The following is a 57543-nucleotide window of genomic DNA, read 5'->3' as shown; positions in this document are numbered from 1 at the left end:
GGTAGAAGTCTGGTGGAAAATCGCGCGGCTTGGGACGCGAACCGCCATAGCCGCGCATCGACGGGCCGAGCACGCGGTAATCCGCCGCCAGCCAGTCGATCACCCGGCCCAGGTGGCGGCGGGCGGTGCCCAGCAGACCGTGCACGGCGATCACAACCGGCCTGGCGGAATCCTCCAGGGCGGTGTCCACATATTCCAGCCGCGCCCCGGTGGCAAGGTCAACATAGGGCATGAGCGAGAGCCTCCTGGTGTATCCGGACTGCGTACAGGCTGTTTGTACCACATCAGGCCGCGCCGCGCATTGCCGGGGTTAATCGGCGGCAGGCCGGATGCCGAGGCCAGGACGTTGTGGTTAAATTGTAGCCGGGTGTGGAGTCATCAATGCGGAGGAGTTGTTCGGTGGAACCAGCGGATGAAGGGCAACAGGCAGTTCTTGAAGGGCACATTGCTATTCAGGCGGCGCTGGAAGCGAACAGCCGGCCTGTCTACACCGTCTACATCGACCGCGCCAGCCGCGACCGCCACGGCGACCTGGCCCGTCTGGCCCGCACGGCAGAGGTGGCGGGCGTGCCGGTAGAACGGGTAGATGCAGCAGCGATCGCCGCCCGCGCCAGCGGCCAGACTCACGGCGGCGCGATTGCTCTGTGCGGACCGCGCCGCTTCGTCCCGCTGGAGCGTCTGCTCCCGTCGGATGGCCACGCGCCCTTCATCGCCATGATTGACGGCGTGGAAGACCCCTTCAACTTTGGGCAGGCCATCCGCGCCCTGTACGCAGCGGGAGCGGATGGGCTGGTTGTGCGACCGCGCAACTGGATGAGCGCGGCGGGTATCGTCGGGCGGGCCTCCGCCGGGGCTTCGGAGCGCCTGCCAACGGCTGTTGCGGAGGAAGCGGAAGAAGCTGCCCGTTTCTTCCGGGCGCGCGGGTTGACCATCGCCGCCACCGCCTACCTGCCGCGCGCTGTCGCCCTCTACGACGCTGACCTGACCGGCCCGCTGTTCCTGCTGATCGGCGGGGAAAAGCGCGGCGTCACCCGCTCGTTTCTGGAGCGAGCCGATCTCGTGCTGCAGATTCCGTATGGGCGGCGCTTTGCCGGATCGCTGGGGACGACGGCTGCTGCTGCTGTGCTGGCTTTTGAGATCATGCGCCAGCGCCGGGGGCTCCTGCGGGAGTAAAGCTGCCGGGGCCGGGGACAATGTCAGACGACGATGCACCCCGGCAGCACAGCGACAATCCGCTACCAGGCGTAATGTTCTGGCGCAGTCTTGTAGCCGGGGAAGATCTCGTCGAGCGTCTTGAGTTGTTCCTCGCTCAGCTTAATCTCCAGGGCGCGTAGAGAAGCGCCGGTGAGCTGATCCATTGTGCGCGGGCCGATGATCGGCGCGGTGACCGCCGGCTGATGCAGCAACCAGGCCAGAGCCACCGCCGCGGGTTCCTCGCCCATCTCGGCGCAGAAGGCTTCCCAGCGCTCCAGCTGCGGGCGCATCTCCTCGATGCGCTTCTGCATATTCTCCGAGGCGCGGCGGCCTTCGTTCTGCTTCTTGAGCACGCCACCCAGCAACCCGCCACCCAGCGGCGACCAGGGGATCAGGCCCAGCCCGTAGGCCTGGCAGGCCGGGATGACCTCCAGCTCGATCATACGGGCGGCCAGGTGGTACAGGCTCTGCTCGGAAACCAGGCCCATGAAGTTCCGCTGACGGGCGATCTCGTTGGCCTGAGCAATGTGCCAGCCGCCAAAGTTGCTGCTGCCGACATACAGCACCTTGCCCTCGCGGACGAGTTGCTCCATCGCCTGCCAGATCTCTTCCCAGGGGGTGTTGCGGTCGATGTGATGCATCTGGTACAGGTCGATGTAGTCGGTCTGCAGGCGGCGCAGGCTGGCCTCACAGGCGTGCTTGATGTGCAGGGCGGAAAGGCGGCTGTGGTTGGGCCAGTCGCCCATGTCGCCATAGACCTTGGTGGCCAGCACGACCTTCTCCCGTCGCCCACCGCCCTGGGCAAACCAGCGACCAATGATCTCCTCGGTCGTGCCCTTGCGGTTGGATTTGCCCCAACCACCATAAACATTGGCCGTGTCAAAGAAGTTGATGCCCAGCTCCAGGGCTTTGTCCATGATGGCATGGCCGTCAGCCTCGTCGGTTTGCGGCCCGAAGTTCATCGTGCCCAGGCACAGGCGGCTAACCTTCAAACCAGTCCGGCCAAGATAGGTGTATTCCATAACGACTATTACCTCCTCGTACAGGTCACGGACTCTTCGGCGCACATATAACTGCTGCGCCCACCCCCGGTCACAGGCCGGAAGCGGCCACGATTATAGCGCGTCCCGGACGATTTTCTGAACAGGAGATTTTGAATCCGGTATACACGGCGGACGGCGTTGACGCCCCGACGTTATTCATCCTCGCTACGGTACGGCCCGCCCTTGAGTTGCCCTTTGTCGATGTACTGGTTCATCGGCTGGCTGTCGAAGTCTTCGGCGTGGGTGGCCTGGTGGTAGACGGCCAGCCAGCGGGCGATCTGCTCAGCCATGCGGTCTGATTCTTGCTGGGCATTCTTTGTGTCTTCCCGTCGCTGGCGGCGCAGGATGTCTTCCTGCAGGGTGTGGGGTTTGTAGATAAAGGGGATGATCGTCTCGCCGCCCATGCCATCGGTCGGGTTGCGGTCGTCGGCGGCGGTCTGGACGATCACCGTGCCGTAATTGAGCGCCTTCTGCCACACCCCCCGGATCGAGACGTTGACACCCTGGATGTTGCGGATCAGGATGGTGCTGCGCTCGTCGGCCAGCCACAGCGGACGGCGGTGGATACGCGTGACCGTCTGATCCTCAACGATGTACAGGTCGTTATGCCAGTCTTCGTAGCTGTACCATAGCCAGAAGCCTTCCGCTGTCATCAACAGCAGGAAGATCACGACGCGCACCAGCGGATGGACGGCATTCCAGGGCCACTCCCCGCTCCAGATCAGCGAGGCAGCAAAGGCTCCCAGCGTCAGCAGTAAAAAGAAGGCCGGGGTAAAGACGCTGTTCCACAGCACCAGCCAGTGGCGGCGGTAAACTACGCGGTGGCCTTCATCCATGCGAACACGGATGTCGAAGTAGTTGTTGATCTTGTCCATCCATTCCTGGATGCGCGTCCTCACTGGCCTGGGTGGGTTTGGCGTACCCGGCTGGGCGCCGGGCTGAGGGATAGTCTCCGCATAAGTGCGATTGAGGGTGGTGCGGCCCAGGAAGCGATCGATCTCGGCGCGGATTTTCTGCCGATCCTCGGCGGCGCTGTGGGAGTGCGCCCGCGCCAGCTCAGACTTGAGCACGGCAGCCATGTCCTCGGCGTTGTCGATGGTGTCAAAGACCAGGCTGCCGCCGGAGCCAGCAGTGTTCACAATCAGATCGCCAAAGCCCAGCCGCACGGCGAAATAGCCGCGCTGGACGGTTTCCACGCTCTGGATGCTGCGCAGCGGGGCCTGCTGGCGCGTCTCGTTTAGCGTGAGTAGCACGGCTTCCTCGTGGACGACGCGCTGGTTGGTGATCACGAACCAGTCGTTCTTCCAGTCGAAATAGGTGTAGATCACGTACAGCGCCGGGATCAGCAACGCCGGGACCAGGCCGAAGGGCGCCAGACTGCTGGGGAATGGTGGCGGCAACAGGGCGATCACCAGCGGCACCTGGAGCAGGATCACCAGCATGGGCAGGCTCCAGGCGGCCCGGCGGATGAACGCCCAGGGGTGGCGGTGCGTATAGCGCAGCACGATCTCGCCGCGTTGCAGCCAGGGAAAGTCCTGATCCTGCACCGCACCGCGCACATCGTCGCGGATGTTCAGGCGGGCTTTGATGGCCGGGTTGCGGCGGATGAACTCATCAAAGCGGGCGCGGGGCAGCACCAGTACCGTAGCGTCGCGCACAATGACCAGCGAATTGGGGCGCTCCTCGTGCAGAAAGAGCGATTTTTCCCCCACGAATTCACCCGGCTCGACATCCGCACCGCGCCGCTCGATGCCATCCGGCCCCACCCGCAGCAACCGCCCGCGCCCTTCTACAAACAGGTACAGGGCGAAGCTGAACTCCGCCTGGCGGTAAATGTACTCACCCGCCCGGTAATGCTCCTCGGAGAACAGCGGCTCGATCTGGGCGATCTCGTCTCTGGTCAGTTCCGAGAACAGGGGCAGGCGGCTGATGTGCTCGATCTTCTCTCTGCGATCCATAGCTGCCCAATGGCCAGCCAGCCGCTGGCCTAAACGCATGTTCCACGGATGATCTCATTGTACCCGTGCCTGCCTGCCAGGCCAACATCCCGGCAGGGTGGTAAGAGGCCAGGACAAGGGAAGGAAGACCGGGTGGCCGGAAAGCGCCGTACGGCCACCAGACTGTAGTGGCACAGTTGACCGGGACACCCACCGCCGAAAGCAAAACGCACCGCTCTGGGGCGGTGCGTGTGGTTGAATGCTGCTGAACCCTGGGATGCTCAGTCACGGCGCTGGGCCAGGCTGATGAAGTACAGCAGTTGCAGGATCGCAGTGACCGCGGCGGCTACATAGGTCAGCGCCGCCGCCGTCAGTACTTCCCGCGAACCCTGCTCATCCTGCGTGGTCAGCATCAGCCCGGAATCCCGCAGGAGCTGCAGGCCGCGCCGGCTGGCGTCAAATTCCACCGGCAGAGTCAGGATGGTGAAGCCTACCGCCACCGCGAAGAAGAATACGCCCAGCCAGAACAGGTCAAGCAGGTTGAACAGCAGGCCGAACAGAATCAGGCTGTAGGAGATCATCGGGCTGATCTGCACCGCCGGGATCAGGAAGTTGCGGGCCTGGATCAGAATCGAGTTCTCCTCATGCTGCTGGGCATGACCCAGTTCGTGGGCCACCACTGCCATCGCCACCACCGACGGCTGGTTGGCCGTCGAATCCGACAGGCGGACGGTGTGCGTGCGTGGATCGTAGTGGTCGGTCAGCTGGCCGCCGATGCGCTCCAGGCTGATACTGGAGACGCTCCGGCCTGTGTAGCGCAGCCGTGCGCTCCCGTAGGCGACATCGCCAACCGGTGTGCGGTCAATGATCACCTGGGCGACCTGCGCCCCGGTCAAGCCGGCGCCATTGCGGATGCGGCTCCATTTGCCATAGGCATTGCGGATCATCATCTGCGCTGCAAATGAGATCAGCATGCCCGGAATCAGCACCCACAGGAGATAGTTCGGATCGAAGAACATAGCCTTTGCTTTGCCCTCCCCTCTGCTTTACAGTAATCCTCCCTCCAGATCCTGATTCTAAGCACGTTCCGCCCGGCTTCAAGAGAATCCGGGCGGTTCTAATGGATTATCTATGTTCCCGCATTACCCCGCGACCTGGAGCAGGGTCATGAAGACGGGGGCAGCCCCCGACTGGCAGGCTGCCCCCGCGACCGTGCAGCAAGACCACGCCCTACGGCCATAACTCCAGCGCGCGCGATTTGACGATTTCGCCCAGCCGGGCGATGAACGCCTCCACCGGCATGGCCCCCAGGTCTTCCCCGCTGCGCAGGCGGACGCTGACCGCCTGCGCCTCCACATCGCGGTCGCCCACGACCAGCATATAGGGCACCTTTTGCCCCTGGGCGATGCGGATCTTGTTGCTCATGCGGTTGTTAGAGTCGTCTACCTCCGCCCGGAAGCCAGCAGCCTTGAGCCGCGCGGCGACCTGCTGAGCGTAAGGGACGTGCCGGTCAGCCACCGGGATCAGCGTCACCTGCACCGGCGAGAGCCAGGCCGGGAACGCCCCGGCGAAGTGCTCGATCAGGATGCCCATGAAGCGCTCCAGCGAGCCGAACGGCGCACGGTGGATCATCACCGGGCGGTGCGGTTCGCCGTCCGCGCCGATGTATTCCAGCTGGAAGCGCTCCGGCAGGTTGTAGTCCACCTGCACCGTGCCGAGCTGCCATTCCCGTTTGAGCACATCACGCACGATGAAGTCCAGCTTGGGGCCATAGAAAGCCGCCTCGCCAGCCTCGATCGTGTAGTCCAGACCCATATGCTGGCAGGCTTCGATGATTGCTGCCGTAGCCTTCTCCCAGCTTTCCGGTGCGCCGACGTATTTGTCCGATTCCGGGTCACGCGTGCCAACACGCACGCGGAAGTCGGCCATGCCCAGGGTACGGAAGACGCGCTGGATCAGGTCGGCTACGCCGATGAACTCGCTCAGGAGTTGCTCCGGCGTCACGAACAGATGGGCGTCATCCTGGGTGAAGCCACGCACGCGGGTCAGCCCGGAAAGCTCGCCGCTTTTCTCGTAGCGGTAGACCGTCCCGAATTCGGCCAGGCGCAGCGGCAGGTCACGGTAGGAGTGCATCTCACTCTTGTAGATCATGCAGTGGTGCGGGCAGTTCATCGGCTTGATCAGGAACTGCTCCTCGTCGACCTGGATCGGCGCGTACTGGCTATCGCTGTAGTACGGGTAGTGGCCGGAGGTACGGTACAGGTCCAGGTTGCCGATGTGCGGCGTCACCACCGGCAGGTAACCGGCCTCGCGCTGGGCCTCGCGCATGAAGTCGATCAACGCTTCGCGGACGAGCGCGCCTTTGGGCTTCCACAGGGGCAGGCCCTTGCCGACCAGCGGGTCGATCACGAACAGGTTGAGCTTCTGACCCAGCACGCGATGATCACGCTTCTTGGCTTCTTCCAGGAGGTTCAGGTACTCCTCCAACTCCTGGGCCGTCTCCCAGGCTGTGCCGTAGATGCGGGTGAGCATCGGGCGCTTTTCGTCGCCGCGCCAGTAAGCCCCGGCTGGCTCCCGGAAGGTGATGCTGACTGCGTCCGGGTTGATCTCGCTGGCGTTTTCCACGTGTGGCCCCCGGCAGAGGTCCTCAAACGTGTCATGCCGGTAGGTCGTGATGACCGCCGGGCCATCGATCGGGTTGCCGTCCTCGTCCATAGCGCCCTTTTCCAGCCCGTCGATCAGCTCCAGCTTGTAAACCTGGTTGGCAAAGAGACGGCGGGCTTCCTCTGCGCTGACGACCCGGCGCACAAAGGGATGTCCCTCGCGGATGATGGCGCGCATCCGCTGCTCGATCGCCGCCAGGTCTTCCTGCGTCAGCGGGCGGGGCAGGTCAAAGTCGTAGTAGAAACCGTCCTCGATAGGCGGGCCGATAGCGATCTGGGCCTCTGGGAAGCGTTCCAGGACAGCCTGGGCCATGATGTGCGCCGCCGAGTGACGGATGCGGTACAGTTTGCTTTCTTCGTAGCGTTGCATGGTACTCCTCGACTGTGATCAACGGGCCACTGCAGCCGCCAGACGGGCCTACCGCCCGGCGGCTAGTCTGCACAGTATGCAGCTGGCAAAGATAGAGGGGGATAAAGGCGGTCTGCACGGCGCCCTGCCTCCCCGGTTTGGCTGTTCACGTGGCCCCCGGCGCGGCAAGAACCCGTGCAGACGGTCCTTACCGGGGGCTAAGAGTGATGGTGGCGCTGGTATCATCATCAGTCATAGTTCTCGCTCCTCGGTTTGGTCTCCCCACACGTCCACGTCTACGCCTGACGCACAATGGCTGGCTGAGCGCCGATCACGGCGGCCATCGTCGGGTCGGAGACGAGGGCGAACATACTCTCAAAAACATCCAGGGCCAGCAGGTTGTCGATCACATCCTCGATGGTGTCGATATCCAGCCGGTCGACAATGATGTGCCGTGTTTCAATGGTGGCGTAGCGCACCTCGGGCGTGTTGCGCAGGCTGCGGCTGGCCTGCAGACCGTAGTCCATCTGCTCCTGCAGGTAGGGGATGGTCACAAAGCGGGCCATCCACAGGGATTGATCGTCCATCTCGGCCAGTACATCAACGCTGCCTGTGCGCATGCCTTCAGTGTCGTCCAACCAGACTCGCTTGACGGTATACATCGCTGCACTCTCTAACTATGACACTCAGGCGCGGCCTGGAAAAAGCGAAACCTCGCCCCTGGTATTGGGGCGAGGCCAACGATCAGACCACGCGGTTCCACCCAACTTCACGCTCCCTCTCTGTAGAGGGCGCGCCTTATGCGGCTGATAACGGGGCCAACCGGGCGATCTTCGCGGCGGGAAAAGCCGCCACTTGCGACCGCCGCTCACGGGGGGTGTTCACCAGCTGGAACCGCGGGCGCGCTCTCAGCGCAAACAGGAAGCGAACTTCCGGCGCGCGCCTTCTCTGGGCGGGCAGGCGGGCAAACATGTCCCGATCAACGCATTCAGTAATATGTATTTGCCAGCATAAGTCAAAGCCCGGGGGATGTCAAGGTTGTTTTTGACAGGGTGTTTTTGGCAGAGTGCTACAAGGGGGCGCGGCTTGCACCGCGCCCCCTCAGGAGGCTATTACCCGACCTGCTCGAAGACGTATTCCGTCACCCCGCCGCCAAGCTTGAGCGTGTAGCCGCTGCCCTCCACTGGTTCAAAGGTGAGCGGCGTCCCGGCCAGCGGCGCGTCCATCATCAGGAAGCTGTATTCACCCGCTTCCTGCTGCTCTGGATCGATGTACTGCCAGAGCGTTGTCTGGAACTCGCCGCAATCCAGAACCAACACACCGGCCTCATTGAGGCTGAGGGTGATCTCACCCAGCGCGGGGTTGGTGTATATGCCCGGCGCGATCGCCAGCGCCTCCGGCTCGGCGATCTCATGCACCTTGCTGAATGTCTCCTGGCGGCTGCGGCGCAGTTGCTCAAGAGCGAAGGTCAGCGATTCCTCCGCTTCCGGCGGCTGGTCGAAGATCAGTTCAAGGAAGTGAGCGCTCACCGCGCTATTCAGCAGTGAACCCTGCTGGTTGCTCAGGATGACGATCCCTACCCCGGCTTCTGGCAGGAAGAGGAATTCGGAGGTGAAGCCAATCGTGTTGCCGGCGTGACTGAGCACCGTCTGGCCCTTGTAGTGGCTGATGATCCAGCCCAGGCCGTAGCTGGACTCGGCATTGATGGCGATCTGCGGCTGCTGGGTATGGGCCAGATTCTCGGCGGAGACAATGCGCGTCCCGTCAGCGGTCACACCGCCGGCCATCTGCATGATCATGTAGCGGGCCATATCGCGGACGGTTGACCAGGCTGCCCCGGCGGGGGTGATCGGGATGAGGATGGCCTTTTCGATCGCCATGTCTGCCGGGACGGTTTCCAGGGCAAAGTTCAGGCTGTAGGGGGTGGCATAGTCATCGCTGGCCAACACTTCTTCAAAGGAGAAAGTTGTGCTGGCCATACCCAGCGGCTGGAAGATACGCTCTTCCATCAGACGCACGTAGTCATCGTACAGGCTGCCGTATTCCCCGCCGCCGGCCAGCGCCGCGATGTAGCCGCCCGCCGCGACCATCTGGTTGCTGTACTGGAAGGCTTCGCCGAAATCAGTGAAGAATTCAAAGTCAGCCAGCGTTTCGATCATCCGCTCAGCAGTCATTTCCGCTGAGTTGAAAAGGATCTCAAAGTCGCGGCGGGGCACGCCGGTGCAGGCACAGACCAGATTCTCCACGGTGATTCGCTCCGTCACCTCAGGGTCGGCCACCCGGAAGGACGGCAGCAATGCGGTGGCGGGTGTATCCCAGGTCATGCGCCCCTCGTCCACCATCTGGGCCATCAGCAGCGTGGTCATGGTCTTGGTGGTGGAGCCGATCAACATGCGCGTGTCGGGCGTGACCGGGTCGCCAGCCGGGTTGCGGACGCCGAAGCCGCCGGTATAGGCGATCTCGCCATCCTGCACGATCGCCACTGCCGCGCCGGGCGTCTCAAAGCGGGCCATGGCATCCTGGATGTAGGCTTCCAGTTCGCTCAGCAGGTCATCCGTCAACGGTAGCGGCTCCACGCCGGAGAGATCGACTTCTTCCAGGGCGGTGATCTTGAAGCCGCTATCGACGATCTGGATCTGCGCGGCGCGCTGCTGAGCGGCGGTCAGGTCAGCGTAGAAAATCAGGACATAGGTCAGGTCGCCGAGGGTGCGCGTTTCCACCTGGTAAATGAACTTCTCGTCGCGCTCCATTTTGTAGTTGAACAGGAAGAAGCGATCCAGGTTACCGGCGGGCAACTCGATGGTGTCTTTGACCTCGCGATCAAAGGTCGGGTCGACCACCTGCCAGGCGGCAGCCAGCGCTGTCTCAGGATCGGTCTCCGGCACAACCACGATCGAGACGGTGATCAGCTCCTCCGGTGCATACAGGTAAGCGTAGCCGGGGCGGTCTTCCGCTGCCCAGTTGGTCGGGATGGGGACGGTGAAGCGCCCTTCAGGGTCGGTGTAGATGGCCTGTTCTCCGGCTCCAGCGGCTGCGCTGCCCAGCGGAGCCAGCACCTCTACCGCTGGCAGGAAAACACTTTCGTACAGCGCGTCGAAATCCTCCTCCAGCGCCTGCAACAGCACCAGCTTGACGCCGGTCTCATCTTCGGCCAGTGCCATGGCGACTTTGATCGTCAGCCCGGAGACGCTGACGGATACGTCATAACGCGTCCAGGTGAAATGTTCGGTCTCCAGCGTTCCCACCGGTTCCGGCAGTTTGCTCAGGCCCAGGTTGGGCAGCAGGGCGGTGATCAGTTGCTCGGTAGTCATGTCCGGCGCGGCCTGCTGGATCAACGAGGTCAGGTCGCCCATGCCCGCCCCACGGGCGTAAACGCCCGGCGACGGCTCGCTCCAGCCCTCCGGCACGACGCCCTCAATCCCGAAATTCTCGCTGGTAAATGGTACCAGCGTAATTTCCCCCTCACCTTGAGCCAGCGCGGGCATGGCCAGCCCCAGCGCCAGCACGACAGCCAGCACTCCTCCCAGCCAGCGGTTGTTCGTCATCATGGGTTCCCTTCGTTTGTCTGCTATTCCTCAGTTAACGGTTGTTCCCGATCTTCGCCCGTCAACTGCTCAGCTGGTTTCAACGTCTCCGGCGCCATAACCGGGTGGCTGATCACGCTCAGCTTGCGCAGACGGCGGCCCGCACCGGGGCCGTTCGTCAGCAGTGGCGCCAGCGCCGCGTTGATCGCCCGCCCGACTGCGTCTATCTCCTCTGTTGTGGCGTAGATGAGCACCTCGGTGTACCCGGCACGATCTTCCAGTGGCCGGAAATCCCCCGCGCTCTGCACATAGTTGGCGAAGTCATGGATCAGCGCGGCAGTGTACAGCGTGAAGCTGCGCACGTGGTCATCCGCCGTCAGGCTGGCCAGGTCGGTCTCGCCAAGGTGCGGTGGACGAGCCAGGGCATACACCCGTTCCTCCAGGCTGCGCACCCGGTGTGTTTCTACCACGCGGATCAGGTCATGACGGTGCAGTAATTTGACGTGGCGGTAGATTGACGAAGCGGGCACATCTGGCAATGCCCCGGCGATCTGGTGGGTGGTTAGCGGCCCCAGCCCCAGTAGTTGCAGGATGCGCAGGCGAACAGGATGGATGATCAGCTCGATCAGCGGTTTGGTCATAGGCCTCTTTCTGGCGATATTATCAGATTTGATAATAAACGATCGCCGGTGGGGAGTCACCCCCAATTTTGAGGGGACAGGCCGGATGTCGGCAGCCTCATTCTGAGGCCCATACAGGTGGACGCCCGGCGCAGGGGGCGCTACACTCTGCGCCGTGTGGATAACCCGGCCAGGAAGCCATGCCCGATTCGGTTCAGCTTACCCCTCCTGAGAGCGAGCTGCCGCTGGTGTCAGTTATCGTCATCAACTGGAACGGCGCGCGCCATCTGCCCACCTGCCTGGACGCCCTGCGCGCCCAGACGTACCCACGCCTGGAGATCATCGTCGCCGATAACGCCAGCACCGACGGCTCACAGGCCCTGATCCGGGAGCATTACCCGGAAGTGCGGCTGGTCGCCCTGCCGGAGAATCGCGGCTTCACCGGCGGCAACAACGCCGGGATCGCCGCCAGCACGGGCGAGATCGTCATCCTGCTCAACAACGACACAGAAGTCGCGCCGACCTGGGTCGCCGCACTGGTGGATGCCTTTGCCCGCCATCCACAGGCTGGCACCGCCGCCAGCAAGATGCTACTTTTTGACCGGCGCGATACCTTCCACACCGCCGGGGACTACTACCGCGTGGATGGCCTGCCCGGCAACCGTGGCGTCTGGCAGAAAGACACAGGCCAGTACGACCGGGAGGAGTATGTCTTTGGCGCCTGTGGCGGGGCGCTGGCCATCCGCCGCCAGGTGCTGGAAACCATCGGCTTGCTGGATGACGACTTCTTCTTCAGTGCAGAGGATGTGGACTTTGCCTGGCGGGCGCAACTGGCCGGTTACCGCTGCATCTACGTGCCACGCGCGGTCGTCTACCACCAGCTGGCTGCTACCGGCGGCGACGTGACCGCCAGCTACTATAACGGGCGTAACTTCCTCTACATCCTGGCCAAGGATTATCCCGGCGATCTGTTCCGCCGCCACTGGCGGGCGGTGATCGGGCGGCAGGCGCAGATCGCCTGGGAGGCCCTACGTGCCTGGCGAGGGGCCGCTGCCCGCGCCCGGCTGCGTGGTATAATAGCCGGGCTGGTTAGGCTGCCCGGAATGCTGCGCAAGCGTCGCGCCGTCCAGGCGACCCGCCGCGTGTCGCTGGACTATCTTGAGTCGATTCTTACCCCTGTTGAGGGGAATTGAACCATCGGCGGCGTCGGGCTACCCGCCGATGTCACAGGGAGTCAAGTTGGTGGAAACCAAATCGGGGGTCAACCCCCGCCTGTCGATCGTGATCCCGGCCTACAACGAGGAGTTGCGCCTGCCCTCCAGCCTGCGGGAGATCGCTGCCTTCGTGGAGAGCCAGCCATACCCCATTGAAGTCATCATCGTGGACAACAACAGCACCGATCAGACGCACAGCATCGCTGAAGCTTTTGCCGCGGCCAACCCGTACATGCGTGTGCTCTTTGAGGGGCGGCAGGGCAAGGGCGCGGCCATCCGCACCGGAATGCTGGCTGCGCGCGGTGCGTACCGCTTCATTTGCGACGCCGATCTCTCCATGCCCATCACGCAGGTCACCCGTTTTCTGCCCCCACAGCTTGAAGGCTACGACATCGCCATTGGCTCGCGGGAAGCGCCGGGCGCTGTCCGCTATGACGAGCCGTGGTACCGCCACCTGATGGGCCGTATCTTCAACACCATCGTGCGCCTGTTCGCTGTGCCGGGCTTTCAGGATACGCAATGCGGCTTCAAGATGTTCACCGCCGCCGCCGCTGAGGAGCTATTCCCCCTGCAAACAATGGACGGCTGGAGTTTCGACGTAGAATTGCTGCACATCGCTCTGCGGCGGGGCCGTCGCATTGTTGAGGTGCCAATCGACTGGTACTACCGGGAAAACACGCGCATCCATCCCCTGCGCGACTCGATCGCCATGTTCCGGGAAGTATTCCGCATCCGCGCCAATGGGCGGCGGGGACTCTACGATCGGCGTTGAGCAGGCCGAAAAGCCACCCGTGCGGGGCGTGAACCTGGCTACACCCCGCCTGGGGTTTCTTCTACGGCGTAGCGCAGCCAGACTCGCCCGCCATCCCGCACCTCAGCGTTGAGCAGGCGCAGCCGGGTTGGCCATTCCCCCGCCTGCAGCGGCGGCGCATCAAACAGGGCGGGCGTTCCGACCCCGCCGATGATCGCCGGGCAGTATTCGATGTTGATCTCGTCTACCAGCCCGGCGCGGAGCAGCGCCCCGTTGAGCTTTCCACCGCCGGTGGAAAGCACGCACGCGACCCTTAGCTTCCCACCGAGCTTTTCCAGCGCCATCGCTAGGTCGACCTGCGGCCCCGACCCGGCTACCAGATAGGGGACTTCCTCCCGCTGCAGATAGGCCAGATATTCGGGCGGGGTGGCCCGGTGAACAATACTGAGTGCGTACCAGCCGGCCCAGGCCGGGCCGAAGGTCGCGCCGTCTTTGACTCCCCAGCGCACCCGCCCGCGCCCATCCACAGCGCAGAACCAGCCGCGATGTCCAACCCGCCCGATGATGGCCTGTGGCAGATAATCCTCGTACAGGGGCGCCGGATCGCTGTTGAAGGGCGGCAGTGATTCTGGCTCCGCGCCCTCTGGCAGGAACGATCCGCTGCCTTCCAGGATGGCCCCCGGCGCGTGGTGGGCGCGCAGCCAGTCTCCCACGCTGGAATTGCCGTCATCCACCGCCCGCCAGCGTTCATCGCCGCCCAGCAGCAGCACATCCGGGGCCAGCGTCAACCTGCCGTCGGCGGAGGCGATATTGTGCACCACCACGCGAGGTCTGGACATCCGGTTTCCTCCTGTACTGGCGTGGCACGCCTGATCTGACAGGGTGGAGGGTTACCGCTGCGGCGTGTCTTCCCCGGCATCATGATGTCTGCTCAACACGGTCGGCTGGGAATCTCCGCCGGGGATGCGCTATTGTTTCAGGCGCCTAGCCCGCGCCTTGGCCCGCGATGTGGTGAAGGTGTGGCTTGCCTCTACCGGGAGTTCAAACATGACCGCGCTGACGTTCTGTTTTTCCGCTTCAAAGCGGGCAAAGACCTGTTCTGTAGCCTGAAGCAGACTCTGCGCCTGAGCTTCGTCATCGACCACCGAGAAGATCGTGCGGTTATGCACCTCCTGGGTACGCAGGAGTTCGGCCAGGCTGGGCATCAGCGGCAGGTCATCGCGGCCACCAATAGACTCCCGGAGCGTATTCAGACCGGCGCTTTCCAGCATGGTAATGCCCGGCGCACCCGCGCTGTCCCAGGCTTCCATGATCTCCATGCACAGGTCCGGGTCAGTCAGAATCAAGAGGACCATCCGTTTCATGACACTTCTCCTGGGCTTACCTTCTGAGCAGCGACTTCGCTTGGTTTGTTCCGGGCGAACAGCAAGCGCAACAGCGGCGGCGTCAACAGTGTGGTCAGGATCACCACGCCAACAACCGCCGCGAAGACATCTGTGGAAACCAGCCCATTGCTCACCCCCACCGAGACGACGATCAAGCCCACTTCGCCGCGCGACATCATCCCGACGCCCAACTGGAGCGCCTCGCGGCTGGTCAGCCCGCCCAGCCGCCCGCCGAGACCCGCGCCGATGATCTTACTGAGGATGGCGACAACCGTCATGGCCAACATCAGCGCCATACTACCGCCGATCAGTTCACGGGCATTAGCGCTCAGGCCGATGTTGACAAAGAAGATCGGGACAAACAACCCGTAAGCCAGGGCCATCACGCCTGTCTCAATGCGTTCCTTCTGGGGGCTGCGGGCAAAGATCAAACCGGCCAGGAACGCGCCGCTGATGGCCGCCATGCCGCCCAGGGCTTCCGCTGCCCAGGCGTACAGCAGCATGGTTACAAAAGCGAAGGAGAGCAGACTCTGGCTGACCGGCAGGCGCTCCACGCGCCGGGCCAGTCGATCGGGTAACAGGTAAAACCCGACGACAGTCGCAATCACCAGATAGCCCACCATCTGCAGCAGGACGAGCGCTACCGCGCCAAGCCCTGCCGCGCCCGTATCGCCGATCAGCGCCAGGAAGATCGATAGCCCCAGCACGACCAGCACGTCATCAAATACCGCTGCGCCAAGCATACTGATGCCAACCCGGCTGCGCAACGCGCTCAGTTCCATCAGCGTCTGGGCGGAAATACTCACACTGGTGGCAGCCAGAATCAGGCCCAGAAAGATTGAAGATACCAGTGTCATGTCAAACAGCAGGCCGGTCAGCGTTCCCAGCAACACCGGCGTCACCACGCCCAGCGTCCCCGCCAGGGCGGAGACTTTGCCCGACTTGATCAAATCGGACAGGCGCAGGTCCAGCCCGGCGATGAACATCAGCAGCAGCACACCCAGTTCCGCCATTTCTGTGATGGTTTCGCCAACATGCGCTTCAGCTGTGAAGATGGGGAGGTGAAAGAAGTCCAACAGCGATGGCCCCAACAGGACGCCAACTAGCAATCCGCCGAGCACAGCAGGTTGCCCCAGCCGATAGCTGATATACCCGCCTGTTTTGGCCGCCAGGATGATCACCACCAGGGCCAGCGCAAGCTGCAGAAATGGCGACATAGGCACTCTCCATCCAGAAAAAGCGAGGGGGCACGCGCAAATAGCGACCATACGGACCGGACCAGCGGGCCGCTGCTATCTTCCGGTTCATCATACCATGAGTCAGCCAGCAGGCCGGAACAGGCCAGGGGGATTCTTACGTATTTCCAATACGATCTGCCGGGCCGGTCAAGGTGATCGGGTTGCTGAAGATCCAGCCACGCTCACGCCCCCGGTAGCGCTTCCAGGCTTCTGCCCGGTAGATGCCGGGCTGCGTCGGATGGTAGACCAGCTCCTGCCCCTTAGCTTCGGCGACGCTGACGCCGTCACGCAGCAGCTTCAGGCGGGCCGGGGCGGGCGCCGCGATCCGGAGCCGCTGGCCGCCTGCCAGCGGCGTTGTATCGCCCATGATCGCCGTAACGTTATCACCCAGCCAGGCTTCAAAACGGAAGCCACGCGGATTGCCGGGCAGGCCATACCCCACAAAAGCGTGCCCCTGCGCCAGCGCCCGATAGATCATCGGGCCGTCAGCCAGCGGATCACCGGAAAGAGGGGCATCCAGCAGCACGTGGGTGTTGACGCAGCGGAACAGAAACTCGTACGGGTAGATCACCTTGCGCAGCGGGCCGAAGCGGTAGACCCCCCCGTGCGCGTCAGCGTTGCCGATCGCCACCACTGGCCGCCCCTGCCGCAACAGATCGTCCCACAGCCGGAGCGTCTGCAGCGGCGGGCCAACCATCACCAGATCCGGAAAGAACAGGGCAAAAATACCGCGCACCGGATCAGGTAGCATCATTTTGACGGAGGACATGGTGTTCCACAGCTCGATCCCGGTGAAGCCAGTCACATCCAGATCGTCCCAACCGTATTCGCCTTCCCCGGCCCAGGGTACGGCCACCTCCACCGGATGGGCCAGGAAGGATATTCCGCCAGCCTCCCGTACAGCGTCCAGCAGGCGCTGGGGCGGCTGGCCCTGAGCGGCGGGCGCCATTTCTCTCCCGGCGCCATAGACCAGCAGGTGGTTGCGCTGCGGCTCGCGCAGCATATCGTGCACTTCTTCTCCTGTCAGCAGGAGCACCTGCCGCCCATCCGGGGTCCGGTACAGGCCCTCCAGCCCCTGCGCCCGGACGTTGTGATCGGTCACTACCAGGAAATCCAGCCCGGCCCGCGCAGCGGCAGCCGCAATCACCGCATGAGGCAGCGCTCCATCAGAATACACAGTATGCAGATGCAGATTGCCAACCACTTCGACCATCGTAGCCAGCCTTCCGCGTGACTCTTCGCCGGGGTTATGATAGCCGGCCTACGCCGAACGGCCAATGGCCGCGTGATTGACAGCTGGCTTCCTGGTCACCCTGTAGCGTGGCCAGCAGGTCTCACCTGCACCCGCATCGAAACAACTCTTGACATTCTTTGCCCCGGCGTCTAGAATCCTGGTCAGTAAGCCGAAGTGGCGGAATTGGCAGACGCGCTACGTTCAGGGCGTAGTTCCCATTAGGGAGTGTGGGTTCGAATCCCACCTTCGGCACAGCGAATACCCGCCCGCAGGCGGGTGTTTTTGTTGATGGCCCCACCTGCACTACGCTGGCAGAACCCCTCGCTTGCCGCTATGATAAGGGCATGAGCCGATCTCCCCGCGATCAAAACCGTAGCGCCAGCAAACCGCTTTCAGGGATGCAAATTCTCTTTGCCTCCATCCTGGCGATCGGCCTGTTGCTGGCGATCAACTTCAGCAGCCGTATTGCTGCCGGGCAACGTATCCAGCGCGACCGGCAGGCGCTGGAGATGGAGATCGCCACTTTGGAGGCGGAACAGGCAGCCCTGATCCAGGAGCGCGACTACGCCCGTAGCGACGAGTATGTGGTCTCCTGGGCGCGCTCCGAAGGCAAAATGGTTCAGCCGAATGAAGTGCTGGTGATCCCTGTCCCGGCGTCTAAGCCGCTGCCCACAGCTACGCCTACCCCGCTCCCGCCGGAGGCGCTGTTCCCGGAAGAGGAACCGATTGTCGAAAACTGGCGGCTTTGGTGGGCGCTGTTCTTCGACAGCGATCCCCCCTTCTGAGCGTAACGCCAGCCGTCACCCGCCGAGCTGGCTGATCACCAGTGCGCCCAGCGCCAGCACGATCAGCAGCGCCAAAACGACCCACACCCATATCCACCAGCGTACCTTATCCGGTTCTCCGGCTGCCGGGGGCATTTCAGGCACGCTGTCCGGCCTGGGGGCGGGCTGGGGCGGGGCAGATTTGACCTGGCGGAAGTGCTCCCGTACCTGCTGAATGTCCTGTCTGGTTAGCGAGATGGTCTCGTAGTCCAGGTTTTGCGCCGGCTCCTCAAGGGCGGCCACCATGTCCAGCGGCGAACTGAAACGATCCGCCGGGTTCTTGGCCATAGCCCGCAGAATAGCCGCCTCCACGCGGGGATCGAGATCGGGCACCAGTTCGCTGGGTGGGCGTGGATCGCGCTGCAGGTGCTGGAGCAGGATTTGCACCGGCGTGCTGCCGCGAAAAGGTACGTCGCCGGTGAGCATTTCATAGAGCAGAATGCCAAGCGAGTAGATATCAGCCTGGGGCGTAACTTCTGCCCCACTGGCCTGTTCCGGCGACATGTAGAGCGGCGCGCGCGGGCTAAACTCGGCGGTGGTCTGGGCGTCGCCGGTGGCCACGCGGAGCAAGCCAAAATCGACCACGACCGGCGTCTCTGGCCCGGCCAGCAGGATATTGCCGGGGCGGATGTCCTGGTGGGCCACCCCCCGGCTGTGGGCATAAGCGACTGCTTCAGCCACCTGGCGGAAGATCGTCAGTGCCCGCGCCTGTGGTAGACCGCTCCGGCGCTCGGAGAGCACGTCGAGCAGGGTCTTGCCCTCGATCAACTGGGAAGCGATGTAGTAATGCTGTTCCGCCTGGCCATAGTCATACACGCGGGCAATGCCGGGGTGATCCAGGGCAGCGCAGGCGGGCAGCGCCTGGAAAAAACGTTGCTGCAGGGCAGCCGCCTTATCCTCGTCGGTAGGCCGGAACGTCAGAATCTTGAGGGCAACAGCGGCGTTCAGGGCAGGGGAAAAAGCCCGGTAGACTTCGGTCAGGGTGCCCCTGCCGAGCAGACGCTGGATCTGGTAACCCTGCCAGACCTGCCCTGGCTCGAGAATAGTGGCCGCGCGCCTGAAAACCATTGTCGCTACCGTTCCGGTCGTCGTTCTGTCTCAAGCGAGCATATGCCGGGGCCGGTTTTTTGGCAAGCCAGCGCAGAAGCTCAGGGGCAGGCGCAGTCGATCGGTAGGCAGCCCTGGTTTTTCCCGCCCGGCTGGCAGGTCGATCGCTGACAATGGCTGCCAGCACAGGCAAGATTCGGAGTCACAGGGGGACTAAAAACCCTCCCGGGAGGGAGGGTCTGTGGCGACGACAGGACTTGAACCTGTAACCTAGGGCTTATGAGTCCCCCGCTCTGCCAATTGAGCTACATCGCCAGATTACCTGTTTTGGTGTGAATTATAATAGCACCGCCATCCTGATTTGACAATACCGATCTTGACCGTTGTCAGGGCTGGTTTTATCCTGTTTGCGCAGCGCCGCCGTTTCAGCAATAGTCGATCCCGGATCGAAAGCAGCGTAGCAGGATAGCTCCTATGTCTTCCATCCCTGATTGGCCCTTTATCTCCGTCGTGATGCCCGTCCGCAACGAGGCGGCTTTCATTGCTCGCAGCCTGGGCGCGATGCTGGCCCAGGATTACCCGCCTGACCGGCTTGAAGTCATTGTCGTTGACGGCCAGAGTGATGATGGCACGAGGGAGATTGTCGCCGGGATTGCCGCCCGCGATCCGCGTGTCCGGCTGGTCGATAATCCCCGGCGGATCATCCCCATTGCGCTCAACCTGGGCATCCGGGCGGCCCGCTACCCGCTGATCGCCCGCATGGACGGTCATACCATCGCCGCCCCGGATTATCTCCGCCGCTGTGTGCAGATCATGGCGGAAAGCGGGGCGGATAATGTAGGTGGGTGCTGGGAATACGCCGGGGAAGGCTGGATCGGGCAGGCCATCGCCGCGGCGATGGAGTCACGCTTTGGGGTTGGGCCGGGGCGCTGGCGCGGCCCGGTAGCCGGAGAGGCCGATACCGTCCCCTATGGCTTCTACCGGCGGGAGCGCCTGCTGGCGCTGGGTGGTTTTGACGAGGTCTACCTGACCAACGAAGACTACGAGCTGAACTACCGTCTACGGGCCAGCGGCGGGCGCATCGTCTACTCGCCGGAGATCTGGATGACCTACTATGTGCGCCCCTGCCTGATCGCGCTGGGGAGGCAATACTTCCGCTACGGGTACTGGAAAGCCCGGATGCTCAGGCAGCATCCCCGCTCGCTCCGCCCGCGCCAGCTGGCGGCGCCGTTGCTGGTGGCCGGGCTGGTGGTCGGGACGGTGTTGCAGATGGCCGGCGGTTTCTGGCGGGCAGCCTACGTTGTGGCGGTGGGCCTGTACCTGCTGCTGGCGGCTGTGTTCAGCCTGCGTCAGGCCGCCCGGCGCGGCTGGCGCCTGCTGCCAGGCATCCTGGTAGCTTTTCTGGTCCTGCATCTGGCCTGGGGAACGGGCTTCTGGTACGGGGTATGGCGCTGGATGATCCGCCGCGCCGACCATCGCTAGACCAGATGATCCCGCAACAGGGTCACAAGCGCCTCGACGGTGTCGATGTTTTCTGTGCTCAGATCGTCATCTTCGAGGGCGATCCCGAACGTTTCCGCCAGGAACCCGGCCAGCTCTTCTCGCGCCGCATCGTCCAGCAGGCCGCTGCCGACCAGCAATTCATCATCGGCCAGGGGGTAATCCGGGTCTCCGATCAACGTCAGTGTGATGAACTCCCGGATTCGATCCCTGGCATGGGATATGTCCAACCGAAAAAACCTCACCCGATCTCGCCTGCGTTCAGATCGATCATATCACGATAGACTCATTTTCCGGCGCTTAGCCCGGATGACAAAAAGGAACCCCGCAGGGTTCCCGGTCATACGGTAGCTGAAGCGGGCTACGCCCGCTCGCCAAGCCGGCGCTCAGTCCCGGCCAGCAGGCGCTGGATGTTATCGCGGTGGCGGTAGAAGATCATAACTGCGGCCAGGATGCCATAAGCGATGTAGGCTTCCCTGGCCCCCAGCAGAGTCGGCATGCCCGCAATCTGGCTGTAGGCCAGGACAGCCAGCGAGATCGCCCCTGCTGCCACGCTGAGCAGTACGCCCAGCGAGACATAGCGGGTCAGCAAGACGATCGCGGCGAACAAGCCGATCACCAGGGCAACTGATGGGGTCGGGGCGATCATGAGGAAAGTGCCCATCCAGGTAGCAGCCCCTTTGCCCCCGCGCAGCCGTCCGGTCAACAGGGCGGCGAACAGCGACCAGTTATGCCCCAGGATGGCCGCCAGCCCGCCCACCACCTGGGCGTAGCCGTTCGGGAGCAGAGTCATCGCCAGCGCTACGGCAGCGATGCCCTTGCTGATGTCGATCGCCCAGACGACCACGCCCCAGCCCCAGCCCAGGGCACGGATGGCGTTGGTCGCCCCCATGTTACCGCTGCCTACCTCGAAAATGTTGATGCCGTTGAGGCGCCCGATCAGGTAAGCCGTGGGGATGGCCCCGATCAGGTAGCACACGATGGCTGTTCTTGCGATCGTCAGCAAATCCATTATCACGCCCTCTGGTTCCTGTATACCGTCATTGTAACAACAAAAACACGCCCCGTGATTTGAGGTTACGGCTCTTAGATGCATTTCTGGCCAACAGGTTGCGGCGTTCTCTGAGGCGTACCCCGGCCAGTCAGTGATCTGTCAGGAAAGCGGCGGGCAGGCGGTGGATGGGACGCTCGACATTATGGGCCATTCACGCCAAGATGGAGATAGCGGCGATTCTGTTCGCCGTCCGGACCGTCCGATGGCTGGATTACTGGTAAGGATGTGACTCATGCGTTTGACCCGCTTGCTGATCTTGAGCCTGGTGTTGCTGGCCCTATCCGTCCTGCCACTGCTGGTAGCTTCTGCCAGCCCGGCGCCGGATAGCCCGGCGGATGCCGCCCAGGCAGGTTGCCAGTACGACTGGTTCTTCGGGGCGCAGGCCCGCCCGGTGGATGCCTGCCCCAGCACCCCGCCGATTTCCACCGATCTCGCCCGCCTGGAATTTGAGCGCGGCGAGATGATCTGGGTTCAGGCGGAGCAGACGATCTACGTCCTGTTCCGCGATTTTCAGGCGCCGTACTGGGCCAGCTACCCCGATACATTCCTTGAAGGGATGCCGGAGCGCGAGGCGGGCCTGGTCGGGCCGCTGGGCCTGTGGCAACAGCCGCGCCGCGGCTTTGGTCTGCTCTGGCGGCAGGATGCTACGGTGAGCGAACGGTTGGGCTGGGCGCTTGAAGAGTGGGAGGCCAGTTACGAAGGCTGGCTGCAAAAGGCAGAAACGCCGGAAGGTACGCTCGTTTTCTTCATGCGCGACGATAACAAGGTCTACCAGCTTCACCCCGGCCCGGAGGGCATCTGGGAACTGTTCACTTTCCTGGGCTGATCCGCCGCAACCGTGGTAGTATTCGCAGCAGGGGCGGCGCATTGCCAGCCCCTGCTGGAGTCATCCAGGTGAGCAGGAGCAGACAGGAGCGACCATGTATGTCCACAGCCAGACGCTTTCCCCTGCTGATCGTGGCGGCGCTCGGCGCGCTGATCTTGGCCGGGTGCAACGGGCGATTAAGCGGCCCACGCCTGGTGGAGGACACGGCGCTCATCCCGACGGTGGCCGCCCTGCCTTCGATCACGCCCGTCCCCACTCTGACGGAAACGCCAACTCCGGCGCCGCCCACACCGGACTTCGTGGCTGAGACGGCGATCGCCCTGGTGACACCAACCCTGCCGCCCACCCGCACGCCGACGATCACCTGGACGCCTTCCAGTACACCGAGTGAGACGCCCAGCCCCACGCCGACGTTCCCGCCGACACAGACGCCCTTCCCGACCCCGCTGCCGCCTCCCACTTTGTTCACGCCGATCCCGGTGGTGCCGGTGCAGGTCAACCCGGTTCCTGGTAGCAGCGCCCCGGTGAGCGCCCCGCCCGCCGCGTTGGACTCCAGCGGCAACTGCGTTTACCCCTGGTTCTTCAGTTCGCGGCAACCGGGTAGCTGCCCGGCGACATCGGCGATCAGTTCGCCGGCGGCGGCCCTGGCCTTTGAGCGCGGGCAGATGTTCTGGACGGGCGTTGACCGGATGATCTATGTGCTGTATGCCGACGGCCAGCAACCGGCCTGGGAGCACTATAACGACACCTATGTCGAGGGGATGCCGGAGCGCGATCTCTCGATCGTCGGACCGCAGGGCCTGTGGCAGCAGCCGCGCCGGGGCTTTGGCCAGCTCTGGCGCACCACGCCGGCCGTCCGCAACCGCCTGGGCTGGGCGCTGCGCGAGTGGGAAGACGCCTACACCGCCACCATCCAGCAGACTGGCGCTCAGGGCGGCGGCGCGATCTACCTTACCGGGTCGGATGGCCAGATCTACGCCTTGGCCGGGGATCGCTCCCGCTGGGAGCGCTTTGCGCCGTGAGCGCTGCTGGCTTCAACCCGCCTAGTCCAGCCCGTTGAGGTAGCGCAAGTAGGCGACCACATCCCAGAGTTCAACTTCACCCCAGTCTGGGCGTCCACCGTAAGCGGGCATGGCGACGCCGGTGGTGTTGGCCGGATCGTCGCTGCTGCGGCCCACCTGCAGGAAGCGCAGCAGCTCTTCCGCCGATGTATCACGCATAAACGGCGTATCCCGCAGTGGGACGCCCACCCCTTCGCCGTCAGCGTTCAGACCGTGGCACCCAGCGCAGGCCATCCGGTACAGCCGCCGCCCTTCATCCACATTGCCCGGCGCGCTGATGTCGATCGTCAGCGTGGGCAGCGGCTGGGGCGTCGGCGTGGGCACAGCGGGCAGTGTGGCGGCGGGCAGGGCGGCGGAGTCATGGGCCACGTCCACGAACTCTACGCCGTCGATCACGTAGATCTCCCCGGCATTACTCAACGTGTTGTACGCCCCATCTCCACCCATCGCGTTGGGGATGATGTCCAGCACGCCATCGCCGCTGATCTCATAGACCGCCATCGAATAGGCCAGCATGTCGTTCTGATCCGCGCCGATGACGTATTGCACCCGCAGCCCTTCCGGCAGTTCGGACGGCAGCTGGATTTGCCCGTTGTTGGAGGGCAGAGGGCCATTCTGTCCATAGATCACGGCCAGCAGCCCGGCGTTGCGCCGCACGATCAGGTCATAGCCGATCGGATCGTAATCCGGTGCGCCGTAGAGCAGATCAGCGATCCCGTCGCCGTTGATATCGGCAACCTTCATCGTGTCCCCACCCTTGCTGTACGGCTGGTCAGGATAGATCACGACCGTACTGCGTGGCGGGTTGGCCAGGTCAAACATCTGCCCCCGAAAGAACGCCGTCGTGTAGATCACCCATGCTTCGCCCGCTTCTGGCAGGATGTCACCCGGCCCATAGCCGACCAGCGTACCCAGCACCAGGTCATTACGTCTGTCGCCGTTCAGATCGCCGATAGCGATTTCCTCGCCGAGCAGATCGTTTGGCCCGGCGCCATAGATCACGGTCAGGCTACTGTCGAGCGGGCGACCGGCGTCGGTCAGTAGCGCGGCCATGTCCAGGGTCTGACCGCGCAGGTCGGGCCGTCCGAAGATCACGTAGGTATCCCCGGCGTTGTAACGGGTGTTGCCAGGGCCATCGCCGCCGCCGAAGGACAGCCCGCCCACGCCCGCCGAACCACGCCACAACGCCGCGCTGATCACAGCGTCATCGATACCGTCGCCATCCAGGTCGCCGCCGAAGACCGTCGAGCCGAACAGGTCGTCGTAGTCGGCTCCGATCAGGCGCGTGGCGCTGGATGGTGGCTGGCGCAAATCGATTACGCTCCCATATGTCCCGAAGATGTCTTCAGCACCGTAGAAGATCCAGGCTTCCCCGGCGTTAGCCCGGCGTTCCTCAATGCCGTCGGCCTGGTTGGCTCCGATCAGCATGTCCTGCAGACCGTCACCATTGAAGTCGCCGCTCTCCACCCAGATGCCAAAGTGATCACCGTCGGTATCGCCCAGGATGGTCAGAACGCCTTCCGGTGGATCGGCCAGGTCGATATCGCCACGCCCGGCCAGGTCTGCCGCGCCGAAGATTACGTAAGCGGCCCCGGCGTTGACGCGCACCTGCCCCGGCCCGTCGTGGTTCTGGGCGCTGACGAGCAGGTCGTCGTAGCCGTCGCCGTTGAAGTCCGCGACGTGTGTCTCCGTCCCGGCCATGTCGCCTGCCCGCGCCCCGTAGATCGTGATCAGCGGCAGGGGCAGTTCGGCCCGGCCAGCCAGGACATCCTCCATGGCGATCCGGTCGGTTTCCACGCGGCACAGGCCAAAGAGCAGGCGGATGTGCCCGTTGCCATTGCGCCAGGCGTTGCCTACCGTATGGCTGGCGTTCTGACCGGTGATCGCCAGATCGCCGCATCCGTCGCCGTCAAAGTCGCCTGCGTCAACCGGCTTACCGGTCTGAGCAGCCTGCAGGGGAGCATCGTAGAACACAAACACGCCCTCCTGAGGCAGATTGCGCAGGTCCCAGGGGGTCTGGCCGGTCGGGCCGTCAGGCTGGGCAGCTGCCGGGATGATCAGCAGCGCCGTCAGCAGGCAAGCCAGGACCACCCAAAGCATTTTTCGCCTCATTGTTCACACTCCTGACAGGTGGCCTGCGCCGGCGGCTTTCCGCTCAAGTCTCTGCTGTGCTGTTTGTCAGCCAGGCTCTTTGAAGTCCCAGATGCCATCGCGCCTGAGCCAGCGCCGACCGCAGCCAGCCGCCGCGCAATGGAGCGCTTCCCCTTCCGGCGTCAGATCGCCGCCGCAGAGCGGACAGACGAAGCTCAGCGGTTCGCCGGTGACATCCGGCCCCTCTCCGGCGGCCAGGTTGCGGGTGAAGACGCTGGGCGAGATCAGCGGCGCGATGCCCTGCAGTGCGCCGTCCAGCCCGGCCAGCGCCCCGACTGGCACCAGCCGCTTGAGCATTCCCAGCCGGAACAGGGAGACGGCCAGCCGCTGCTCCACCCGGAAGCCCGCCGCCTGTACCGCCTCCAGCATGTAGGCCGGGTGGAAATCGAAGTTGAGCGGGACAAACTCGGTTGGCTCCAGGCTGTACGGATTCCACGCCTGGCGGCGCAGGGTGTAGCGCAGCATGGCCTTGAGGTTGCGCTTGTTGGCGTATTCCAGGATGAAGATCGCGCCGGGGGCCAGCACCCGACGGATCCCGCGCAGGGCCAGCGGCACATCAGCAATGTGGTGGATGACGCGGATCATCGTCGCGCCGTCGAATGTTCCAGGGCGGAAGGGCATCCGGTACACATCGGCGGCGACATAGCTGTAGCGCCCATCACCCAGCCGGGCGCGTGCCTCCGCGAGCAGGCTACGCGAGTAGTCCAGCAACACCACCTGCTCGTAAGCGGCCAGTTCAGCCGTCAGGCGGCCAAATCCGGCGCCGATCTCCAAAGCGCGCTGCCCGCCGGTCGGCAGCAGCCGCCGCAGGGCGATACGCTCCACCCGATCCTCATAGTCGCGGCCCTGCTTTTCCCAGAAGTCCTGGCGGTAGCCGGATCCTTCATAATCGCAGACAGGGGGAGTATCCGGTGCGGTCATCAGGGAACTCCCGGTCGGTCAGAAATCCGGCGTCGGCGTGGGCAGGATACCCTGGTCGCCCCCGGCAGGAACCTCTTCGACAGCTGTCGTCTCGGTGGGCGCGGCCTGGCCGGCCAGGTAGGATTGCGGGGCGGGAGCCTGCGGGCGCATGCGCGGCGCAGTCTGGGGATCGATCAGGTCGCTGCCCGCCGGGATGATGTTGGCCGGGCCGATCCAGCCATAGGGTACATAGATGCCGTCCGGGGCGCCGGGGGCGCGGCCCCACGCCTGCCAGCCGCCCGGCACAGTCCCGGTCAGGGTGCCGGGCTGAGCGGGCATATCCTCCGGCCAGGTGTAGCCGTCCCCTGCCGTGATCGAATAGCCCGGCCAGGGATACAGGCTGGCGGCTGTAGGCTGTTGCAGGTCGGGCAACTGGCCGGTCAGGGCCTGACCCAGCAGGGCCAGCAGTGCCCCGCTGTCGTCCGGCAGGTTGTCCAGGACGCGCACGATCGGGTCCAGCAGGCGGCGCAGATTCGCCAGCGGGTCATGCAATTGCGTCTCTTCCACCGGGATCACCGCCCGCACATCCAGGCTGACCGGCAGGGTGGTATCGACCGGCACCTGCAGGTCAAGCGCCACCGGCAGGCTCATGCCCTGCGGGAGCTGCAGGCTGACCACGCCGTTGATCGTGCCGCCGCCGCCGGGCAGGTTGAACTGCGCGTAAGCCTGCAGCGGCACAGGCGCGGTCAGCACGACGGTTGTGTTCTGTTGCAGTGGCAGGGTGAATTGGACCGGGATTGTCTCCCGCACCGGGATGATGCGGTCAATGGTGGCCTTGTCCAGGCCGACGAAGCTGGCATGCAGGCCGTCGATCAGCGGCTCGGCAATGGTGTTCTTGATCGGCAGGATCTGTGTCGCCAGGAAGACCAGCGCGGCGATCAACGCCAGGTTGACCAACAGCGAGAACAGGATGGCGATGGTTTTGAAGGTTTCCCAGCCGGACTTGAGACGCTGCATGGCCCTGCTCCTGAGGTGAGAACTCGCCTGTCGTGTTGCGGATCATAGCACCGGGCGCGCGGAATGGTCAATTTCGGCCACGCGGAGCGTCTGAGGCATGACTCTTCACGTACGGCGAAGGGCGGCGATCGCTTCTTCCAGCGTCAGGAAGTCGACTTCCAGTCCGGCCTCGCGGAGCATAGACGCCAGCCGCGCCGCCGGGGGAATCGGTGCGCCGATTCCGTCCAGAAAGGCGATCTCGCGGAAGATGGCCGCCGGAGGCGCATCGCGGACGATGCGTCCCTCGTGGAGTACCAGTACACGCTCGGCGAAGCGGACAACCGTCTCGGCGTCGTTTTCCACCAGGATCACTGTCACCGGGTAGGTGCGGCGCAGGTCTTCCAGGGCTTCCAGCACTTCCTGCTGGCCAACCGGGTCCAGGCCGGAGGTCGGCTCGTCCAGGAGGAGGATGTCCGGTTGCATGGCCAGGGCTGCGGCCAGCGCCACGCGCTTCTGCTGGCCGCCGGAAAGCGCCCCCGGCGCGGCGGTGCGCAGGTTAGCGATGCCCATCGCCCGTAGCACCCAGTCCAGCCGCCGCTCGATCTCGTCGATGGGCAGGCCCAGATTCTCCATGCCCCATGCTACTTCAGCCTCGACGGTCGGGTTAAAGAGCTGCCCCTCCGGTTCCTGGAACACCATACTGGTGCGCCCGCGTACCTCCACCACGCCGGAAAGCTGCCCTTTGGTCAGCCGGGGAGCCAGCCCGGCCAGGATCAGCAGCAGGGTGGTCTTGCCGACGCCATTGGGGCCGATCACGCCGACGAATTGCCCCGCTGGCACATCCAACGTTACGCCGCGCAGGACGCGCAGCGGCTCACCATCCAGCAGCACCGGTGGGTAGGCGAAGGTTACATTTTCGAGGTGGATGATCGATTGAGGCATGGCAATATCGGGCCAGTCAGAACGAACGCCTCCCCATTGTACCGAATCCCCGCGGGCGGTGCTCCAAGCCGCATTCTCTCAAGGCAAATGCGACTCAGCGAAACGAGCGGGCGTGAGCATGCCGGGTGCTGGGAGCAAGCCAGGGCGCGTCAGCAGACGGTCTCCCGATCTCCTGGCCTCCTGGTCTCCCGGTGTCCTGGTCTCTTCTTTTCAAGTATTGCCTGCGCCCCACAGGATGCGCGTTATAATCGCCCGCCAGCAGGCAGGGACTTCCACAGAAACGAGGATGCACCATGACGCGTGCGCTGATCACGGGCGGGGCCGGGTTCATCGGCAGCCATCTGGCTGAACACCTGCTCTCTCTGGGCGATGAAGTTACCATCATCGACAACCTCTCCACCGGCCGCTTTGAGAACATTGCCCACCTGGAAGGCCACCCGCGCTTTCGCTACGCCATTGAGGATATTCGTAACCTGACCGTGCTCGACCGGCTGGTCAGCGAGTGCGACGTGATCTTCCATCTGGCGGCGGCGGTAGGCGTATTTTCCATCGTTTCCCACCCGATCGATACGATCGAGGTCAATGTGGATGGCACGCAGATCGTGCTGCGTACGGCCCGCCGCTACCGGCGCAAAGTGCTGATCGCCAGCACCAGCGAGGTCTATGGCAAGGGCGTCAAAGTGCCCTTCAGCGAGGATGACGACCGTCTGCTTGGCCCGACGACCAAGAGCCGCTGGAGCTACGCGGCCAGCAAGGCCCTGGACGAATTCCTGGGTCTGGCCTACTACCAGGAAATCGGCCTGCCGGTGATCCCTTTCCGGCTGTTCAACACGGTCGGCCCGCGCCAGATGGGGCATTACGGCATGGTGCTGCCGCGCTTTGTCGGCTGGGCGCTCAAGAACGAGCCGCTGCAAGTCTTTGGCGATGGCCAGCAGACGCGCTGCTTCTGCAACGTCAAGGATGTGGTAGACGCCATCCACCGCCTGAGCCAGTGCCCGGAGGCGGTGGGCGAGGTCTTCAACATTGGCAACAACGAGGAGATCACGATCCTGGACCTGGCCAGACGGGTGATCGCCCGGACGGGCAGCAGTTCGGAGATTCAGCTCGTGCCCTACGAGCAGGCCTACAAGCCGGGCTTTGAGGATATGCGCCGCCGTGTGCCGGATATCCGCAAGATCAAGCGCTACGTGGGCTGGGAGCCGACGACCGACCTCGACCAGACGATCGACCAGATCGTGGACTACATGCGCGATCATCAGGGGTAGGGGGGCGCCACCCGCCGCCTTAAAAACAGAGACAGCCTCCCCGCCTGGGCAATAAACAAGGCGGCAGGAAGGCTGTCCCCTGCATATGATATTCTCATCGTACTGCCTGCCGGATGGCCCGACAAGTCGTCAGACCACCGGCAGAGCCGTTTTTCATGAATTTTTCACGCCGCCTAGATCGCGTTCAGATGGACAAAGACCATGGGCCGGCGCTTGGTTTCCTGCTGGAAGATGTACTTCAGTGCGTTTTCCACCCGCTCTGTGCGCTTGCGCATGCTGGTCTGCCCGTTGGATTCCTGCAGCACCTGGCGGATGCGATGGCGCGCTTCGGCGAACAATTCCTCAGCGTCGGGCAGGTAAACGAACCCGCGCGAGATGATCTCCGGCTCGGCCAGCAACTCGCCCGTTTCGCTGTCGATGGTGATGATGACCAGGACAAAGCCGTCCCGCGCCAGGATCTCGCGGTCGCGCAGCACCGCCGGGCCGATGTCACCTACGCCCGCGCCATCCACAAAGACATAGCGACCGGGCACACGCTCGCCGATCGTCATCTGCCCGTTGTGGTCGAACTCGATCACCATCCCGTTCTCGACCACAGCGATCTTCTCGCGGGGGATGCCCAGCGACTCAGCCAGCAGGCCGTGCTGGGTCAGGTGGCGCAGCTCTCCATGAACAGGGATGAAATGCTCTGGGCGCACCATGTTGATCATCAGTTTGAGTTCTTCCCGGCTGGCGTGGCCGGAAACATGTACCTGTTCCACCGGGTGGTAGAAGACATGGGCACCGCGCTGGATCAGCTTGTTGATCGTGCGGCTGACCATCTCCTCATTGCCGGGGATGACATGGGCGGACATGATCACCGTATCGCCCGGCTCGATGTCAAGCTGGCGGTGGCGGCCCTGGGCCAGGCGGCTGAGCACCGCCGACGGCTCGCCCTGCGTGCCGGTGGACAGGATGAGGACCTGGTTGGCTGGCATGCGCTTGATCTGATCCAGCGGTACGAATAGCTCCGGCGGCAGGTCCACATAGCCCAGGTTGGTGGCCATCTTGATGTTCTCGATCATGCTGTAGCCGGTCACGGCGATCTTGCGCCCATGACGCATGGCCACACGGGCCACCTGCTGGATGCGGCTGATGTGAGAGGCGAAGGTTGCCACCAGGATGCGCCCCTGCGCCCCCCGGAAGACGCGCTCAAAACCATCGTCCAGCGTGCTCTCGGAAGGCGTCCAGCCATGGCGGTCGGCGTTGGTGCTGTCGCTCATCAGGGCCAGCACACCGCGCCGGGAAAATTCTGCGATACGGCCAAAGTCGGGCGCCCAGCCATCGGTGGGCGTGTGGTCAAACTTGAAGTCGCCAGTGTGGATCAGCAGGCCGACCGGCGTCGTGATGGCAAAGCCGACGCAATCGGGGATGCTGTGCGTCTGGTGGAAGGTATCCACCTTGAACGGGCCAATAGTGAACTGGTCGCCTGCCCGGAAGACCTGCGGTCGGACATGGCTCAGGTTGCGGTTTTGCTTGAGTTTGACCTCCAGCAGGCCAGCAGTCAGACGGGTGGCGTAGACCGGCGTGCTGGGGAAAGCCTCCAGCACGTGGGTGATCGCGCCGGTGTGGTCTTCGTGGCCGTGCGTGATCAGGATGGCCAGGATGTTCAGGTCGGTCCGTTCGGTCAGGTACTGAAAGTCGGGGATGATGTAGTCGATCCCCAGCATGTCGTTCTGGGGGAACATCAGGCCCGCGTCAATGATGATGGCGTCGGTTCCATATTCGATAGCCATCATGTTTTTGCCGATCTCCCCCAGGCCTCCCAGGGGGATGATCCGTAGTTTGGTGCTCATTACGATCTCCAGAATAGCTAAAAAGCATTGCGGTTCTCATAAACAAAGGCGGCAAAGTAATCTTGTTTCTTGGCGCTCACGCGGCAGCGGTCCGCCCGGCGTGATTTGCAATCAGGCCCCGGCATGGCATACTTAAAGGCGCGACGGGCTGGTGCGCTCATTTACAGAGGGCCGGGCCATGACACGCTGGGAAATTCTTGAGATTGTCGAACGGAATGGTGTTCTCGTCAAGGCCAATCTCTACCGCCCGCTCGGCCAGACGGGGGAGGATGCAGCTGCTTACCAGCTTCCGTTTACGCCGGAGGATGACGCCGTGCAGCTCATCGGCGCGGTGCTCTTCGATGGCTTTGAGCCGATGGCGCACACTGCCATTAGTCTGCCAGATGGCACCCTGCAAAACCACTGGGTTTTCCGGATGCCGGTGGGGTGAGCGGGGCGTTACCCATATCATCATTCAACCAAGCTACAGTAGCTGAATTTGGACAGAAAAGCAAGGGCGATTCTTCCGCAGAGGGCCGGAAACAGTGCACGGCGGTGGGGCCGGGGACCAACTACCGTGGATGGACACACGCGAGAGATACACCTGAGCCGGCTGCCAGCCCATGCCCGGACGCTGTTCGGCCTGGAACTGACGGCGGAGCAACAAAGGGCCTTCCGGATCATGGCCGGGGAGCTGGTGGCCTGGAATGAGCGGGTCAACCTGACGGCCATCACCGAACCGGAGGCGATTGAGATCCGCCATTTCCTTGATTCCCTCTCTGTGCTTCGGGCGGTCAAGTTGCGACCCGGTTGCCGGGTCATCGATGTTGGGACGGGGGCGGGCTTCCCTGGTTTGCCGCTGCGCATCGTCCAGCCGCAGATCGCCCTGACCCTGGTGGAGGCCACCGGCAAGAAGATCGAATACCTTCAGCATGTGCTCGAACGGCTGGCCATCCGCGATGTCAGCCTGGTTTATGGCCGGGCGGAAGAGATCGGCCAGCAGCCAGAGCACCGCGAGCAGTATGATGTGGCCCTGGCTCGCGCGGTGGCCCGTCTGCCCGTGCTGGTGGAATATCTGCTGCCTCTGTTGCGGATCGGCGGGCGGATGGTCGCGCTCAAGGGGGAAAGCGCCGCTCAGGAAGCCAGCGCGGCACAGGCGGCCCTGCGCCTGCTGGGCGGCGAGTTGCAGCGCCTGATCCCGGTTGAACTGCCGGAAGTCGCCGAAACCCATTATCTGGTCGTGATCGACAAAGTTGCCGCCAGCCCGGCCAAATATCCCCGTCGGCCGGGTGTCCCGGCCCGCAAGCCGTTGTGAACGAGGAGACCCCTATGAGCAAGAAGGGCAAAGCGCCTTACATCGGTGTTGACCTGGGCGGCACCAAAATCCTGGCCGCTGTGATCTCCCGTAAAGGCAAAATCCTCAGCGAGGCCAAGTCCCCCACGCCTGACCGCGAAGGGCCGGAAGTGGTCATCGCCCGCGTGGCTGAGACCGTCCAGCAGGCGGCCAGGGCTGCTGAGATCGATCCCGGCGACGCCGCCGGTCTGGGCATCGGCGCGCCGGGCGTGGTAGAGGCGGCGACGGGCGTGGTGCGCTTTGCCCCCAACCTGCCGCACTGGGACGAAGTCCCGCTGGGGCACAAGCTCTCGGAGGCGTTGGGCCTGCCAGTGGTGGTAGGCAATGACGTTGACGTAGCCACCTTTGGCGAATACGCGCTGGGGGCCGGGGCGGGCTGCCGCAGCGTGGCCGGAATCTTCCCCGGCACGGGCATCGGCGGCGCATTGATCCTGGATGGCAAGCTGCACACCGGCGCGCGTGGCTCCGCCGCCGAGATCGGCCATATCACCCTGCTGGCTGACGGGCCGGTCTGCGGTTGCGGGCGGCGCGGGTGCGCCGAGGCGCTGGCCAGCCGTACGGCCCTGGAGCGCGACCTGCGGGCGGCCATGCGCTTTGGCCGGCGTACCGTCCTGACCGATCTGATGGACGCTGAAGGGCGCATCCGCAGCGGGGCGCTGGCCAAGGCGGCAGCGGCCAACGATCTGCTGGTGCTGGAAGTGCTGTTCCGGACGGCTCACTATCTGGGTCTGCTGGCCGGGTCAATCGCCAACCTGATCGATCCGGAGGTGATCATCTTCGGCGGCGGGCTGATCGAAGCCTGCGAGGAATGGCTGATGCCCACCATCCGGGCGACCGCCCAGCAGCATTTCATCAACCGGCTGGATATCGAAAAAGTGCGCATTGAGGTGGCGACGCTGGGCGATTACGCGGGCGTACTGGGGGCCGCGATGCTGGCCCAGGCCACGTTCAACAACGCTTAGGCTTCAACCGGCCGCAGCCCGCCGATCGGGCAGGCGGCTACGCATTCCAGGCATCCCTGGCATCGTTCGGCGTGAAAGCGCGGCGGCTGGCCGCGACCGGTATTCTCCAGCGCGCCGGTCGGGCAGGCGCGCACACCCAGGCAGCGCGTGCAGCCTTTGCACACTATCCGATCTATGGCCACGATCAACCGCCGCACTGCCGGTTCGTCCCCCATATTCCCCCCTGCTGTAGCGGGCCAGTCTTACCCCGGAATGTTCTCCGGCGCGCGCTCGCGGTAACGCATGATGAAGGCCTGCAACTGGGCAGCATCCGGCTCGTCCAGCGTCAGCAGCCGCCCCCAGGCCGCCGCAGCAACGCGGGTGTCGTTTTGCGGACGGTAGGTGACGATCACGTAGTCCGGGTAAAAACGCTGCAGGTCGCGCAGGACGGCCAGCGCTTCCTCGTCCTCAGCGTCGCGGTAGGATAGCCAGACATGCCCGTGCTCCAGGTTGTGGACCAGCGTTTCATCCGGCAGCATTTCCGTGTAAACGCCGGTGCGGGCCGTCTGGGCGTAGTGCCAGCCGCCGGTTGGCGGGTTGGAGTTATAGGGCGGGTGCTGGGCGCCCGGCTGGATGTGATCGCGGCTCTGGATAGGAAAAGCCTGGCTGTGATCAGGGACGGCGGCCGGGTTGACGTCGGGCGGGGTGTTGAAGACGCTACCCATCACCATGGCGGCCAGGAAGATGATGGTGAACCCGACCGCGCCGCCGATGACGACGCGTTCAACCGTCAGATAGCGGCGGAGGCCGGTGGCAGGAGGGCGACGCGAGGATTTGATTTTGCTGGGCACGATGGGCTTTCTCCGCATTTAAGATGAAGCGGTTCTGATTTACCTCTAAAATACCCGAAGCCCGGCAGTCCTGGCAATCCTGTTGCTGCCCTGCCACCCGACTCTCACCATCTTCTCATGCGCCGTCAGCCGGATTGCCCGTCAGCGCAGCAACAGGGAAAAGCCGCTGTAAGTCAGCAGGGCCAGCATCAGCCACTCAAAAGCCTGGCGATTGATCCGGGTCATCAGCTGCTTGCTCAGCCAGACGCCGACCGGGATCAACGGCAGCGCCCAGATCGTACCCAGGAGTTGATCGGCGTTGATCACGCTGGTTCCCAGGAAGAAAGGCAACTTGATCACGTTGACGATGGCGAAGAACAGGGCATTGGTGCCCAGGAAGACTAGCGGCGTCAGGCGCTGCAACAGCAGGTAGATCGTGATCGGTGGGCCGCCGGCGTTGGCCAGGGCGGAAGCAAAGCCGGATAGCCCACCGGCCAGCGCGCCATGCCAGGGGTGGGGCGTGTAACGCAAGACGCGCAGGCGGTCGCTGCCCAGCTTGTAAGCGACGGCCACCAGCGTGAACAGGCCCAGGATGCGCCGCAGGGTCACATCCGGCAGGCGAGTCAGCAAGGCCACGCCCGCCAGGATGCCAATGACCGCGGCAGGCAGCAACAGCTGTAGCAGCCGCCCATCCCACTGCCGCCAGAAGGCTCGCAGAGCGAACACATCGCCGATCATGAGCAGCGGCAACGTCAGGCCGACCGCCTGAGAGACCGGCATGACTGTGCTGAGCAGCGGTACTACCAGCCCGCCCAGCGCCCCGGCCAGCCCACCCTTGGAAAGCCCGATCAGCAGCGCCGCCAAAAACAGTTCGGGTAGAACAGTCACGGGAGTGTCTGACTCCGGAAGCTGCAGCAATCAGCGCAACGCCCGCCAGCAATAAACGCCGCTGGAGGGCGATCGCGCCCGACTATAGCCGATCCGGAGCATTTGTGCCGCATTCCTGCGCCGCTAGAAGTTGGCCGGGCGCTTGAACACGCAAAAGTAAGCGTGTGTCCACAGGCGTACATCACTGGCAAAGGCCAGTACGTCATGGTTGTCCCCGGCGTAAACCGGCTGCATATGCACCAGTTCCCAGCCTTCAGCGCCCAGCGCATTTAGTTCCGGGATCAGGTGTTGAGGTGCGTAGATGGGTGAGGCCTCTTCGTTTTGTTTGCTCTTACGCTTTTGCTCGGCCCACAGGATGCCACTCCAGTATTCCCATTGCTGCTGTTCAGCCACTGTTCCCCTACTTTCGGTAACCCGGAATCGCATGGCGGCACAGGCCCACCTCAGCGTCTGGCCTGCAGGTAGGCATCGATGGCCTTGGCGGCGCGGATGCCTGCCGCCGCCGCCCGACCGACCAGATCAGGGCCGGTGACGTTGTCGCCGCCAGCGAAGATGCCCGGTACTGAGGTCTGGCCGGTTTCCGGGTCAACCACAATCAATCCGCTATCATGCGTCTGCAGGCCGGGAATCGCCTCGCCCAGCTGGGGGTCGGGCCAGTAGCCCAGCGCCAGCACGGCCAGGTCGGTTTCCAGCATGAATTCGCTGCCCTCAATCGGCACCGGGCGGCGGCGACCGCTGTCATCCGGCTCCCCCAGCCGCATGCGGATGCACTCGACCGCCCGCAGGCGGCCATCCTGATCGGGCAGGAAGCGGGTTGGCGCCGTCAGGAACAGGAATTGCCCGCCTTCCTCACGGGCCAGTTGCCGGTCGTGGCGGTTGCCGGGCATCTCTTCCTCAGTACGGCGATAAACACAGGTGACATCCAGCGGGTAACCGGCCCGCTGTTGCAGGCGCAAGGCGCTGCGGACGCAGTCCATCGCCGTATCGCCGCCGCCAAAGACGGTGATCCGGCGGCCCACAGGCGGCGGTCCCGGCGGTAGACTGGCAGGCCAGAGGACAGGCGGCAGGTTAGCCTGGATCAGGAAGGGTGTCGCCTGCAGGACTCCCGGCAACGAGATGCCGTCGATCCGGGCGGTGGCGTCAACACTGGCTCCGGTGCCGATGAACACAGCGTCATGCTGCTGGCGGACGGCCTCAAAGGGCACCTCTCGCCCCACGCGGACGTTGCAGATCAGGGTGACGCCCCGTGCCCGCAGGCGGTCGAGCTTCTCACGGACGATACGCTTATCCAGCTTGAAGGTGGGGATGCCGTAGACCAGCAGACCTCCCGGTTCCGGCAGGGCTTCGTAGATGGTCACGGCGTGCCCGGCCCGGCGCAACCAGTCGGCGGCGGCGATTCCCGCCGGGCCGGAACCGATCACGGCCACGCGGAAACCGGTGTCCGGCCCGTCAACCACGGTGTGGCCGTCGCGGGCGCGCTCGTAATCCGCCACGAACCTCTCCAGGCGACCCAGAGCAACAGGCGTCCCGCTCTTGCCCAGCACGCATGCACCCTCACACAACGACTGCTGCGGGCAAACACGACCGCAGATTTCCGGCATGGGGCTGGTCTGGCGGTAGAGCGCCGCAGCGCCCAGAAAGTCGCCCTGGCTGATCAGCCACATGGCGCCGGGGATATCGTTGCCCAGCAGACAATGGGCAGCGCAGGGCGCGCCGGGGCACAGCAGGCAACGCGAGGCTTCCGCTATCGCCTGTTCGGCGCTGAACGGGACGGCTGTCTCGGCGAAGTCCCGCAGACGCTCGGCGGCGCTGCGTTCCAGCACGGGTTGGGGCGGCAGGGCCATTCTCTGCCGCCGGGCCTCTTTATCCAGGCGGGGGGCGATGGACTCCTTGCGTTCGATCATAGGCAAGCCTTTCTGTCTCCCGGGATCGGTAGCTATGCGATATTTTGTGAAAATTCTAACGTTTGTTTAAAGCATACAGGATTTTGACCCACCCTGGGAAGATCGTTTCCCTGCACCGGCGGTAGCCGGGCGGTATGCATCGGCGGGCAAGGCAGTGGGGGGCGGCAGGTCACAGGCAGCCGTATACAGGCCTGCTCCCCCGTCTCCCGCCCGTAGCCGTGGGCCTGGGACTTGCGACGCGTTGCGCGGCGGCGCGTATTGCGCTAGTCTAGCGGTGTTCGAACGGGCTTACACCTGATGGGAGACATGCACATGACCCGCAGGCCCTTCATTGTGCTTGCAGTAACGCTGCTGGCCCTGGCAGCTATGGCGTGCAACCTGAACCTGCCGGGCAGCGGAGGGGACACGAGCGGTGATCAGCAGCCGGCGGTCAATGCGCCGGAGGTATCGATCCGCGTGCCGGTGAATGGGATGTCGTTTGCCGAAGGGACGACGGTCGTGATTCAGGTCGTCGGCACCGACTCCGGCGCGGGGGTTAGCATGCTGGAACTGCTGATCGATGACCGGCCTTTCAGCAGCATGCCGGCTCCTAATACCGCCGGGCAGGGCGCGCTGATGGCCAATTTTAGCTGGTCTGCTCAGGGCGTTGGCGCGCACTCGATCACGGCCATCGCGCGCCGCGCCGACGGCACCAGCAGCGCCCCGCAGACGATCAGCGTCAACGTGGTTGAAGCGCCGCCAACGGTGGCGCCTACCCCTACCCTGGAACCGACGCCAATCCCGCAGGAGACTACTGAAGTCCCCGCGGCGCAGCCAACAGCAACCCCCGCACCGACCGATACGCCGACCGGCCCGCGTGGCGTAACCACGATGGGTGTCAACGTGCGCGGCGGGCCGAGCACCTTTTACCCGATCATCGGCAGCCTGCTGGCCAACTATGAGACGCAACTCACCGGCCGTAATGCCGACAGCACCTGGTTCCGCCTGCCCTATGGCCTGAGCGAAGGATGGGTGTACGGCGAACTGATGACCATCACCGGCGATGTCAGCACATTGCCCGTCATTAATGTCCCGCCGCCCCCGCCGACCGCTGTACCACAGCCGACTGCCGTTCCTGCGACCGCTGTCCCGGCTGGCCCGTCGATCCGCTTCTGGTCGACCTATCCAGGTACCGCCGTCAGCGCGGGCACGGTCATCCGCTTCTACTGGGAAGTCTCCGGCGTCAAGGCAGTCTACTTCCAGAACAACCCGGCCACCGGCAGCAATTCCGGCGGCATCGAGCAGACGGTCAACGCCACAACAACGTTCACCCTGCGCGTGGTGCTGCCGGATGACAGCGTGCGTGAGGAGCGCATCACTGTCGAGGTCAAGTAGCAACTGTCGCCGCGATTTGCACCATCATAGCCTCCCGCGCTCGCCGTGGGAGGCTTGTTTTTTGCCGGGGTGGGGGGGGGGATTGCCGCAGCTGGCGCTGCTGGCTCTGGTACCCCCTTCCCACACCTGACGCCGCCCGGCCCGCTATGATCGACTTCGCCGGCGAGAATACTGGCTTGCCGCGCTTCCCTGGCCGGGGCTACAATGCAGGCGGGAGTGGCTCCGGTCTTCAGCCGGAGAGCCGGAAGGGCGAAGTGATGCGTCGTGCGTGGATGGTGATCCTGCTCGCGATCGGCCTGGCAGCGTGCGCGCCGGGCGGAAGCCCGGTGTCCCAAATGGCTGAGGACGCGGCGGCGCCAGTCAGCGAGCGAATCGAATGGAACCGCTCTCCAGACGCGGTTATCTTCCGCGTGGATAGCGGCACAACTGGCGGTGACCCGGCCAGTATCCGCAACGCTGTCCCGCTGTGCACGATCTTTGGCGATGGCCATATTGTGTGGGTCAATCCCGGCATCATGCCGGAGGAAGTGCTGGAGGATCGCCTGGACGAGGCGACGATTCGCGCGTTCCTGGAGGAAGTCGTGCTGGCCGGCTTCTACCACTGGGAGCCGCAGATCATCGGCACACCTGCCCCTGCTGGTGGTAGCCTGCTGCGCGAGTACATCCTGCTGGCGTTGTTCGGAGAGCCGCACGTGGTAACCGCCGATTCCAACTGGCCGCCGAATGCCTTCGCCGATCTGCTGGCCCGTTGCCGGGGGCTGAGCACCACGCCAGTGCTCTACGTCCCGACCGGGGCCTGGGTGAGCGCCATGCCAGTTCCGGAGGAGATTCACTTGCCGGCGATTTCCTGGGCGGGGTATGCCGTGCGCTTTCCCGATGTACGGCTGGCTGATATCCCGCCGGAAAGGCCGCGCTGGGCGACCGGAGACCTGGCCGCTGCCGCCTGGAATCTGGCCCGGCAGGGCCGCCTGCATATCCGTGAAGAGGGTATTCTCTACCGTCTGCTGGTGGAGGTGCCGGGCCTCCAGCCTGCCGCCCCGGCTGCCCCATGATCCGCCGTCGCCTGCTTCCCTGCTGCCTGCTGGCCCTGCTCCTGCTGGCCGCCTGCGATCTGCTGCCCCACCAGGCAGTCCCGGCCACGCCGGTGCCAACGCCGCCTGCCTACCACTGGGATGAGCGCGCTTCGGTCGTTCTTATCCGCAGCGATCGCTTCAGCGTGCCGCTTTCTGACGCTGATTTTGCCGCCCGTGTGCCCGCCTGTGCGGTCTTTGGCGATGGCCGTGTGCGCTGGGTGGAGCCGCCGGATGCTGCTGCCCTGGCGCAGGGGGCGCTGGGTCGCCTGCTGGAGAGCCGGGTCGATCCGGCGGCGCTGGCCGCCCTGCTGGAGCGCGTGATCGACTCTGGATTCTTCACCCTGGAGCCGGTGATCGGGCCGAACCTGGGGCCAGTGCGCGAGCTGCTCGTCCGTGTGGAAGGGCTGGGGACGCACACCGTGCAGGTGGCGGATATCACAGCCGCGCCGGCAGCGTTTGACACGCTGTTCGGCGCGTGCGAGTCGCTGCGCCAGCCGGAGGAAGCGCAGGAGATCATCCCGACCGCCGGCTGGCTGCATGTCTTTCCCCTCGCCGCGCCGGGTGATGTGCGCTTCCCCTGGCCGCCGGACGCGCCTGACCTGGCGGCTCTGGTTGACCAGCCGCGCTGGTACGCTGACGAAGCGCAGGTGGCGGCTATCTGGGCCGCCCAGCGCGACTACGGGGCGCGGGCCAGCTTCTGGGATGGCGAGCGCGCTTACCGCGTAATCCTGCGCGTGGAGGGAATCACCCTGGATACCCCGCGAGAACCGCGCGATCCCGCCGCCCCGTTGCCGCCGACCACGCCCTGGTACCCGGCGGCTGAAGCGCGCGTCTTCACCGCCTGGCTGATCGGTGGCCTGCCCGGCCCCTACCGCACCGTTGGGCTGAATGCCATGCCCGCCTGCTCAATCTTCGGCGACGGGCGTGTGATCGTCAGCGAGCAGCCGATCGGGCGCGTACAGGTCGGCAAGCTCAGCCGGACAGCGATGCAGGACTTCCTGGATGGCTGGATTGAGAGCGGTTTCTTTGATGATGCGCCCGCGATGGCAGCAGTCCCCCCGGACCGTGTCCAGCAAGTGGTGACAATCCAGCTCCGCGAGCGCGAACTGACGCGCACCTTCACCACAACGAGCGCCTATGTACGCAGCGTCCGTAACCCGTGCGCCGGGATCGCCGCGCTAGTGCCCTATGAACCGGAGGCGGGGTATCTTTCGGCGGAACGGATCGGCCCGGCGGATGCCTACGAGGGCGATATTGATTATGCGCTGGTGCCCTGGCCGGAGGAATACCCGCCACTGCGCCGGCTGGCCACCCCGACCTGGCAGGAAGATGGAGGGGAAGGGGAAGCGACAGCCAACGCGTTGCGCTTTGCTTGGGCGCATCTGCACGGCCTGCACGGCAACCCGAATGTGCTCTTTACCCAGCAGGGCAGCGCCTATGCCGTTTATGCCAGCGTGCCGGGGGTCAACATGGGGCTGGTGGCGCCCACCATGCCCGCAGCGGAAGAGGGCGCAGCTGGCCAGTAGCACCACTACTTGCCGAGGACTCTGAAGGCTATGCTGGACTTTCTCTCCCCTGAACTCTTTGATGCGCTGGTGTGGGGCGTGATCGTGATCGGCGGCGTGCTGGCGCTGCGGCGGTTGATCGGCGATCTGACCGGTCCGCCACGCTGGCCCCGGGATGATGACGACCTGACTGCGCCGCCGGATCAGCGGAGCGGCGACACCGGAAGCTGATCCGTGTGGCGGTAATCATGTCGCCGGGTCAGCTATGTTACATTTCTGGCAGTCTCTTGGGTTCCCGGCTTCCCGGTCTCTGGCTCTGTTGCTCCCGGTTGCAGGAGCGCCGCCGGGAGCAGCGCCCGAATGCCCGTCAGTATTGACACCTGGCCTAAAAAGCGCCATGCTTTTGACCCGGCTTCATCTGCCCGGATGGCCTGCGCCCGCCTCGCTCCGTAAGGGGGTTCCATGACTATCTCACCCGCTGCGCCCGCGCCAGATTACAGCCGGAAGTGGCTGGTGCTGATCGCGGTTGGTATGGGCACATTCCTGACAACGATCGACAGCACGATCGTCACTGTTGCTCTGCCCACACTGGTCGGGCAGCTGCAGACCGACTTCCCCACCATTCAGTGGGTGACGCTTTCCTACCTGCTAACGTTGACGGTGCTCCTGTTGAGCATGGGGCGCCTGGGAGATATCGTCGGCAAAAAGCGCCCCTACCTGACTGGCATGGCCGTCTTTGGGGTGGCGTCGGCGCTGTGCGGGCTGGCGTCGGATGTGCGGATGCTGATCGGCTTTCGGGTGGTGCAGGCAGTGAGCGCAGCCATGATGCAGGCCCTGGGCATGGCGATCATTACCGAAGCTTTCCCGCCGACCGAGCGCGGGCGGGCGCTGGGGATCAGCGGATTGCTGGTATCGGCGGGCATCCTGACCGGCCCTGTGCTGGGTGGTATCCTGATCGATCAGGTCGGCTGGCGCATCATCTTTTATGTTAATGTGCCCGTGACGGCGATCGGTCTGCTGATGGTCAGCCGTCACGTGCGCCCCGGCGAACGGCGGCCCGGCCAGCGCTTTGACCTTGTTGGCGCGGCAGCACTGGGCGTCAGCCTGGGGGCGCTGATGATCGCGCTGACGCTGGGCCAGAATTGGGGCTGGGGGGATGGCCGCACGTTGGCCCTGTTCGGTGTGTTTGCCGTCTTCTTTGCCGCGTTTATCCTGATCGAGTTGCGTGTCCAGCAGCCGATGGTTGATCTGACCCTGTTCCGCAACCCGCAGTTTGCCATCAGCCTGACCATGGCGGTGGTCATCTTCATCACTGCTGCCAGCCGGATCATCATCCCCTTCTTTCTGGAACTGGGTGTAGGTGTGCGGGTGACTGACATCGGCCTGATTCTGGCGGTGTGGCCGATCAGCATGGCCCTGATGGCCCCGGCGGCGGGCTGGCTTTCCGACCGGATCGGCAGCATGAAGATTTCGCTGGTCGGGCTGGTTGTCAGCCTGGGTGGGTACTGGCTGCTGGCGACGTTTGTGCGGCCGGATCTTTCTCCGGCGCTGTTCGCGTTGCTCAGCGCCCCGACTGGGCTGGGCATCGGGCTGTTCCAGGCGCCCAACAACAGTGCCGTGATGGGCAGCGTGCCGCGGGAGCGGCTGGGACTGGCCGGTAGCTTCCTGGCCCTGACGCGCAACATGGGTCAGCTGGTCGGGATAGCCGCCATTGGCGCGCTGTGGGCCAGCCGCACGCTGGCTAACCTGCCGCCGGAGCTGGCCGGGACGATCACCGACGCCAGCGCCGCCCCGCCCGCTGCCATCGCCGCCGGTACGGCGGAGACTTTCCTCGTCCTGGCGGGGGTGACCGGCCTGCTGGTGCTGCTGGGTGTGTGGGGTGTACGGATCGAGAACCGCCAGCGGGCGGTGCGCGCCGCCGCGCTCCCCGGCGCGGAGATTGGCTCCGCCAACGCCAGGCGCTGATCCCCAGTGTGAAGGCAAGGGGTGAGGGGATTGTTCATCCCACCCATAATAAGGCAATGCAAACTGGCACTACCTGATAAGAGCTGCCTGATAGTACCTGCGCTATAATTGCCCCTGCATCTTTCCCGGCGGCGAAAGCCCGCCAGAACAGATTGGAGAGACTATGACCGCCTCTGTACCGCCGCGCAGCGCAATCGCGCCGGAATACACCTGGAACGCTCCCAGCGTCTTTCCCACCCCGGCGGATTGGGAAGCCGAACTGCAGGCTATCCAGGCTGAACTGCCCGGAATCAAGGCTTACCAGGGCCGCCTGGCGGAAGGCCCGGCCATCCTGTTGCAGGCCGTTGATGCCCTGCAGGCCATCGCCAAGCGGGTCAATATTGTCTATATGTACGCGTCCATGAGCTACAGCGTAGACACCACTGATCAGGTCGCTGCGGCCCGCTACAACCGGGCGCAGGGTCTGTACGGCCAGGTCATGGCCGCCCTGGCTTTCTTTGACCCGGAGTTGATCGCCATTGGCGAGCCAACCATCCGCCGCTGGCTGGCCGAGGAGCCGCGCCTGGCTTACCTGGAGCACTACGTGGACAACCTGTTCCGCCAGCAGGCACATGTCCGCTCGGCGGAAGTGGAGGAGTTGCTGGGGCTGCTGGCCGACCCCTTTAGCGGGGCCAACAACACGTACAGCCTGCTCACCGACTCTGACCTCAAGTTCCCGCCCGCCATCGATTCGCAGGGTCGCCAGATCGAAGTGACTCAGGGCACGCTGGGGCATATCCTGGACGGCGCCGACCGCGAGGCACGCCGCACCGCCTGGGAAGGTTACGCCGATCAATACCTGGCCCACAAGAATACTCTGGCCAGCACCCTGCTGACCTCGGTCAAGCAGAACGTTTACCGCATGCGCGCCCGCCGCTACGCCTCCACCCTGGAGATGGCCCTCTCCCGCCAGAACATCCCGCGCAGCGTGTATGATAATCTGCTGGCCATCTTCAAGAAGAACCTGCCAACCTGGCACCGCTACTGGCGTGTGCGCCGGCAGGCGTTGGGTGTGGATACGCTACATCCCTATGACATCTGGGCGCCGCTGAGCCAGCAATCGGGGCCGGAAGTGCCCTACCAGCAGGCGGTCGAATGGATTTGTGCCGGGCTGGCCCCGCTGGGCGAGGAGTATGTCTCCCGCGTCCGGCAGGGTTGCCTGGTCGACCGCTGGGTGGATGTCTACCCCAACCAGGGCAAGAGCGCTGGAGCCTTCTCCTACGGGGCGCACGGCACCCACCCCTTCATCATGATGAGCTACACCAACAGTATCAGCAGCGTCAGCACACTGGCTCATGAACTGGGCCACTCAATGCACTCCTACCTGACCTGGCAAACGCAGCCGGTGATTTACGGCGAATACGCGATGTTCGTGGCGGAGGTCGCCTCCAACTTCCACCAGGCCATGGTCCGCGCCTATCTGCTGGAACAGTTCAGCAACCCGGCCTTCCAGATCAGCGTCCTGGAAGAGGCGATGGACAACTTCCACCGCTATTTCTTCATCATGCCCACGCTGGCCCGCTTTGAGCTGGAAGTCCATGAACGTGTCGAGCGCGGCGAGGGTCTCTCCGCCGACGACCTGATCAACCTGATGGCTGACCTGTTCGCGGAAGGCTACGGCGGCGAGATGCACATCGACCGCGAGCGGGTGGGGATCACCTGGGCGCAGTTCGGCCACCTGTACGTGGACTACTATGTTTTCCAGTACGCGACCGGTATTTCTGGCGCGCACGCCATCGCCCGCCGCATCCTGAGCGGCGTGCCAGGCGCAGCACAGGATCACATCAACTTCCTCAAGGCAGGTGGCTCGCGCTACCCGGTGGATGCGCTCAAGCTGGCCGGCGTTGACCTCAGCCAGCCGGAGCCGGTTGAGGCAGCCTTTGAGGTGCTGGCCGGTTATGTGGATCGGCTGGAACAGTTGACGGCAAAGTAGGATGGTCGCCAGCGGGGCGCGGCAGGCAGGGGCCGCGCCCCTGTTGCTGCAATCGCAGTAGAATGATCATGCGCGATCTACGGTGAGGAAAGAGGCTCTGAAGGCTATGAAACCCTATCTGCCTGTGTTCCTGCTTTTGTGCGGTCTGTGCCTGCTACCGGCGATACCCTCCCACGCAGCGATCACCTGCGTCTTCACCAATCCCCTGATCGGCGCAGGCCAGGACCCCTCCGTGGTACAGCATGACGGCTATTACTACCTGGTGCAGTCGAGCGCCAGCGGCCTCTCCATCGCCAAGTCGCCCACCCTGACCGGTCTGGCGACGGCAGAAGCCGTGTTCGTCTACAGCCCGCCGCGCGGGCAGCCTTACAGCTACGACCTGTGGGCGCCGGAGCTGGTCTACCTGGATGGCGCGTGGTACATCTACGTGGCGGCCACTGAACGACCGGGCGCCAACTATACCCACCGCATGTACGTGCTACAGGCCGATACCGCCGATCCGCAGGGTTCGTGGACGATGAAAGGCAAGGTCTACGACCCTACAACCGACAAATGGGCGATCGACGGGACGGTCTTTGAGTACGAAGGGCAGCTCTACATGGTGTGGTCCGGCTGGCCCGGCGATCAGGGGGACTTCCCGCAGAATCTCTATATCGCGCCGATGAGCGATCCACTGACGATCAGCGGCCCGCGCCGCCTGATTTCTGAGCCGGATCAGCCCTGGGAACGGTCGGTCGCCGCCATCCAGGAGGGGCCGGAAGCGTTCATCCATAACGGCACGCTTTCCATCGTCTACTCGGCGGACGCCAGCTGGTCGCGGGCCTACAAGCTGGGCATGCTGGTGCTCACCGGGGACGATCCGCTGGACGCCGCTTCCTGGACGAAGGTCGGGCCGGTCTTCAGCGGCTACTCCGATGAAACCGGCAACGCCTACGGGCCGGGGCATAATTCAACACCCGTGCTTTCCCCGGATGGCAGCGAAAGCTGGCTGTTCTACCATGCCAAGACCAAACCGGGCGACGGCTGGGATGACCGGGCCATCTTCGCCCAACCCTTCACCTGGAACGAGGACGGTACGCCCAACTTCGGGCGTCCGGTGCCTGCCGGGGCGACGATCCCCCTGCCTGCCGGCGAACTGTGCGGGCTGGTCGCCGCGGATGGGGATATCCTGGCCGCTTCGCTGGAAGCGCCACCTGAGGGCGTGTTTGAGCTACAGGAAGGTTTCATCGACACCGGCATGAGCTGGCTCGACACGCTGGGCAGTTTCACCGTTGCGGCGGAGGTGCGCGTCGCCGATCCTGCCACTCCCGCGCCGATCCTCAGCCAGGATGGCGGCATCGCCAGCAACTTTGTCCTGGAATATACCGGCGAAGGCTTCGCTTTCACGTTGTTCGCGCCGTTTGGCAATATGTCGATCAGCGCCGCTGCGCCGCTCGTCCCGGCGGCGGATCAGTGGGTGCATCTGGTAGGTGTCTGGGACGGCCAGACCAGGCAGGCGACGCTGTACGTGGATGGCGAACCCCAGGCGACTGTCGCCCTTGAGGCCTGGGCGCCTTGGTCGGCGCGGGGCAATACCATCCTCGGCGCGCTACGCCAGGGCGGCAAGCGAACCGGCGCGTTCTCCGGTGCGATCAGGAATGTGCAGTTATACAGCGGTGCGCTGGACGCCGCTGAAGTGCAGGAGGTGTTCAACAGCCTGCACTGATCGCTGTCGCGGCGGCCTAGACCGCCGGGCTGCGCCCGTCGTGGAGTGCCGTCATGGCCTGTAATGCCTCGTATAGCGGCCGTAGCCGGCCGTACATCGGGCGGTAGACACGCTCGTACAGTTCATTGTAGATCTCGTGCGTGGCCGCGTCTGGCTCAAAGACGCGGCCCGTGCGTGTCATAGCCCGGACGGCTGTCTCAAAATCCGGGTGCAGGCCCAGCCCAACCGCTGCATCGATAGCCGCGCCTAGACCGGAGGTCTCGTACGTGTACGGACGGGCAGTTGGCAGGCCGAAGACATCAGCGGTGAGTTGCAGGGCGGCGTCGCTTTGGGAGCCGCCGCCGGAGACGCGCAACTCGGTCACCGCGACGCCACTGCGCCGCTCCGTGCGTTCCTTGCCCTCACGCAGGGCGTAAGCCAGCCCTTCCAGGATGGCCCGGTAGACATGGGCGCGGGTGTGGGCGGCGTTGAAGCCGATGATCGCCCCCCGTGCCTCCGGCCCCGGCACACGCAGGCCGGGCGACCAGAACGGCTGCAGGACCAGTCCCTGCGATCCCGGCGGCGCGGCCCGCACCAGATCGTCAAAGAAGCTCTCCGGTTCGACGCCCCGCTCCTCCGCCAGCAGAATTTCCCGCAGGCCGAACTCTTCCTTGAACCAGCTGACCATCCAGTAGCCTCGATAGATCTGGATCTCCAGGCTGTAGCGGCCTGGCACAGCGGAAGGATACGGCGGGATCAGGGGGATGACCTCGATGTAGCGGCGGTGGGTGGTGTTGATCGTGGCTGTCGTGCCGTAGCTCAGGCAGCCGATGTGCGGTTCCAGGCAGCCGGAGCCGATCACCTCGCAGGCTTTGTCTGCCGCTGCCGCGATCAGGGGTAGGCCCTCCGGCAAGCCCGTCGCCGCCGCCGCTTCCGCCGTGATCTGCCCCAGCACGCCCGCCGGGGGCACCAGATCGGGCAGCAGGGCCGGGTCCAGCGGCACGGCCTGCCACTTCCAGTCCCAGCCGCGCGCCCAGGTCAGGCGTTTGTAATCAAAGGGAATGTAGCCGACCTGGCAGCCGACCGAATCGACAAACCGCCCGGTCAGGCGGTAAGTCAGGTAGCCGGAGAGAAACAGGTATTTGTGCGTGGCCGCCCAGACTTCTGGCTGGTGCGTCCTGATCCAGTTGGCCTCGGCCTCGGCCTGCAGGTAAGCCACCGTGTCAGACATGCCCACCAGCCTAAAGGCCAATCCCCACAGTCCACCAACCGGCCGTAGACCCTCCGTGCGACGCTGATCCAGCCAGACAATGGCCGGGCGCAGCGGTTTCCCGGCCCGATCAACGTTGATCAGGGTGGAACGCTGGGTGGTCAGGGTCACTCCCGCCACTGCTTCGGGGCGAATGGCGGTCCCTGCAAATAACTGGTGCGTGGCCTGGCATAGCGCCTGCCAGAAGTACTCCGGATCCTGCTCCGCCCAGCCAGGCTGCGGGGCAACATAGGGCTTGATGGGCACCCGGGCCTTGCCCAGCAGCCGCCCGTCCAGGTCAAAGAGCAGCGCGCGCACGCTCTGCGTGCCGTTGTCAATCGCCAGGATCACGTCACCCGCCATGGACGCCCTCGCTTAAACAGGTCATGGAACTCAGGGCTGTGCCGCCCATCGCTGATGACTATACTACCGCGCCATCCCGGCTCGCACGACGGCGCCACCGCGACAGCAGCGCCAGTGCCGTCAGCCCGGCCAGCAGGAACAGCGGTCTCCGGAAGCTATAGGGGCTGGCCAGCCGCGCCGCGCGGGCGTCCAGCAGCATCGTTTGCCAATCCGGGATCAGGGCGCGCTCCGGCAGGCTGTAGGCAGCCCGCCACAGCGCCCGGTAAGCAGTCTCCTCAGCCTCCCAGCGGGCGTCATCCCAGCCCAGTTCCGGCTGGCAGATCGCGCGGACACGGGCCATCTGCCCGGCTCCGCCTTCCGGCAGGAGCAGACCCAGCCGCACACGGCGCAGCAGCAGGTCGTCCAGATGAACCACACCTTCCGCCCGCGCCGCCCAGCGCAATTCCGCCCACAGTGTGCGCGTGCCGGGGATCGGCTCCAGCTCGCCCGGCCCCGCTGCTGCCACCAGCGCCGGCGCGTCTGCACCGTAACGCCCCAGCAACCGCCGCCGGATCGCGGGCGGCAGACTCTCCGCGCCAGGCAGGTTAACATCCACCGCTGCCAGTACCGGATGGTCGGCGCTGATCTCGGCCAGTTCCGGCAGGCGGTCACGCACGGCCCGCAGCGCGTCCACGGCAATCAGGCGGAAGGTGGTCAGTTTGCCGCCGGTGACAGTCAGCAGACCGTCTTCCTGCCAGACAACGTGCTCCCGTGATTCTTTGGAAGGGTCGTCCTTGCCTGTCCCGATCACTGGCCGCACCCCGGCGAAGGTGGCGATCACGTCGTCCAGCGTGATGTTGCAGGCGGGGAACTGGTGCTGGATGGCAGCCATCAGGTAGGCGACCTCTGCCGGGCTGATGTGCGGTTCCTCATCCAGCGGGGCGTCATGATCCAGATCGGTCGTGCCGACCAGTGTCACCCCCTCCCAGGGGAACAGAAAGACCGGGCGATGATCGATGGGATGCAGGAAGCTGACGGCCTGAGCCAGCGGTAACCGCCAGGCAGGGAGGATGAGATGGCTGCCACGCAGGGGCCGGATCCGCGCCTCGCCGCCAACCTGCGCCCGCAGCCGGTCAGCCCAGGCACCGGTGGCGTTGATCACGACGCGGGCGCGGGTTTCGGCTTCGCGGCCGGTGACGGCATCCCGCAGGCGGATGCCCCTTACCGCGCCATCCTCGCGGATCAGCCCGATCGCTGCCACGTAGTTGATCGCCACACCGCCATCGGCGACCGCCTCGCGGATCAGACGCAACACCAGCCGGGCATCATCCGTCTGGGCATCGCCGTAGCGGAAGCCACCCTCCAGGCGGTCAGGCGTGATGTGCGGGGCCAGCATCCGGAAGTCTTCCGGGCGGTAGCGGCGGTGAGTCCATTGCAGGGCCATCAAGTCATAGAGAGAAAGACCGGCCTTGTATGTCCAGCGACCGGGGCGGTCGCCCTTGTGCGTTGCCAGCAGGAAGCCCAGCGGGTCGATCAGGCCGGGGCCGTCTTCCAGCAGATGTTCACGCTCGCGCACGGATTCCAGCGTCAGGCGGAGCTTGCCCTGGGCCAGGTAACGCAGCCCACCATGCACCAGTTTGGATGAGCGGCTGCTCGTTCCCCAGGCGAAGTCCCGCGCTTCCACCAGCAGTACATGCAGCCCTGTCCGGGCCGCCTCCCGCAGAATACCCGCACCGGTGATCCCCCCGCCGATAACGATGATGTCCCAGTCTGTCCCCAGCCGCTCCCAAACGCTATCGCGCCAGTTTCTACCCCACATCATGCCCTCTGCTTTCCCATCACCCGCCGGCAACGATTGTCGCTCCCCTTCATTCGATCAGTTTGCCCGGATTGAGCAGGCCGTCCGGGTCGAAATAGGCGCACAGTGCCCGGATCGCGCCCAGCCCCAGCGCCCCTTTCTCCGCCGCCAGATAGGGCGCATGATCGACACCGACGCCGTGCTGATGGCTGATCGTGCCACCGCCAGCCACAATCGCCTCGCTTGCCCGGCCTTTGAGCGCCCGCCAGCGGCGCAGGTTTTCTTCCGGATCGGCGGCCAGGCGGAAGATGTACGTGGTGTAGACGCTGGAACCATGCGGATAGACATGCGAAAGGTGGGTGAAGACATGCACCCGCTCATCCACATCGGCCAGCGCTGAATGCAGCGCGCTCTCGATCGCCGTTACCAGCGCCGGGATACGTTCCCAGGGTGCGGCGGTCTCCAGCGTGTCGACGCCATAGCCGCGCTCCCAGAGTGTATTGCGCAGGTAAGGCGTGCGGAAGCGCGACTTGTGCCACTGCTTGCCAAACGTCTGGCCAACATGGATGCCACCATGCTCTTTACACAGGCCCAGCGCTTCCCTCAGCGCGGTCCTGGCGACCTTCTCCCATCCGGTAACGGCGATGATCAACATGCACTTCTCATCTTTGACTCCGCGCAGGGCCAGCATACGCTCCAGCGCCCCGATCAGGCGATCATGCCCGGCCAGAGCCAGGGTGGTGATCGTCTCCCCCGGGGTGCTAAGGCGCAGCATGGAAAGCGGTAACCCGGCCCCGGCGATGGCCCGCACGGCCTCCCGTCCGCGTTCCCAGTCCGGCAGGAAGACGCCGTGGAAAGCTTCAACCTGCGGCAGGCGAGAGGCGCGCACGCTGGCCTGCGTGATCACCCCCAGCCGTCCTTCCGACCCCAGCACAATCTCGCGCAGGTCCGGCCCCGCCGCTGACGCCGGGAAGTCCGGCAAAACCAGCGTGCCGGTTGGCGTTTCCACCACCCCGCCGGAGAACAGCCGCTCAATCCGCCCGTAGCCCAGCGATTGCTGACCACTGGAACGCGTGGCAATCCAGCCGCCCAGAGTCGAGAACTCGAATGATTGCGGGTAGTGGCCGAGCGTGAAACCGCGGGCGCGGAGTTGCGCCTCCAGGTCGGGGCCGGTGACGCCCGCCCCAAAGCGGGCCAGGCCGCTGGCCTCGTCCAGGCTTTCCAGGTGATTCATCCGGGCCAGGCTGATGGTCAACACCGGTGCGTCACCAGGCAATGGGTTGATATGGCCAACAACGCTCGTCCCACCGCCGTAGGGGATCACCCGCGCCCCGGCATCCCGCGCATAGCGCAGCAGTTCACGCACTTCCTCGCCCGCCGTGGGAAAGGCCACGCCGTCCGGCAGCGGTCCGATCCGCCCACTGCGCAACGCCACCCAGTCCGGGAAGCTCTGGCCGCGGGTGTGACGCAGGCGCGTTTCGGCATCGGTGACGATCAGCGGATGCGGCGGCAAACGCGAGGGCGGGGCGGTTGCCAGCACGTCTTCCAGTGCCGCGTCGACCGGCGGCGTCGCCGGTCCCAGCGCCTCTTCCAGGAAATGGGCTGCGCCTTCCGGCAGGGGATAATCCTGGGTGTCGTCGCCCCAGCCATTCCAGCGCCTCATGGTTGTTCCTCCTTCCGCCGCCACCCCTCGCCGGGGGACTGAGCGATCAGGGCATGCTGCGCCTGCGCCCACAGGGTGATGCTGTGGGCCATCACCTCGCGGGTGACCATCTCGGCACGGGGGGCGTCGCCAGCACGGGCGGCTTCCAGGAGCGCTGCGTAGTAAGCGCGGGAAACGCTCCGGGCTTCTGCTGTGGCGAAGTAGTGGCAGGCCAGGCTTTCATAAAAGCCAGCGAAGCCATTCAAAATCATTGCATAGACAGGATTGCGGGAGGCGATTGTCAGGCCGTGCTGCAGGCGCCAGTCGTAGGCGGCGAAGGCTGGCGGTGCTTCCGGCAGGCTATCGGCCTCCGCCAGCAGAACCGCCACACCTGGCGCATCGTGGATCACCGCCAGGCGGGTATAGGAAGGCGCCAGGTCAAGCCGCACCTGCAGCAGGTTGCTGACGAAATCGTCCGGCAGGGTGCGGCTGTAGCGCACAATACCGCTGATCACATTCAGTCCGCCTTCCCACCAGAAAGCGTTGACCAGCGTTGACTTGCCCTGTTGGATAGTGATCCAGCCGTCGCGCTCCAGGCGGCGCAGGACTTCGCGCAGGGTCGGGCGGGTGACCCCCAGCCGAGCGGCCAGCTCACGCTCAGCGGGCAGGGCGCTGCCGGGAGGGAAGTCACCCTCAAGGATGGCCGAGATCAGGGCTTCTTCAACGTGGTCAACGGGGCGCTTGGGCGCGGACCAGTTCATAATCACCTCGCTTCGCGGTGGTTAACTGGTCAGTGGTCTGACCAGTTAATTTCAGTATGGCATAGTCCGGCAGGCGATGTCAAGCAGCGAGCGAAAAAGAGGGCAGATAATCAAGGGCAAGAGCCATGGAGGCCGGGATCAGCGGCTCTGCTCAGGCCGGGCGAATCCAGCTCCAGACCCAGGCCAGGTAAGCGGCATAAGCGTAGACGCCGCTGAGAACATGCCAGGCGAACAGCGCCGCCCCGATGCGGAACCGCCAGCCCCATCCGGACTCGCGGGCCTGCTGTACAAAGAACAGCAGAGCAGTCACGTAGAGGATGAACAGGGCGATCTGGGCGCCCCAGCGGAAGTTGGCAGCGGAAGGCGCGCCTTGTTCCGCAAAGAACAAGTAGTAACCCATGGCAATGGCAAAGCCCAGCCAGGCGAGGGTCAACCCGCCATCGCGGATAGCCTGTCTTCCGTACAGCACGGTCACCAGCAGGGGGAACAGCACCGAGCAGAGGGTGAACACAACCAGCCACACCGCCCAGGGTTGGGGGGCAAAGAGGCGGAATACAGCGAAAGGCTCAATGGTGAAGCCGCTCTCCGCTTGAGCCGAGCCATAGTTGAAGTAGAACTGCCAGCCCAGGATGGCGACTGTCGGCAAGATCAGCCCACCGAGCAGCAACCACCAGTCCAGCCGCTTTCCGCGCAACCAGCGGGCGGCCGCCAGCAGGGCAAGCGCTGGCAGGAGGACAATCGCATAGTTTGGCTTGGCCCACGTAGCCACAACAGATACCAGCGCCGCTGGCCAGGCCATCCCTGGCGCTCTCTGGTCAGAAAGTACGCGCAGTGCCACAATGAATTGCAGCAACGCAAACGGCCGCATCAGCGGATAGGTCGGGTTATGCAACGGCTGCAGGGAGATATACGCCAGCCGGTAGGTGTAGCTGTCATAGCCCGGTACAGGCAGGGTTGCCACATCCATCAGGCAGACGGCCAGCGCCAGCCCGGCCAGCAAGCCCGCCTGCGGCCACCCCTCTGCCCGGTCTAATGCTTGCCCCAGCAGGACATAGGCGAGCGCAGAGGTGCTGGCGTAGGCTGCTGCACCGACCAGAATGCCGGCAACCGTGAGATCACCCCCTGGAATCATCCCTGCCAGGGCTACCGCCAATGCCTGGAACAGAAAATGTGGCAGTGGCGTTGTCCCGCTTTCGAGTACGGCAGCCGCAAAGTTCAGATGCACCCAGTAATCGTCGGTCGTCTGTACCGCCTGGCTGAGCAAATAGCCGTAGAGCAGCGCCGTCACCCCGACAGCGCCGATCAGCCCCACCGCGTCGTAGCGGCTCAGGGATAGTGACAGGCGGAGTCGCGCTCCGCGCCAGACATCCGCCGCCAGGACGGCCAGCAGCACCGCGCCACACAGCGCCAGCAGGCCCGCCGGGTACAGCAGCCGGTTAGGCGGGAAGCGATAGTTGCGCTGGCTACCGTCTCGGAAAGTGACCGTCAGGCGCAGATCGTGAATATCGGCTCCGCACAGGTGTCTTTCCCCCTGGCCGGTGACGGCTTCGCCGTTGAGCCACACCTGCTGGATGCCCTCTACCGTCCAGACCAGCATTGTACAATCGTCGGGAGGGCGGATCGGTGTCGCGCTGAAAGAGACCAAACCGCCGCGTTCCGCAGTCCAGATCGTCAGCGGTGCGGGGTTAACGAACAGCCAGATCAACCAGGCGCCGATCCCCGCTGCTGCTAGCAGCAGCATCCCGGTGATGATTTCCCGCCGCCGCTCATCGAGCGCCGGGAACAGCCCGATCGCCGCCGCACCACCCAGCCCGACAATAGCCGCCAGCGCCAGCCAGAACTCGCCGCGTCCGGTCAGCGCCGGGATGTGCAGGGCATAAAAGCGTTCCGCGCCGCTGGAGGTGATGATCCGCAGGATGGGGGTGATGATCCCTTCGTCTTCTCTGGCGCACAGCAGGCGTGACCCTTCTCCGGTCACGCCTTCGCCGTCGAGGTAGACCTCGCGCACGCCAGCGACCGCCCAGGCCACGGTAACGCAGCCGCCGGGCAGGATTGTCCAGCGTCGGTCAGCGCTTAGATGTATCTGTGCCCCTTCATCGGCGGCGGTCAAACTGGCGCTCCCTGGCGCGATCGCCAGGACGATCAGCACGAGGGCGATCGCCAGGGCCAGCAGCCCCGCCGCCGCTGTGAGCCATCCTCTGCCCGCTGTTTTCACCGCCATGTTACGTTCCTCGCTGGCCGCTCGTTTCCGCGCCGATTGTACTGGCGCAACCAGAATCGGCAAGCTGCGGCGCAACCCACCACCAGTTTGGCGCGTATATAGCAATAGAAACCGCCAGATTGCCAAGGGGGAAACAGCCGTGTCGGAAGATCGCAAGCAGAAGCGCAAGGAAACATTCGAGTTCTCCACGCAGGATGTGGGCAAGCGGCTCCAGCAACTCCTGGAAGACATCAACGCCTACCAGGTAATCCTGCGCCGTCAGGACGGTTCCACCATCGTCAGTCTGCCGGGTCTGGTTGCGCTGGTCATTGGGCTGGTGGTGCCACAGCTGGCCCTGCTGATCGTCATCGCCCATCTGCTGGACCTGCTGAAGGTCGCCATCAACCGCCGCGACTGAGCAATCCGGGTATGCAACGAGCCGGGTGTATCGGACACCAACCAGGCCATTGCTCTTGTCGGTCAGCTTTCAGGTCAATTTATCGGTAGCGGGGGCCAGCCTTCCAGGGCTGGCCCCTGGTTGTTCTGCCCGGAATACCTGTCCAGATTGCCCGAATCAGCTTCCAGCTATATACTGAAAAAAGCTCAGGGACAGGGTAACGGCCAGCTAGGCCACCTGCCTATCCCTGGCACGGGCAGGGAGGGGGCATCTCTTCGGCAGTCACTGCCCGTAAGATTAGGATTTCCTGATGTAATATAGGTCAAGTAAGGAGAGAGAGAAGTGAAGCTCAGACTGACCCTGTTGCTGGTCGCTGCTATGCTGCTGGGCCTGATCCCCTCTGTTAGTGCACAGGGTGGTGAAATCGCCCTGACGATGGGATCGTGGCGTGTCGATGATGTTGCTCAGATGCAGGTGATCCTGGACGCCTTCCACGCCGTTTATCCCAATATCACCATCACTTTCGACCCGACCAACCCGCCCGACTACAATGCCACGTTGCGCACCCAGCTTGAAGGCGGCACAGCCCCTGACCTGTTCTACCTGCGCTCCTATGCCACCTCCCGCCAGCTCTTTGAGGAAGGCTATCTGGAGCCGCTGGGCGACCTGCCCGGTCTGATGGAGAACTTCACCGAGGCTGCGCGCGCCCCGTGGGCGACTGACGATGGCCTGCCTTACGGCGTGCCCTTCATCGCTGTGTCGCACGGCGTCTACTACAACATCGATCTGTTCAACGAGCTGGGCCTGGAAGTCCCCCAGACCTGGGAAGAACTGCTGGCCGTTGCTCAGGCGATCAAGGACGCCGGCTATGATCCCTTTGCCAACGCCAGCGGTGACGAGTGGACGATCGCCGAGATCGTGTTCATGAACATCGCCCCGACCTTCATCGGTGGCTATGAGGGCCGCCAGGCCTACCTGAATGGCGAGCGCTGCTTCAACGACGAGCATGCTGTCGCCGCCTTCCAGGCGGTGGCTGACCTGGCGCCCTTCCTGCCGGAAGGCCAGGAAGCGCTGACCTACTACGACAGCCAGCAACTCTTCCTGATGGGCGAAGCGGCCATGTGGCTGGGCGGCTCCTGGGACATCCCCTTCTTTGAGAGCGAGGCGCCGGACTTCGAATGGAGCGTCTTTGGCATCCCCGCCCCGGAGGGCCAGGAGCAGCGCTATGTGACCTTCCACATGGATGCGGGCATGGGCCTCAACGCCGCCGCACCTGACGACCACAAGGAAGCCGCCAAGCTCTTCCTGGAGTGGATGACCACGCCAGAGTTCGCTACCCTGATGGGCGACACGCTGCCCGGCTTCTTCCCGATCTCCAACCATCCGATTGAGCTGAGCAACCCGCATGCCAACGCATTCCTGGCCCTCAACGAGGGTGCTGGCCTGGATGTCCGCTGGGCGTGGGAAAAGCTGCTGGATGGCCAGCCTGACGGCTACACGCTGATGCAAAACGGTGCGCTGGCCGTGATCGCGGGCACGATGACCCCGCAGGAAGCCGCTGATGCGCTGCAGGAAGGCCTGGCCCAGTGGTTTGAGCCAGCCCAGAACTGCCCCGCCGGGATGTAGTTTCATGGCGTAGCGTGTTACACTGGGGGCGATCCAGCGATCGCCCCCATTTGTTCTGGGTACCGCCAGCTAGCGACAGGAGCCGCCTATGGCTAACTCAGTCCTTGCGCCGGCGCGGGCCAGCGAACAGGTCGAGATCACGCGCTGGGATGTCCAGCGGCGACGCACCTGGGTGCTCTTCCTGATCCCGGCTCTACTCATCTACACGATCTTCATGGCCTTCCCGCTGTTCAACTCGATGCGGCTGAGCTTTTATCAGGGCCAGGGCCTGACGCCCGACCGTTATGTCGGCTTTGAGAACTATGTCACCCTGTTCACCAATCCGCTGTGGCGCGACCGTTTCTTTAACGCTGTCGGCAACACGTTTGTCTTCTTTGCCATTCACATGCTGGTCCAGAACACCCTGGGCCTGCTCTTTGCCACCCTGCTGAGCAACACCCGTCTGTTCGCTCGCAACGTCTACCGGGCGATCATCTTCACCCCGGCGACCATGTCTGTCCTGGTGA

Annotated in this window: 51 protein-coding genes and 2 tRNA genes (2 of these 53 only partly in view); 22 read left to right on the top strand and 31 right to left on the bottom strand. The window is 64.3% G+C overall.

The window, feature by feature from the left end:
* Window positions 1-232 carry the 5' portion of an alpha/beta hydrolase gene (locus HPY64_03020; protein ID NPV66101.1) on the bottom strand. 560 nt of this gene lie to the left of the window's left edge, so only the first 232 of its 792 coding nucleotides appear in the window; its start codon is at window positions 230-232; its stop codon lies beyond the left edge, outside the window.
* 167 nt (window positions 233-399) lie between these two features.
* Between HPY64_03020 and HPY64_03015 the strand changes: the two genes are divergently transcribed.
* The gene (locus HPY64_03015) at window positions 400-1173 is read left to right on the top strand and encodes an RNA methyltransferase (protein ID NPV66100.1); all 774 of its coding nucleotides are present in this window, start codon (window positions 400-402) and stop codon (window positions 1171-1173) included.
* A gap of 62 nt (window positions 1174-1235) precedes the next feature.
* Here the strand turns inward: HPY64_03015 and HPY64_03010 are convergent, their stop codons facing one another.
* The 7 genes from HPY64_03010 to HPY64_02980 form a co-directional block, all read right to left on the bottom strand.
* A complete protein-coding gene (locus HPY64_03010) occupies window positions 1236-2216 on the bottom strand; it encodes an aldo/keto reductase (GenBank protein ID NPV66099.1) in 981 nt (326 codons plus the stop codon).
* 173 nt (window positions 2217-2389) lie between these two features.
* Window positions 2390-4195 (bottom strand): cyclic nucleotide-binding domain-containing protein, encoded by a 1806-nt coding sequence (locus tag HPY64_03005; protein ID NPV66098.1) that lies wholly within the window; start codon window positions 4193-4195, stop codon window positions 2390-2392.
* A gap of 260 nt (window positions 4196-4455) precedes the next feature.
* Window positions 4456-5193 (bottom strand): zinc metallopeptidase, encoded by a 738-nt coding sequence (locus HPY64_03000; GenBank protein NPV66097.1) that lies wholly within the window; start codon window positions 5191-5193, stop codon window positions 4456-4458.
* A gap of 211 nt (window positions 5194-5404) precedes the next feature.
* On the bottom strand, window positions 5405-7207 hold the full coding sequence (locus tag HPY64_02995; GenBank protein ID NPV66096.1) for a threonine--tRNA ligase: 1803 nt from the start codon (window positions 7205-7207) through the stop codon (window positions 5405-5407).
* A 275-nt stretch (window positions 7208-7482) separates the two neighbouring features.
* The gene (locus HPY64_02990; GenBank protein NPV66095.1) at window positions 7483-7848 is read right to left on the bottom strand and encodes a hypothetical protein; all 366 of its coding nucleotides are present in this window, start codon (window positions 7846-7848) and stop codon (window positions 7483-7485) included.
* Window positions 7849-8298: 450 nt separating this feature from the next.
* Window positions 8299-10734, bottom strand: a complete 2436-nt coding sequence (locus HPY64_02985; protein NPV66094.1) for a beta-lactamase family protein — start codon at window positions 10732-10734, stop codon at window positions 8299-8301.
* A 20-nt stretch (window positions 10735-10754) separates the two neighbouring features.
* Window positions 10755-11351, bottom strand: coding sequence for a helix-turn-helix domain-containing protein (locus tag HPY64_02980; GenBank protein NPV66093.1), 597 nt, complete (start codon window positions 11349-11351; stop codon window positions 10755-10757).
* Between the two features lie 224 nt (window positions 11352-11575).
* On the opposite strand from HPY64_02980, the gene HPY64_02975 reads away from it, so the two are divergent.
* Window positions 11576-12523, top strand: coding sequence for a glycosyltransferase family 2 protein (locus HPY64_02975; protein ID NPV66092.1), 948 nt, complete (start codon window positions 11576-11578; stop codon window positions 12521-12523).
* A gap of 28 nt (window positions 12524-12551) precedes the next feature.
* Complete coding sequence (locus tag HPY64_02970; protein ID NPV66091.1) at window positions 12552-13316, top strand: glycosyltransferase family 2 protein; 765 nt, start codon at window positions 12552-12554, stop codon at window positions 13314-13316.
* A 38-nt stretch (window positions 13317-13354) separates the two neighbouring features.
* Here HPY64_02970 and HPY64_02965 read toward each other — a convergent pair whose 3' ends face one another.
* The 4 genes from HPY64_02965 to HPY64_02950 all read right to left on the bottom strand — a co-directional run bounded on the left by HPY64_02965 (window position 13355) and on the right by HPY64_02950 (window position 17131).
* The gene (locus HPY64_02965) at window positions 13355-14134 is read right to left on the bottom strand and encodes a RibD family protein (protein ID NPV66090.1); all 780 of its coding nucleotides are present in this window, start codon (window positions 14132-14134) and stop codon (window positions 13355-13357) included.
* A 129-nt stretch (window positions 14135-14263) separates the two neighbouring features.
* Window positions 14264-14659: a hypothetical protein gene (locus HPY64_02960; protein ID NPV66089.1), complete on the bottom strand. Its 396-nt coding sequence runs from the start codon at window positions 14657-14659 to the stop codon at window positions 14264-14266.
* A complete protein-coding gene (locus tag HPY64_02955; protein NPV66088.1) occupies window positions 14656-15897 on the bottom strand; it encodes a cation:proton antiporter in 1242 nt (413 codons plus the stop codon). The genes HPY64_02960 and HPY64_02955 overlap by 4 nt, the downstream gene beginning before the upstream one ends.
* A 136-nt stretch (window positions 15898-16033) precedes the next feature.
* Window positions 16034-17131: a PHP domain-containing protein gene (locus HPY64_02950; protein NPV66087.1), complete on the bottom strand. Its 1098-nt coding sequence runs from the start codon at window positions 17129-17131 to the stop codon at window positions 16034-16036.
* A 189-nt stretch (window positions 17132-17320) separates the two neighbouring features.
* Between HPY64_02950 and HPY64_02945 the strand changes: the two genes are divergently transcribed.
* Window positions 17321-17404: transfer RNA gene (locus HPY64_02945), tRNA-Leu, on the top strand.
* A 92-nt stretch (window positions 17405-17496) separates the two neighbouring features.
* Window positions 17497-17937, top strand: a complete 441-nt coding sequence (locus tag HPY64_02940) for a hypothetical protein (protein NPV66086.1) — start codon at window positions 17497-17499, stop codon at window positions 17935-17937.
* A gap of 15 nt (window positions 17938-17952) precedes the next feature.
* Here HPY64_02940 and HPY64_02935 read toward each other — a convergent pair whose 3' ends face one another.
* Window positions 17953-19044 carry a serine/threonine protein kinase gene (locus tag HPY64_02935; GenBank protein NPV66085.1) on the bottom strand — a complete coding sequence of 364 codons (1092 nt, stop codon included), beginning with the start codon at window positions 19042-19044 and terminating at the stop codon, window positions 17953-17955.
* A 221-nt stretch (window positions 19045-19265) separates the two neighbouring features.
* Window positions 19266-19338: transfer RNA gene (locus HPY64_02930), tRNA-Met, on the bottom strand.
* A gap of 159 nt (window positions 19339-19497) precedes the next feature.
* Here HPY64_02930 and HPY64_02925 point away from each other — a divergent pair.
* Window positions 19498-20505 (top strand): glycosyltransferase family 2 protein, encoded by a 1008-nt coding sequence (locus tag HPY64_02925; protein ID NPV66084.1) that lies wholly within the window; start codon window positions 19498-19500, stop codon window positions 20503-20505.
* On the opposite strand, the gene HPY64_02920 is transcribed toward HPY64_02925, so the two are convergent.
* Complete coding sequence (locus HPY64_02920; GenBank protein ID NPV66083.1) at window positions 20502-20753, bottom strand: hypothetical protein; 252 nt, start codon at window positions 20751-20753, stop codon at window positions 20502-20504. The two genes, HPY64_02925 and HPY64_02920, sit on opposite strands and share 4 nt — an antisense overlap.
* A gap of 131 nt (window positions 20754-20884) precedes the next feature.
* Entirely contained in the window at window positions 20885-21535 is a 651-nt protein-coding gene (gene plsY / locus HPY64_02915; protein ID NPV66082.1) for a glycerol-3-phosphate 1-O-acyltransferase PlsY, read from the bottom strand.
* Between the two features lie 274 nt (window positions 21536-21809).
* Here plsY and HPY64_02910 point away from each other — a divergent pair, with 274 nt between their 5' ends.
* Together HPY64_02910 and HPY64_02905 are read left to right on the top strand one after the other, a co-directional pair.
* Entirely contained in the window at window positions 21810-22403 is a 594-nt protein-coding gene (locus tag HPY64_02910) for a hypothetical protein (protein ID NPV66081.1), read from the top strand.
* 98 nt (window positions 22404-22501) lie between these two features.
* The gene (locus tag HPY64_02905; protein NPV66080.1) at window positions 22502-23425 is read left to right on the top strand and encodes a hypothetical protein; all 924 of its coding nucleotides are present in this window, start codon (window positions 22502-22504) and stop codon (window positions 23423-23425) included.
* 21 nt (window positions 23426-23446) lie between these two features.
* Here the strand turns inward: HPY64_02905 and HPY64_02900 are convergent, their stop codons facing one another.
* The 4 genes from HPY64_02900 to HPY64_02885 all read right to left on the bottom strand — a co-directional run bounded on the left by HPY64_02900 (window position 23447) and on the right by HPY64_02885 (window position 28453).
* Window positions 23447-25564, bottom strand: coding sequence for a c-type cytochrome (locus HPY64_02900; GenBank protein ID NPV66079.1), 2118 nt, complete (start codon window positions 25562-25564; stop codon window positions 23447-23449).
* A 78-nt stretch (window positions 25565-25642) separates the two neighbouring features.
* Window positions 25643-26536, bottom strand: a complete 894-nt coding sequence (locus HPY64_02895) for a class I SAM-dependent methyltransferase (GenBank protein ID NPV66078.1) — start codon at window positions 26534-26536, stop codon at window positions 25643-25645.
* A gap of 18 nt (window positions 26537-26554) precedes the next feature.
* Window positions 26555-27532 (bottom strand): hypothetical protein, encoded by a 978-nt coding sequence (locus HPY64_02890; GenBank protein NPV66077.1) that lies wholly within the window; start codon window positions 27530-27532, stop codon window positions 26555-26557.
* 105 nt (window positions 27533-27637) lie between these two features.
* Window positions 27638-28453 carry an ATP-binding cassette domain-containing protein gene (locus tag HPY64_02885; protein ID NPV66076.1) on the bottom strand — a complete coding sequence of 272 codons (816 nt, stop codon included), beginning with the start codon at window positions 28451-28453 and terminating at the stop codon, window positions 27638-27640.
* Window positions 28454-28746: 293 nt separating this feature from the next.
* Between HPY64_02885 and HPY64_02880 the strand changes: the two genes are divergently transcribed.
* Window positions 28747-29718, top strand: a complete 972-nt coding sequence (locus HPY64_02880) for an NAD-dependent epimerase/dehydratase family protein (GenBank protein NPV66075.1) — start codon at window positions 28747-28749, stop codon at window positions 29716-29718.
* Between the two features lie 173 nt (window positions 29719-29891).
* Here HPY64_02880 and HPY64_02875 read toward each other — a convergent pair whose 3' ends face one another.
* The gene (locus HPY64_02875) at window positions 29892-31553 is read right to left on the bottom strand and encodes a ribonuclease J (GenBank protein NPV66074.1); all 1662 of its coding nucleotides are present in this window, start codon (window positions 31551-31553) and stop codon (window positions 29892-29894) included.
* A 178-nt stretch (window positions 31554-31731) separates the two neighbouring features.
* Here HPY64_02875 and HPY64_02870 point away from each other — a divergent pair, with 178 nt between their 5' ends.
* From HPY64_02870 to HPY64_02860, 3 genes are all read left to right on the top strand, one after another.
* Window positions 31732-31983 carry a hypothetical protein gene (locus HPY64_02870; protein ID NPV66073.1) on the top strand — a complete coding sequence of 84 codons (252 nt, stop codon included), beginning with the start codon at window positions 31732-31734 and terminating at the stop codon, window positions 31981-31983.
* 126 nt (window positions 31984-32109) lie between these two features.
* On the top strand, window positions 32110-32847 hold the full coding sequence (gene rsmG / locus HPY64_02865) for a 16S rRNA (guanine(527)-N(7))-methyltransferase RsmG (GenBank protein ID NPV66072.1): 738 nt from the start codon (window positions 32110-32112) through the stop codon (window positions 32845-32847).
* A gap of 14 nt (window positions 32848-32861) precedes the next feature.
* On the top strand, window positions 32862-33848 hold the full coding sequence (locus HPY64_02860) for an ROK family protein (protein NPV66071.1): 987 nt from the start codon (window positions 32862-32864) through the stop codon (window positions 33846-33848).
* On the opposite strand, the gene HPY64_02855 is transcribed toward HPY64_02860, so the two are convergent.
* The 5 genes from HPY64_02855 to HPY64_02835 all read right to left on the bottom strand — a co-directional run bounded on the left by HPY64_02855 (window position 33845) and on the right by HPY64_02835 (window position 37449).
* Window positions 33845-34063 (bottom strand): 4Fe-4S dicluster domain-containing protein, encoded by a 219-nt coding sequence (locus tag HPY64_02855; protein ID NPV66070.1) that lies wholly within the window; start codon window positions 34061-34063, stop codon window positions 33845-33847. The two genes, HPY64_02860 and HPY64_02855, sit on opposite strands and share 4 nt — an antisense overlap.
* Before the next feature lie 27 nt (window positions 34064-34090).
* Entirely contained in the window at window positions 34091-34678 is a 588-nt protein-coding gene (locus HPY64_02850; GenBank protein NPV66069.1) for a DUF3105 domain-containing protein, read from the bottom strand.
* Between the two features lie 141 nt (window positions 34679-34819).
* On the bottom strand, window positions 34820-35545 hold the full coding sequence (locus HPY64_02845; protein NPV66068.1) for a sulfite exporter TauE/SafE family protein: 726 nt from the start codon (window positions 35543-35545) through the stop codon (window positions 34820-34822).
* Window positions 35546-35668: 123 nt separating this feature from the next.
* Window positions 35669-35938: a hypothetical protein gene (locus HPY64_02840; protein ID NPV66067.1), complete on the bottom strand. Its 270-nt coding sequence runs from the start codon at window positions 35936-35938 to the stop codon at window positions 35669-35671.
* A 50-nt stretch (window positions 35939-35988) separates the two neighbouring features.
* Window positions 35989-37449 carry an NAD(P)-dependent oxidoreductase gene (locus HPY64_02835; protein NPV66066.1) on the bottom strand — a complete coding sequence of 487 codons (1461 nt, stop codon included), beginning with the start codon at window positions 37447-37449 and terminating at the stop codon, window positions 35989-35991.
* A 312-nt stretch (window positions 37450-37761) separates the two neighbouring features.
* Between HPY64_02835 and HPY64_02830 the strand changes: the two genes are divergently transcribed.
* The 7 genes from HPY64_02830 (at window position 37762) to HPY64_02800 (ending at window position 47043) form a co-directional block, all read left to right on the top strand.
* Entirely contained in the window at window positions 37762-38823 is a 1062-nt protein-coding gene (locus HPY64_02830) for an SH3 domain-containing protein (protein ID NPV66065.1), read from the top strand.
* A 257-nt stretch (window positions 38824-39080) separates the two neighbouring features.
* Window positions 39081-39875 carry a hypothetical protein gene (locus HPY64_02825; GenBank protein ID NPV66064.1) on the top strand — a complete coding sequence of 265 codons (795 nt, stop codon included), beginning with the start codon at window positions 39081-39083 and terminating at the stop codon, window positions 39873-39875.
* Window positions 39872-41422, top strand: a complete 1551-nt coding sequence (locus tag HPY64_02820; protein NPV66063.1) for a hypothetical protein — start codon at window positions 39872-39874, stop codon at window positions 41420-41422. Before HPY64_02825 ends, HPY64_02820 begins: the two co-directional genes overlap by 4 nt.
* A 30-nt stretch (window positions 41423-41452) precedes the next feature.
* Window positions 41453-41632, top strand: a complete 180-nt coding sequence (locus tag HPY64_02815; GenBank protein NPV66062.1) for a hypothetical protein — start codon at window positions 41453-41455, stop codon at window positions 41630-41632.
* A 231-nt stretch (window positions 41633-41863) separates the two neighbouring features.
* Window positions 41864-43366 (top strand): DHA2 family efflux MFS transporter permease subunit, encoded by a 1503-nt coding sequence (locus HPY64_02810; protein ID NPV66061.1) that lies wholly within the window; start codon window positions 41864-41866, stop codon window positions 43364-43366.
* Between the two features lie 163 nt (window positions 43367-43529).
* Window positions 43530-45338: an oligoendopeptidase F gene (gene pepF, locus HPY64_02805; GenBank protein NPV66060.1), complete on the top strand. Its 1809-nt coding sequence runs from the start codon at window positions 43530-43532 to the stop codon at window positions 45336-45338.
* Window positions 45339-45444: 106 nt separating this feature from the next.
* Complete coding sequence (locus HPY64_02800; protein NPV66059.1) at window positions 45445-47043, top strand: family 43 glycosylhydrolase; 1599 nt, start codon at window positions 45445-45447, stop codon at window positions 47041-47043.
* Window positions 47044-47059: 16 nt separating this feature from the next.
* On the opposite strand, the gene HPY64_02795 is transcribed toward HPY64_02800, so the two are convergent.
* The 5 genes from HPY64_02795 to HPY64_02775 all read right to left on the bottom strand — a co-directional run bounded on the left by HPY64_02795 (window position 47060) and on the right by HPY64_02775 (window position 55035).
* Complete coding sequence (locus HPY64_02795; GenBank protein NPV66058.1) at window positions 47060-48634, bottom strand: carbohydrate kinase; 1575 nt, start codon at window positions 48632-48634, stop codon at window positions 47060-47062.
* A 58-nt stretch (window positions 48635-48692) separates the two neighbouring features.
* Window positions 48693-50432, bottom strand: a complete 1740-nt coding sequence (locus HPY64_02790; GenBank protein NPV66057.1) for a glycerol-3-phosphate dehydrogenase/oxidase — start codon at window positions 50430-50432, stop codon at window positions 48693-48695.
* A gap of 49 nt (window positions 50433-50481) precedes the next feature.
* Complete coding sequence (locus HPY64_02785) at window positions 50482-52074, bottom strand: FAD-binding oxidoreductase (GenBank protein NPV66056.1); 1593 nt, start codon at window positions 52072-52074, stop codon at window positions 50482-50484.
* Window positions 52071-52814 carry a fatty acid metabolism transcriptional regulator FadR gene (gene fadR / locus HPY64_02780; protein ID NPV66055.1) on the bottom strand — a complete coding sequence of 248 codons (744 nt, stop codon included), beginning with the start codon at window positions 52812-52814 and terminating at the stop codon, window positions 52071-52073. Before fadR ends, HPY64_02785 begins: the two co-directional genes overlap by 4 nt.
* A gap of 151 nt (window positions 52815-52965) precedes the next feature.
* Window positions 52966-55035: a hypothetical protein gene (locus HPY64_02775; GenBank protein NPV66054.1), complete on the bottom strand. Its 2070-nt coding sequence runs from the start codon at window positions 55033-55035 to the stop codon at window positions 52966-52968.
* Window positions 55036-55174: 139 nt separating this feature from the next.
* Here HPY64_02775 and HPY64_02770 point away from each other — a divergent pair, with 139 nt between their 5' ends.
* The 3 genes from HPY64_02770 to HPY64_02760 all read left to right on the top strand — a co-directional run.
* Entirely contained in the window at window positions 55175-55432 is a 258-nt protein-coding gene (locus HPY64_02770) for a DUF4342 domain-containing protein (protein NPV66053.1), read from the top strand.
* Between the two features lie 357 nt (window positions 55433-55789).
* Window positions 55790-57037, top strand: a complete 1248-nt coding sequence (locus HPY64_02765; protein NPV66052.1) for an extracellular solute-binding protein — start codon at window positions 55790-55792, stop codon at window positions 57035-57037.
* An 88-nt stretch (window positions 57038-57125) separates the two neighbouring features.
* Window positions 57126-57543 carry the start of a sugar ABC transporter permease gene (locus HPY64_02760; GenBank protein NPV66051.1) on the top strand. It continues 560 nt past the right edge of the window, so only the first 418 of its 978 coding nucleotides appear in the window; its start codon is at window positions 57126-57128; its stop codon lies off the right edge, out of view.

It is taken from the genome of Anaerolineae bacterium, assembly GCA_013178165.1.
Taxonomy (GTDB): Bacteria; Chloroflexota; Anaerolineae; order Aggregatilineales; family Ch27; genus Ch27.
This window is presented reverse-complemented; position numbering and strand designations above follow the sequence as displayed.

Bases quoted from the DNA above. Each gene is read 5' to 3' on its own strand.
- HPY64_03010 (NPV66099.1), bottom strand. From the start codon at position 2,216: ATGGAATACACCTATCTTGGCCGGACTGGTTTGAAGGTTAGCCGCCTG.
- HPY64_03005 (NPV66098.1), bottom strand. From the start codon at position 4,195: ATGGATCGCAGAGAGAAGATCGAGCACATCAGCCGCCTGCCCCTGTTC.
- HPY64_03000 (NPV66097.1), bottom strand. From the start codon at position 5,193: ATGTTCTTCGATCCGAACTATCTCCTGTGGGTGCTGATTCCGGGCATG.
- HPY64_02995 (NPV66096.1), bottom strand. From the start codon at position 7,207: ATGCAACGCTACGAAGAAAGCAAACTGTACCGCATCCGTCACTCGGCG.
- HPY64_02990 (NPV66095.1), bottom strand. From the start codon at position 7,848: ATGTATACCGTCAAGCGAGTCTGGTTGGACGACACTGAAGGCATGCGC.
- HPY64_02985 (NPV66094.1), bottom strand. From the start codon at position 10,734: ATGATGACGAACAACCGCTGGCTGGGAGGAGTGCTGGCTGTCGTGCTG.
- HPY64_02980 (NPV66093.1), bottom strand. From the start codon at position 11,351: ATGACCAAACCGCTGATCGAGCTGATCATCCATCCTGTTCGCCTGCGC.
- HPY64_02970 (NPV66091.1), top strand. From the start codon at position 12,552: ATGTCACAGGGAGTCAAGTTGGTGGAAACCAAATCGGGGGTCAACCCC.
- HPY64_02965 (NPV66090.1), bottom strand. From the start codon at position 14,134: ATGTCCAGACCTCGCGTGGTGGTGCACAATATCGCCTCCGCCGACGGC.
- HPY64_02960 (NPV66089.1), bottom strand. From the start codon at position 14,659: ATGAAACGGATGGTCCTCTTGATTCTGACTGACCCGGACCTGTGCATG.
- HPY64_02955 (NPV66088.1), bottom strand. From the start codon at position 15,897: ATGTCGCCATTTCTGCAGCTTGCGCTGGCCCTGGTGGTGATCATCCTG.
- HPY64_02950 (NPV66087.1), bottom strand. From the start codon at position 17,131: ATGGTCGAAGTGGTTGGCAATCTGCATCTGCATACTGTGTATTCTGAT.
- HPY64_02940 (NPV66086.1), top strand. From the start codon at position 17,497: ATGAGCCGATCTCCCCGCGATCAAAACCGTAGCGCCAGCAAACCGCTT.
- HPY64_02935 (NPV66085.1), bottom strand. From the start codon at position 19,044: ATGGTTTTCAGGCGCGCGGCCACTATTCTCGAGCCAGGGCAGGTCTGG.
- HPY64_02925 (NPV66084.1), top strand. From the start codon at position 19,498: ATGTCTTCCATCCCTGATTGGCCCTTTATCTCCGTCGTGATGCCCGTC.
- plsY (NPV66082.1), bottom strand. From the start codon at position 21,535: ATGGATTTGCTGACGATCGCAAGAACAGCCATCGTGTGCTACCTGATC.
- HPY64_02910 (NPV66081.1), top strand. From the start codon at position 21,810: ATGCGTTTGACCCGCTTGCTGATCTTGAGCCTGGTGTTGCTGGCCCTA.
- HPY64_02905 (NPV66080.1), top strand. From the start codon at position 22,502: ATGTCCACAGCCAGACGCTTTCCCCTGCTGATCGTGGCGGCGCTCGGC.
- HPY64_02900 (NPV66079.1), bottom strand. From the start codon at position 25,564: ATGCTTTGGGTGGTCCTGGCTTGCCTGCTGACGGCGCTGCTGATCATC.
- HPY64_02895 (NPV66078.1), bottom strand. From the start codon at position 26,536: ATGACCGCACCGGATACTCCCCCTGTCTGCGATTATGAAGGATCCGGC.
- HPY64_02890 (NPV66077.1), bottom strand. From the start codon at position 27,532: ATGCAGCGTCTCAAGTCCGGCTGGGAAACCTTCAAAACCATCGCCATC.
- HPY64_02885 (NPV66076.1), bottom strand. From the start codon at position 28,453: ATGCCTCAATCGATCATCCACCTCGAAAATGTAACCTTCGCCTACCCA.
- HPY64_02880 (NPV66075.1), top strand. From the start codon at position 28,747: ATGACGCGTGCGCTGATCACGGGCGGGGCCGGGTTCATCGGCAGCCAT.
- HPY64_02875 (NPV66074.1), bottom strand. From the start codon at position 31,553: ATGAGCACCAAACTACGGATCATCCCCCTGGGAGGCCTGGGGGAGATC.
- HPY64_02870 (NPV66073.1), top strand. From the start codon at position 31,732: ATGACACGCTGGGAAATTCTTGAGATTGTCGAACGGAATGGTGTTCTC.
- HPY64_02860 (NPV66071.1), top strand. From the start codon at position 32,862: ATGAGCAAGAAGGGCAAAGCGCCTTACATCGGTGTTGACCTGGGCGGC.
- HPY64_02855 (NPV66070.1), bottom strand. From the start codon at position 34,063: ATGGGGGACGAACCGGCAGTGCGGCGGTTGATCGTGGCCATAGATCGG.
- HPY64_02835 (NPV66066.1), bottom strand. From the start codon at position 37,449: ATGATCGAACGCAAGGAGTCCATCGCCCCCCGCCTGGATAAAGAGGCC.
- HPY64_02830 (NPV66065.1), top strand. From the start codon at position 37,762: ATGACCCGCAGGCCCTTCATTGTGCTTGCAGTAACGCTGCTGGCCCTG.
- HPY64_02825 (NPV66064.1), top strand. From the start codon at position 39,081: ATGCGTCGTGCGTGGATGGTGATCCTGCTCGCGATCGGCCTGGCAGCG.
- HPY64_02820 (NPV66063.1), top strand. From the start codon at position 39,872: ATGATCCGCCGTCGCCTGCTTCCCTGCTGCCTGCTGGCCCTGCTCCTG.
- HPY64_02815 (NPV66062.1), top strand. From the start codon at position 41,453: ATGCTGGACTTTCTCTCCCCTGAACTCTTTGATGCGCTGGTGTGGGGC.
- HPY64_02810 (NPV66061.1), top strand. From the start codon at position 41,864: ATGACTATCTCACCCGCTGCGCCCGCGCCAGATTACAGCCGGAAGTGG.
- pepF (NPV66060.1), top strand. From the start codon at position 43,530: ATGACCGCCTCTGTACCGCCGCGCAGCGCAATCGCGCCGGAATACACC.
- HPY64_02800 (NPV66059.1), top strand. From the start codon at position 45,445: ATGAAACCCTATCTGCCTGTGTTCCTGCTTTTGTGCGGTCTGTGCCTG.
- HPY64_02795 (NPV66058.1), bottom strand. From the start codon at position 48,634: ATGGCGGGTGACGTGATCCTGGCGATTGACAACGGCACGCAGAGCGTG.
- HPY64_02790 (NPV66057.1), bottom strand. From the start codon at position 50,432: ATGTGGGGTAGAAACTGGCGCGATAGCGTTTGGGAGCGGCTGGGGACA.
- HPY64_02785 (NPV66056.1), bottom strand. From the start codon at position 52,074: ATGAGGCGCTGGAATGGCTGGGGCGACGACACCCAGGATTATCCCCTG.
- fadR (NPV66055.1), bottom strand. From the start codon at position 52,814: ATGAACTGGTCCGCGCCCAAGCGCCCCGTTGACCACGTTGAAGAAGCC.
- HPY64_02775 (NPV66054.1), bottom strand. From the start codon at position 55,035: ATGGCGGTGAAAACAGCGGGCAGAGGATGGCTCACAGCGGCGGCGGGG.
- HPY64_02765 (NPV66052.1), top strand. From the start codon at position 55,790: ATGCTGCTGGGCCTGATCCCCTCTGTTAGTGCACAGGGTGGTGAAATC.